General features: G+C 70.0%; 50 protein-coding genes and 1 pseudogene (2 of these 51 cut by a window edge). 15 read left to right on the top strand and 36 right to left on the bottom strand.

The window, feature by feature from the left end:
• The 3 genes from FRAQA3DRAFT_RS29240 to FRAQA3DRAFT_RS29230 all read left to right on the top strand — a co-directional run.
• Window positions 1–975: the 3' portion of a substrate-binding domain-containing protein gene (locus FRAQA3DRAFT_RS29240; protein WP_051054503.1), read on the top strand. The gene continues 129 nt to the left of window position 1, outside the view; only the last 975 of its 1,104 coding nucleotides appear in the window; its start codon lies beyond the left edge, outside the window; its stop codon occupies window positions 973–975.
• 138 nt (window positions 976–1,113) lie between these two features.
• On the top strand, window positions 1,114–2,310 hold the full coding sequence (locus FRAQA3DRAFT_RS29235; RefSeq protein WP_009742669.1) for an acyl-CoA dehydrogenase family protein: 1,197 nt from the start codon (window positions 1,114–1,116) through the stop codon (window positions 2,308–2,310).
• Between the two features lie 54 nt (window positions 2,311–2,364).
• Window positions 2,365–3,522 (top strand): LLM class flavin-dependent oxidoreductase, encoded by a 1,158-nt coding sequence (locus FRAQA3DRAFT_RS29230; protein WP_009742668.1) that lies wholly within the window; start codon window positions 2,365–2,367, stop codon window positions 3,520–3,522.
• A 204-nt stretch (window positions 3,523–3,726) separates the two neighbouring features.
• On the opposite strand, the gene FRAQA3DRAFT_RS29225 is transcribed toward FRAQA3DRAFT_RS29230, so the two are convergent.
• Window positions 3,727–5,250, bottom strand: coding sequence for a serine/threonine-protein kinase (locus FRAQA3DRAFT_RS29225; protein ID WP_009742667.1), 1,524 nt, complete (start codon window positions 5,248–5,250; stop codon window positions 3,727–3,729).
• Window positions 5,251–5,520: 270 nt separating this feature from the next.
• Between FRAQA3DRAFT_RS29225 and FRAQA3DRAFT_RS29220 the strand changes: the two genes are divergently transcribed.
• Both FRAQA3DRAFT_RS29220 and FRAQA3DRAFT_RS29215 read left to right on the top strand, forming a co-directional pair.
• Window positions 5,521–6,315 carry a fibronectin type III domain-containing protein gene (locus tag FRAQA3DRAFT_RS29220; RefSeq protein WP_051054502.1) on the top strand — a complete coding sequence of 265 codons (795 nt, stop codon included), beginning with the start codon at window positions 5,521–5,523 and terminating at the stop codon, window positions 6,313–6,315.
• Between the two features lie 659 nt (window positions 6,316–6,974).
• On the top strand, window positions 6,975–7,889 hold the full coding sequence (locus FRAQA3DRAFT_RS29215; protein WP_009742666.1) for an LLM class flavin-dependent oxidoreductase: 915 nt from the start codon (window positions 6,975–6,977) through the stop codon (window positions 7,887–7,889).
• A gap of 95 nt (window positions 7,890–7,984) precedes the next feature.
• On the opposite strand, the gene FRAQA3DRAFT_RS29210 is transcribed toward FRAQA3DRAFT_RS29215, so the two are convergent.
• Window positions 7,985–8,953, bottom strand: a complete 969-nt coding sequence (locus tag FRAQA3DRAFT_RS29210; protein WP_009742665.1) for an aldo/keto reductase — start codon at window positions 8,951–8,953, stop codon at window positions 7,985–7,987.
• Window positions 8,954–9,548: 595 nt separating this feature from the next.
• Window positions 9,549–9,944, bottom strand: coding sequence for a hypothetical protein (locus tag FRAQA3DRAFT_RS29205; protein WP_157467749.1), 396 nt, complete (start codon window positions 9,942–9,944; stop codon window positions 9,549–9,551).
• A 436-nt stretch (window positions 9,945–10,380) separates the two neighbouring features.
• Here FRAQA3DRAFT_RS29205 and FRAQA3DRAFT_RS29200 point away from each other — a divergent pair, with 436 nt between their 5' ends.
• The 3 genes from FRAQA3DRAFT_RS29200 to FRAQA3DRAFT_RS35540 all read left to right on the top strand — a co-directional run bounded on the left by FRAQA3DRAFT_RS29200 (window position 10,381) and on the right by FRAQA3DRAFT_RS35540 (window position 12,457).
• Window positions 10,381–10,863 carry a MarR family winged helix-turn-helix transcriptional regulator gene (locus FRAQA3DRAFT_RS29200; RefSeq protein ID WP_009742663.1) on the top strand — a complete coding sequence of 161 codons (483 nt, stop codon included), beginning with the start codon at window positions 10,381–10,383 and terminating at the stop codon, window positions 10,861–10,863.
• Between the two features lie 273 nt (window positions 10,864–11,136).
• A complete protein-coding gene (locus FRAQA3DRAFT_RS29195; protein ID WP_009738931.1) occupies window positions 11,137–12,228 on the top strand; it encodes an NAD(P)/FAD-dependent oxidoreductase in 1,092 nt (363 codons plus the stop codon).
• Window positions 12,229–12,295: 67 nt separating this feature from the next.
• Window positions 12,296–12,457, top strand: a complete 162-nt coding sequence (locus tag FRAQA3DRAFT_RS35540) for a hypothetical protein (protein WP_157467747.1) — start codon at window positions 12,296–12,298, stop codon at window positions 12,455–12,457.
• 74 nt (window positions 12,458–12,531) lie between these two features.
• Here the strand turns inward: FRAQA3DRAFT_RS35540 and FRAQA3DRAFT_RS29190 are convergent, their stop codons facing one another.
• From FRAQA3DRAFT_RS29190 to FRAQA3DRAFT_RS29095, 20 genes are all read right to left on the bottom strand, one after another.
• Window positions 12,532–13,650 (bottom strand): acyl-CoA dehydrogenase family protein, encoded by a 1,119-nt coding sequence (locus tag FRAQA3DRAFT_RS29190; RefSeq protein ID WP_009742662.1) that lies wholly within the window; start codon window positions 13,648–13,650, stop codon window positions 12,532–12,534.
• Window positions 13,647–14,273: an antibiotic biosynthesis monooxygenase gene (locus FRAQA3DRAFT_RS29185; RefSeq protein ID WP_157467745.1), complete on the bottom strand. Its 627-nt coding sequence runs from the start codon at window positions 14,271–14,273 to the stop codon at window positions 13,647–13,649. Before FRAQA3DRAFT_RS29185 ends, FRAQA3DRAFT_RS29190 begins: the two co-directional genes overlap by 4 nt.
• Window positions 14,274–14,429: 156 nt before the next feature.
• Window positions 14,430–15,215 (bottom strand): SDR family oxidoreductase, encoded by a 786-nt coding sequence (locus FRAQA3DRAFT_RS29180; protein ID WP_009742660.1) that lies wholly within the window; start codon window positions 15,213–15,215, stop codon window positions 14,430–14,432.
• Window position 15,216: 1 nt separating this feature from the next.
• Window positions 15,217–15,912, bottom strand: coding sequence for an antibiotic biosynthesis monooxygenase (locus FRAQA3DRAFT_RS29175; RefSeq protein WP_009742659.1), 696 nt, complete (start codon window positions 15,910–15,912; stop codon window positions 15,217–15,219).
• 10 nt (window positions 15,913–15,922) lie between these two features.
• Window positions 15,923–16,690, bottom strand: coding sequence for an SDR family oxidoreductase (locus tag FRAQA3DRAFT_RS29170; protein WP_009742658.1), 768 nt, complete (start codon window positions 16,688–16,690; stop codon window positions 15,923–15,925).
• Window positions 16,691–16,823: 133 nt separating this feature from the next.
• Window positions 16,824–17,855: a methyltransferase gene (locus FRAQA3DRAFT_RS29165; protein WP_009742657.1), complete on the bottom strand. Its 1,032-nt coding sequence runs from the start codon at window positions 17,853–17,855 to the stop codon at window positions 16,824–16,826.
• Between the two features lie 93 nt (window positions 17,856–17,948).
• Window positions 17,949–18,713 (bottom strand): SDR family oxidoreductase, encoded by a 765-nt coding sequence (locus tag FRAQA3DRAFT_RS29160; RefSeq protein ID WP_009742656.1) that lies wholly within the window; start codon window positions 18,711–18,713, stop codon window positions 17,949–17,951.
• A 583-nt stretch (window positions 18,714–19,296) separates the two neighbouring features.
• Complete coding sequence (locus FRAQA3DRAFT_RS29155) at window positions 19,297–20,670, bottom strand: MFS transporter (protein WP_009742654.1); 1,374 nt, start codon at window positions 20,668–20,670, stop codon at window positions 19,297–19,299.
• Window positions 20,667–21,713: an LLM class flavin-dependent oxidoreductase gene (locus tag FRAQA3DRAFT_RS29150; protein WP_009742653.1), complete on the bottom strand. Its 1,047-nt coding sequence runs from the start codon at window positions 21,711–21,713 to the stop codon at window positions 20,667–20,669. Before FRAQA3DRAFT_RS29150 ends, FRAQA3DRAFT_RS29155 begins: the two co-directional genes overlap by 4 nt.
• Before the next feature lie 107 nt (window positions 21,714–21,820).
• Window positions 21,821–22,036, bottom strand: a complete 216-nt coding sequence (locus FRAQA3DRAFT_RS29145; protein WP_009742652.1) for an acyl-CoA carboxylase subunit epsilon — start codon at window positions 22,034–22,036, stop codon at window positions 21,821–21,823.
• Window positions 22,033–23,577: an acyl-CoA carboxylase subunit beta gene (locus tag FRAQA3DRAFT_RS29140; RefSeq protein ID WP_035923749.1), complete on the bottom strand. Its 1,545-nt coding sequence runs from the start codon at window positions 23,575–23,577 to the stop codon at window positions 22,033–22,035. Before FRAQA3DRAFT_RS29140 ends, FRAQA3DRAFT_RS29145 begins: the two co-directional genes overlap by 4 nt.
• Window positions 23,578–23,971: 394 nt before the next feature.
• On the bottom strand, window positions 23,972–26,008 hold the full coding sequence (locus FRAQA3DRAFT_RS29135) for an SDR family oxidoreductase (protein WP_009742649.1): 2,037 nt from the start codon (window positions 26,006–26,008) through the stop codon (window positions 23,972–23,974).
• Between the two features lie 4 nt (window positions 26,009–26,012).
• The gene (locus FRAQA3DRAFT_RS29130; RefSeq protein WP_009742648.1) at window positions 26,013–26,978 is read right to left on the bottom strand and encodes an aromatase/cyclase; all 966 of its coding nucleotides are present in this window, start codon (window positions 26,976–26,978) and stop codon (window positions 26,013–26,015) included.
• Between the two features lie 76 nt (window positions 26,979–27,054).
• Window positions 27,055–27,840 carry a 3-oxoacyl-ACP reductase FabG gene (gene fabG / locus FRAQA3DRAFT_RS29125; protein WP_009742647.1) on the bottom strand — a complete coding sequence of 262 codons (786 nt, stop codon included), beginning with the start codon at window positions 27,838–27,840 and terminating at the stop codon, window positions 27,055–27,057.
• A gap of 120 nt (window positions 27,841–27,960) precedes the next feature.
• Complete coding sequence (locus FRAQA3DRAFT_RS29120) at window positions 27,961–28,245, bottom strand: acyl carrier protein (RefSeq protein WP_009742646.1); 285 nt, start codon at window positions 28,243–28,245, stop codon at window positions 27,961–27,963.
• Between the two features lie 30 nt (window positions 28,246–28,275).
• A complete protein-coding gene (locus tag FRAQA3DRAFT_RS29115) occupies window positions 28,276–29,544 on the bottom strand; it encodes a ketosynthase chain-length factor (RefSeq protein WP_009742645.1) in 1,269 nt (422 codons plus the stop codon).
• On the bottom strand, window positions 29,541–30,818 hold the full coding sequence (locus FRAQA3DRAFT_RS29110) for a beta-ketoacyl synthase (RefSeq protein ID WP_009742644.1): 1,278 nt from the start codon (window positions 30,816–30,818) through the stop codon (window positions 29,541–29,543). The genes FRAQA3DRAFT_RS29115 and FRAQA3DRAFT_RS29110 overlap by 4 nt, the downstream gene beginning before the upstream one ends.
• Window positions 30,815–31,141: a TcmI family type II polyketide cyclase gene (locus FRAQA3DRAFT_RS29105; protein WP_009742643.1), complete on the bottom strand. Its 327-nt coding sequence runs from the start codon at window positions 31,139–31,141 to the stop codon at window positions 30,815–30,817. Before FRAQA3DRAFT_RS29105 ends, FRAQA3DRAFT_RS29110 begins: the two co-directional genes overlap by 4 nt.
• A 36-nt stretch (window positions 31,142–31,177) precedes the next feature.
• Window positions 31,178–32,734: an FAD-dependent monooxygenase gene (locus FRAQA3DRAFT_RS29100; RefSeq protein ID WP_009742642.1), complete on the bottom strand. Its 1,557-nt coding sequence runs from the start codon at window positions 32,732–32,734 to the stop codon at window positions 31,178–31,180.
• Window positions 32,735–32,839: 105 nt separating this feature from the next.
• The gene (locus tag FRAQA3DRAFT_RS29095) at window positions 32,840–33,625 is read right to left on the bottom strand and encodes a hypothetical protein (RefSeq protein ID WP_009742641.1); all 786 of its coding nucleotides are present in this window, start codon (window positions 33,623–33,625) and stop codon (window positions 32,840–32,842) included.
• A 977-nt stretch (window positions 33,626–34,602) separates the two neighbouring features.
• Between FRAQA3DRAFT_RS29095 and FRAQA3DRAFT_RS29090 the strand changes: the two genes are divergently transcribed.
• Window positions 34,603–35,553 (top strand): amidohydrolase family protein, encoded by a 951-nt coding sequence (locus tag FRAQA3DRAFT_RS29090; protein WP_035923738.1) that lies wholly within the window; start codon window positions 34,603–34,605, stop codon window positions 35,551–35,553.
• Between the two features lie 161 nt (window positions 35,554–35,714).
• Here FRAQA3DRAFT_RS29090 and FRAQA3DRAFT_RS29085 read toward each other — a convergent pair whose 3' ends face one another.
• The 10 genes from FRAQA3DRAFT_RS29085 to FRAQA3DRAFT_RS29040 form a co-directional block, all read right to left on the bottom strand.
• Window positions 35,715–36,437: a response regulator transcription factor gene (locus FRAQA3DRAFT_RS29085; protein ID WP_009742638.1), complete on the bottom strand. Its 723-nt coding sequence runs from the start codon at window positions 36,435–36,437 to the stop codon at window positions 35,715–35,717.
• Between the two features lie 1,839 nt (window positions 36,438–38,276).
• Window positions 38,277–38,966 carry a class II aldolase/adducin family protein gene (locus FRAQA3DRAFT_RS29075; protein ID WP_009742637.1) on the bottom strand — a complete coding sequence of 230 codons (690 nt, stop codon included), beginning with the start codon at window positions 38,964–38,966 and terminating at the stop codon, window positions 38,277–38,279.
• A 205-nt stretch (window positions 38,967–39,171) separates the two neighbouring features.
• Entirely contained in the window at window positions 39,172–40,218 is a 1,047-nt protein-coding gene (locus tag FRAQA3DRAFT_RS29070) for an ABC transporter permease (protein WP_009742636.1), read from the bottom strand.
• Complete coding sequence (locus FRAQA3DRAFT_RS29065; protein WP_009742635.1) at window positions 40,215–41,747, bottom strand: sugar ABC transporter ATP-binding protein; 1,533 nt, start codon at window positions 41,745–41,747, stop codon at window positions 40,215–40,217. The genes FRAQA3DRAFT_RS29070 and FRAQA3DRAFT_RS29065 overlap by 4 nt, the downstream gene beginning before the upstream one ends.
• Before the next feature lies 1 nt (window position 41,748).
• Window positions 41,749–42,936: a sugar ABC transporter substrate-binding protein gene (locus tag FRAQA3DRAFT_RS29060; RefSeq protein WP_009742634.1), complete on the bottom strand. Its 1,188-nt coding sequence runs from the start codon at window positions 42,934–42,936 to the stop codon at window positions 41,749–41,751.
• Window positions 42,937–43,293: 357 nt separating this feature from the next.
• Window positions 43,294–43,485: a hypothetical protein gene (locus FRAQA3DRAFT_RS29055; protein WP_009742633.1), complete on the bottom strand. Its 192-nt coding sequence runs from the start codon at window positions 43,483–43,485 to the stop codon at window positions 43,294–43,296.
• A 340-nt stretch (window positions 43,486–43,825) separates the two neighbouring features.
• Window positions 43,826–43,900 carry a putative leader peptide gene (locus FRAQA3DRAFT_RS39020; protein WP_369809484.1) on the bottom strand — a complete coding sequence of 25 codons (75 nt, stop codon included), beginning with the start codon at window positions 43,898–43,900 and terminating at the stop codon, window positions 43,826–43,828.
• Window positions 43,901–44,918: 1,018 nt separating this feature from the next.
• Window positions 44,919–46,310: a hypothetical protein gene (locus FRAQA3DRAFT_RS29050; RefSeq protein WP_009742631.1), complete on the bottom strand. Its 1,392-nt coding sequence runs from the start codon at window positions 46,308–46,310 to the stop codon at window positions 44,919–44,921.
• Window positions 46,311–46,750: 440 nt separating this feature from the next.
• Window positions 46,751–47,437: a TetR/AcrR family transcriptional regulator gene (locus FRAQA3DRAFT_RS29045; RefSeq protein WP_009742630.1), complete on the bottom strand. Its 687-nt coding sequence runs from the start codon at window positions 47,435–47,437 to the stop codon at window positions 46,751–46,753.
• Window positions 47,438–47,629: 192 nt separating this feature from the next.
• Complete coding sequence (locus FRAQA3DRAFT_RS29040) at window positions 47,630–48,445, bottom strand: SAM-dependent methyltransferase (protein WP_009742629.1); 816 nt, start codon at window positions 48,443–48,445, stop codon at window positions 47,630–47,632.
• A 555-nt stretch (window positions 48,446–49,000) separates the two neighbouring features.
• On the opposite strand from FRAQA3DRAFT_RS29040, the gene FRAQA3DRAFT_RS29035 reads away from it, so the two are divergent.
• A complete protein-coding gene (locus FRAQA3DRAFT_RS29035; protein ID WP_198286990.1) occupies window positions 49,001–49,507 on the top strand; it encodes a TetR/AcrR family transcriptional regulator in 507 nt (168 codons plus the stop codon).
• Window positions 49,508–49,527: 20 nt separating this feature from the next.
• On the opposite strand, the gene FRAQA3DRAFT_RS29030 is transcribed toward FRAQA3DRAFT_RS29035, so the two are convergent.
• The 3 genes from FRAQA3DRAFT_RS29030 to FRAQA3DRAFT_RS29020 are packed head-to-tail and all read right to left on the bottom strand — an operon-like array spanning window position 49,528 to window position 52,771.
• Window positions 49,528–50,466, bottom strand: a complete 939-nt coding sequence (locus FRAQA3DRAFT_RS29030; protein ID WP_009742627.1) for a pantoate--beta-alanine ligase — start codon at window positions 50,464–50,466, stop codon at window positions 49,528–49,530.
• On the bottom strand, window positions 50,463–51,518 hold the full coding sequence (locus FRAQA3DRAFT_RS29025; protein WP_009742626.1) for a hypothetical protein: 1,056 nt from the start codon (window positions 51,516–51,518) through the stop codon (window positions 50,463–50,465). The genes FRAQA3DRAFT_RS29030 and FRAQA3DRAFT_RS29025 overlap by 4 nt, the downstream gene beginning before the upstream one ends.
• Window positions 51,515–52,771 (bottom strand): ABC transporter substrate-binding protein, encoded by a 1,257-nt coding sequence (locus FRAQA3DRAFT_RS29020; RefSeq protein WP_009742625.1) that lies wholly within the window; start codon window positions 52,769–52,771, stop codon window positions 51,515–51,517. The genes FRAQA3DRAFT_RS29025 and FRAQA3DRAFT_RS29020 overlap by 4 nt, the downstream gene beginning before the upstream one ends.
• A gap of 307 nt (window positions 52,772–53,078) precedes the next feature.
• On the opposite strand from FRAQA3DRAFT_RS29020, the pseudogene FRAQA3DRAFT_RS39015 reads away from it, so the two are divergent.
• From FRAQA3DRAFT_RS39015 to FRAQA3DRAFT_RS29000, 5 genes and pseudogenes are all read left to right on the top strand, one after another.
• A pseudogene (locus FRAQA3DRAFT_RS39015) lies at window positions 53,079–53,306 on the top strand (alcohol dehydrogenase catalytic domain-containing protein); the annotation flags it as partial.
• Window positions 53,307–53,370: 64 nt separating this feature from the next.
• The gene (locus FRAQA3DRAFT_RS33820) at window positions 53,371–53,784 is read left to right on the top strand and encodes a zinc-binding dehydrogenase (RefSeq protein ID WP_035921680.1); all 414 of its coding nucleotides are present in this window, start codon (window positions 53,371–53,373) and stop codon (window positions 53,782–53,784) included.
• Window positions 53,785–53,887: 103 nt separating this feature from the next.
• Complete coding sequence (locus tag FRAQA3DRAFT_RS29010; RefSeq protein ID WP_009742624.1) at window positions 53,888–54,628, top strand: glucose 1-dehydrogenase; 741 nt, start codon at window positions 53,888–53,890, stop codon at window positions 54,626–54,628.
• A 76-nt stretch (window positions 54,629–54,704) separates the two neighbouring features.
• Window positions 54,705–55,628: an LLM class F420-dependent oxidoreductase gene (locus FRAQA3DRAFT_RS29005; RefSeq protein WP_009742623.1), complete on the top strand. Its 924-nt coding sequence runs from the start codon at window positions 54,705–54,707 to the stop codon at window positions 55,626–55,628.
• Window positions 55,629–56,194: 566 nt separating this feature from the next.
• On the top strand, window positions 56,195–56,817 hold the start of the coding sequence (locus tag FRAQA3DRAFT_RS29000; RefSeq protein ID WP_009742622.1) for an ABC transporter substrate-binding protein. Its footprint extends 1,045 nt past the window's final position; 623 of the gene's 1,668 nt are visible here — the first part of the coding sequence; its start codon is at window positions 56,195–56,197; its stop codon lies off the right edge, out of view.

Here is a 56,817-nt window from a genome sequence, read left to right as displayed (position 1 = left end):
GTCAGGGCGCCCGTGTGGCGTGGTCCAGCCACTTCGCCGCCGGTCGCGCAGGCCAAGCACATCGTCTACGTCAACCAGTTGCCCACCCAGCCGCTGTTCAGAGCCATCGGAACGGCGGCGAAGGAAGCCGGGCGGGCGCTCGGCTGGAACGTCACCGAGCTCGATGCCGCGACTCTGAACGACCTCCCCGAGGTGTTCAACCGAGCGATCGCGCAGAAGCCGGACGGCATCGTCTTCTCCAACCTCAGCGCCAACGAGTACCCGACGATCACCGCTGCCCTCGCCAAGTCGAAGATCCCGACCGTCGTCATCGGCGTGCTCCCCAACCAGGTCAACAGCAGTTACACCCACGTCGTCGACCTGCACTACTCGCTGCAGGGTCAGCTGATCGGCGCGGCCGCCGTGCTGGACCGCAAGGCTGACGCGAAGCTCGGGGTGCTGGGCTTTGCCCCCGGCTTCGACCCGTCGGGAGAGGCGCTTATCGCGGGCATCAAGAGCTTCCTGGCCAGCAGCGGCGGAGGGTCGGTCGTCGCGACCAAGACCATCGACGTCGCCACCGTCACCGATCCCTCGGCGGTGGGGCAGTCGTCGGTCGCGTTCGTGCAGGCCAACCCGGAGCTCAACGCGTTCTACGTCGGTTACGACGGCACGTCCAGCACGGTCGTGCCGGCGCTGCGACAGGCGGGGCTGCTCAACCGGGTGGACGTGCTGGCCTACCAGGGCGATGCCCAGCAGCTTGGCTGGGTCCGCGACGGCGGCGGTCAGGTCGCCGACGTCGCGTGGTCGCAGGCCTGGGCGACGTGGGCGGCTTTTGACGATTTCAACAGGATCTTCAACAATGTGACCCCCCCAGCGGACGACGGCGTTCCGGTGCGCCTGTTCACGAAGAATTATCCGCCCCCCGCCGGAAGCACGACCTGGTCGGGAGACTTCGCCTTCAGGGCCAAGTACAAGGCGTTGTGGAAGATGAGCTGAGATGGTGAGCGAACACGCCCTGTCGATCGGTGCCGTCGCCATGAGCTTCGGCCCGACCCGGAGCTCTTGGCGATGTCGCGCTCGCGTTCCCGAAGGGGACCGTGACATGACCAGCTCAACTGACGGATGGGAAAACCGATGAGCAAGACCACGATCGCCGGCCTGGACCGCGCCGAGATCGACCGTGTCATCGCATCGCTGCGCGCCAGCGCGGTGGAGCGTGAGCAGGGACGCATCCTGCCCGCCGACGAGGTCCGCGCCCTGGTCGCGGCCGGGATCGGCGCGATCCGGGTGCCCGAGGAATTCGGTGGTGCGGGGGCGTCCATCCGGGAGCTCGCCGCAGTGCTCATCGAGCTTGCCGCCGCCGATTCGAACCTCACCATGATTCTGCGTGGTCATCTCGGCTTTATCGAAGATCTCCGCCTTCGGCCCCGCAGTGCGGCGGTTGAGGAGCTGCTCACCGCGGCCGGTCGGGGGGAATTCTTCGGCCCGGCGGGGTCGGAACTCGGCGGGGCGAGCCTGTTCACGCTGAGCACCCGGCTACAGGAGGAAGACGGGCGGTTCTTCCTCGAGGGTGAGAAGTACTACACGACGGGCAGCCTGTTTGCCGACTGGGTGTGGGTGCTGGTGCCGTATGACGGCGGGTTCGCGGGCGTCTACGTGACCCGCGACGCCCCGGGAATCAAAATCATCGATGACTGGGCCGGCTTCGGCCAGCGCCTCACCGCCAGTGGGACGGCGACGTTCGAGCACGTCGAAGTCCGGCCCGAGCTCATCTTTCCGTTCTCCGACCGCGCGTTGGCGGAGTACATTCCGGCGTTCACGCAGTTCGTGCACTCGTCGACCCAGGCCGGCATCGCACAACGCCTGGCCGAGGACGTCGCCGACGTTGTCGGTGCGCGGTCGCGGACCTATCCGCTCGCCCCGAATGACGCCCGACCGCAGGACGACCCACAAGTGCTGCAGGTGGTCGGCGAGATCGCGAGCGGCGCGTACAGCGCCAAGGCGAACGTGCTCGCCAACGCGGACGCCCTGGACAACTTCGCCGACCCCGTGCGACGGGCACGGACACCCGACGCGCTCGAGGCGGCGATCGTCGCCTCGTCGGCGACCCAGGTCGTCAACACCCGACTGCTCGGCGACCTCAGCTGGCATTTCTTCGACGCGGCGAGCGCCAGCACGACGCAGAGCGCGCTGGCCTTGGACCGCCACTGGCGCAACGCCCGCACCGTCTCCTCGCACAATCCCGCCATCTACAAGGCGCGAACGGTCGGGCACTACCTGGTGCACGGCTCGTTCCCGGGAAAGGTGGCGTTCGGCAGCGAGGAGGGGTAACGCCCGGCACCCATAACAAGGCCGCTCACCCGCACACCAGGAGCACGCCCCACCATGACCGCAACCGCTGTCAGCGCGCCTACTCCGACCGCGCAACACCCCTTCAAGCTCGGCTTCCTGACTCACGTCAACGGACCCGGCAAGGACGCCCGGACCGTCTATCGTGAGCTGCTCGACCTCTTCCAGGCGGCCGACGAGCTGGGCTACGACGGGGGCTGGGTGGCGCAGCACCACCTGCGCCGCGACTACGGCCGGCTGCCGTCACCGTGGGTCTTCCTGGCCGCCGCCGCGCAGCGCGCACCGCACCTCCATCTGGGCACCGCGGTCACGACCCTGACGCTCGAAGACCCGCTGCGACTGGCCGAGGATGTGTCGGTCCTGGATGCGATCTCCGATGGCCGGGCCGAGCTCGGGGTCGGCAGCGCCGGGGGCAGCTACGACTCGTTCCGCGCTTTCGGGCGCGTGGTCAGTGACCGCCGCGAAGTCTACGACGATCATCTGGCCAAACTGCGTGCGGCACTCACCGGCCAGCCGCTGACCGACGCGCCGGGCGCACCCACGCTGCAGCCGCATTCGCCCGGGCTGGCCGGCCGGTTGTGGCAGGCCGTCGGCAACGGCGAGCGGGCCGCCGATGCCGGTCGGCTCGGCGACGGGCTGCTGATCGGCACGCACCTCCTCGACCCGGAGACGGCACAGAAACCGATCATCGAGGCGTATCTGGCTGGCTGGCGGCAGACCCACGACCCTGACGGGCCTGAGCACCCGCGGGCCGGCATCGTGCGCTGGGTCTTTCCTGCCGATGACCGAGCGGCGGCGCGCGACGACCTGGGGCCGGCGCTCGTGGTCCAGCGCGAGATGCACCGCGAGACCTATACCGAGCTCGGGGCCACCGAGCTGCTGGAGCTGACCGCCGAGCAGTTGCTCGATCACCTCCACGTCCACTGCGGCACGGTCGACGAGGTCATCGCCTCGCTGCGGGCCGACCCGGCGCTGTTCGGCTACGCCGACTGGTTCGTGCCCATCGTCAGTCACGAACTGTCCGACGTCGACGCCGACATCCGCCGGCTCGAAGTGGTCGCGACCGAGATCGCGCCGGCATTCGGCTGGAGCCCGGCGCGCGAGACCAGCCGCGTGACGGAGTCTCCCGTCGTCAGCGTCGGGGCCGTCGGCGACGGCGACGTCACGCGCTTCCCCATCGGCGTACACCGGTGAGTGCAGGGATCGTCGACCCGCATCCTCCTCGGCGATCCCTGCTGTCTTCCGACGCCGGTCTAGTTCCCGGCGAGCTCTCTTCCGGTCGGCCGCGTCCGTCAACAGCCTCGAGCGCCTCCGGCGGTTCACGCACGCCGACGACCCAGACAACCGTTTCGCCTTCGAGCCCGACATCCCCCCGGATTCCGGCATCCCGCCTGCCATCTAGGTCGGTCCGGCCGGTGGATGACGTGGCCGAGGCACCTCGGTGAACGCGGCGCCGCCGAATCTCCGCAACGCGGCGACGACCTTGTCATCGGATGCGCCGGACAGATCCTCAAGGACGCAGAAGACCAGAACGCCCGCGTCGTCGAGATGCGGAGGCTCGGAGCGGCCCTGATAGGGACCTGCGCCGGTCGGATCCGACAGGTCGATCTCGATGCGGCCGGCGCGGACGCGGACGCCGCTGACCTGCTCGCGGGGTAGGACGTGGTCCTCGGCCCCACGGCGGTACCGCAGCGACGTCTCGTCGAGCACGAGCACGTCGGGTCGACCGAGCAGATAGACGAAGACGCCGGCCCAACATCCGAAGAAACCGGACCAGAGGACAGCCAGCGCATAGGTCCAGGCTGGAAGATCGATAACCGGTTCGAGGATCCAGGGGACGGCGGCAGCCGCCAGCGCACAGACCGAGAGCACGCCGCCGACGGCCCGGCGCAGCGCAGCCTCGCGGTACCGGATCGGCCCCGTCATCTCGACCGGGTCCGCCTCCGCCGCCAGTTCCGGCGCGGGCTGACCATGCACCACGATGCGGGTCGCGTCGGCCTCCACCCGTCCGACGTGCGCACGGACGCCGTCGCCCAAGGTCATGAACGCGTCGGAGGCCGACGCGGCGTCGGACTCCTGCGGCAGCTCCCGAAGCTCGGTTGCCGCGACCCGGAGGGCTGCCAGCCCCGCATCGCCGGTCAGACGGCGCTCCGGATCCTTGACCAGAAACCCCAGGATCGCGCCGGCCAGGGGCTCGGGAGCCCGGACGAGGCGGGGGTGTTCGGTGAGAACAGCCTGGATCGTCGCGGCTTCGGTCGGGCGGGAGAACGCCGAAACCCCTTCGACCGTGCAGTACAGCGTCGCCCCGAGCGAGAAGAGGTCGCTCGCCGACAGCATGCGGGTGCCCCCGAACTGCTCCGGCGCCATGTAGGCCAGCGTCCCGATCGGACCTTCCGTGATGGTCGGTTCGGATGCATGGACCGCCACCCCGAAATCGACGAGTACCACGCGACCGTCCTCGCCGATCAGAATGTTCGCGGGTTTGACGTCCCGATGGGTGATCCCGGCCTGATGGGCGGCGGTGAGCGCGTCCAGCACCGCGACCCCGATCCGGGCGACCTCGCCGGGTGGAAATGCGCCGCGTACGTGGATCGCCTCGGCCAGCGAGACCGACGGTATGAACTCCATGATGATCCAGGGCAGGCCGCCCTCCCGAACCACATCGAGCACGGTGACGACGTGCGGGTGGTCGCGAAGTTTCGCAACCATCCTCGCCTCCCGCTCGACCCGGGCCAACATACGCGCCGTATCGTCGAGGGAAGCCGCCGGAGACAGGCGTACTTCCTTGGCCGCCACCGTGACATCGAGGGTCTCGTCGAACGCACGCCAGACCGTTCCGTAGGCACCGGCGCCGAGTTGCTCGACGAGCCGGTACCGCCCAGCGACCCTGCGGCCGACAGCATCGCCGGTACCTGCGGTCACGCGCTTTCCCCTCGCCCTGATGTTCGATAGCCCCACTAGAGCGTTCCATTATAGGCAAGCAGGGGCGGGGAGCACCGATTGACCTGCGGACGATGCAGGCAAAAGAGCCACGATGTTAAGGTCCTGCGAAGTGCGCGTTCCCGGTTCTACCGGCTCGAGGAAAGGGACCCTATGGGAACCGGCACATCGCCGGTCACGCCGAACCTCCTTGGCCGGACGTCGCGCCAGTTCAGATCTCGGATACGAAGCGGCGCACGGATCCTGGCGGGTGTGCTCGGCACCGGCATTCGGCCGTGGCTGACCGGCCTGATGTTGATGGTCGTCGCCGTCGTGGCGGGGCTGTGGGCGGCTGGTGGCGGCACGGCCGGGTCCGACCGGGCGGGCGGAACTCCCAACGCCCTGGCCGGGGCACGGACGGACGCTACGCAACAACTCGCACTGTCCACCACACCATCGTCGTCCCACTCGGCCGTGCCCTCCCCATCCCAGGTTCCGCCCACCGCCTCGGTGCCCGGGGCGCCGTCCGGCCTCACCGCCGCAGGCGGAGACGGCACCGCACTGCTGTGCTGGACCGCGTCGCCAGGCGCCGACGCATACACCCTCTATTACCGCGATACAACGGCCGGCCAGGGCTGGAACCGGATGCCCTACCCGATCAACAGCACCTGCTACACCGCCGAGCAACTGACCAACGGGCACGCCTACGAATTCCGCATCACCGGAAGCAACAGCACCGGCGAGTCCGCGCCGTCCCCGGTCGCCGGGGCCACCCCGGTGGGGCCATCCCCACGGCCTTCCCAACCAACCGGTCTGACGGCGACACCGGGGAACGGCACCGCACGGCTGTGCTGGACCGCGTCGCCAGGCGCCGACGCATACACCCTCTATTACCGCGATACAACGGCCAGCCAGGGCTGGAACCGGATGCCCTACCCGATCAACAGCACCTGCTACACCGCCGAGCAACTGACCAACGGGCACGCCTACGAATTCCGCATCACCGGAAGCAACAGCACCGGCGAGTCGGACTCCTCGAACACGGCCACTGCCACACCGCACGGCTGAGAGCTGACGTGCCGCCTGACGCAGAGGCGGTGACCCGCTCGCGGCCTGTCCTCCACGACGGTAGGTGGCAGCCGGCGCGGCGGCCAAGCCGGCGGACGACGGCGGACGAGCGTGGACGGTCAGGACCGGCGACGTAGCGTAGCGGCCCGAGGGCCGTGCCGGCGGCTGCCGCCAGGGCTTCCGATGATGATCCGGGCAGAGACATGCCGCCGCGTTCCGCGGGACCGGACTTGCAGTTCGCAGGACGCACAGTTATAGTTCGTGGTACGAACTTAAAGCTTCGTTGCGGGAGCGTGAGATCTTGGGTCATACGGTCACGGTCATCGGCGGTGGTTATGGGGGTGCGGCGGTCGCCTCGGTGCTGGAGGTCGAGGCCGACGGCGTCCTCGTCGGCCCCCGGACGCGTTCGTCACCAGCAACCACCGTGCCGACGACCGGCTTCCGACCCGCACACCGCAGGGACAGGCCCCCGCCACAACGTTCTCCTAATACGAGGGCGCCGGCCTGTTCACCGGCCGTCTTACCGATCAGTTCGGTTCCACCGCCACCGGCACCATCCCGTAACCGGCAGACCAGGTGAACTCGCCGAGCCTCGGCACCATCTTTCCACCCTCCACTCGGCACGCCCACCGGCGGGCCCCCGAAGGAAAGACAGGGCATTGTCTGTACAACAGGTCGTCTTCGGTTTCGGTGCGCACACCGGCATCGACGACGGGCCGGAGCTGCTGCGCACAGTCCAGCAGGCCGACCGTGACGGGCTTGACATCTTCTCGCTGTCGGACCACCCCTACATCGGCGGGCGCCTGGACGCCTACGCCGCCATCGGCTTCATTCTCGGTGGCACGCGGCAGATCGCCGGCTTCGCCAACGTCAGCAACCTGCCGAGCCGGCCCGCTCCCCTCCTGGCCCGGGCGGTGACGTCACTGTCGGCGCTTTCCGGCGGCCGCGTCGTGCTCGGCCTGGGAGCGGGCGGGCTGTGGGATCGGATCTCCGACCTGGGAGTGCCGCGGCTGTCCGCCGGCGACGCCGTGGACGCCTTCGAAGAAGCGATCGTCCTGGTCAAGAAGCTGTCCGGCGGCGGTCCGCCGGTCACCTACCGGGGCCGCTTCTACCAGGTGAACCAGATCGAGCCGGCACCGGTGGCCGCGCCGCCCGTGTGGACCGGATCGGTCGGGCCGAAGTCGCTGGCCGCCACCGGCCGGGTGGCCGACGGCTGGATCCCCGGCCACGCCGCGGACTGGCGCAGCGAAAGATACCGGCAGTCGCGGCCGGTCATCGACGAGGCAGCGGCGGCCGTGGGCCGCGATCCGCGCGAGATCCGCACGGTCTACAACCTTCCCGGACGCATCACCGACCGGTCGCTAGCCGCCACGCGTGATAACACCGGCCGCTGGATCGGCGGTTCCGTCGGCCAGTGGGTCGAGGAACTGACCGGGGCCGTGCTGGAGCACCGCGCGTCCGGCTTCATCCTCTTCTCGCCCAGCGGCGGCACGCCGGACATCGTCAGCGTCGGCCGCTGGGCCAACGAGATCGTCCCGGCCGTACGCGAAGCGATCGCGAAGGACAACGACTAAAAGCCGGACCGGCGAGCGGACGCACTGGGCCGACGCCGGCCGCTGCTGGCCGGCGTCGTGCCGTACACCGTTTCCTCGGCACTTTCCTCCGGGGGTCAGAATCCGGTCGGCTGGCGCAGCGTGTAGGGCTCGGTGAGCATGCGGATCTCGTCGCCGGTGAGGCGTACGTCCAACGCCGCGGCGGTGTCGGCGAGGTGGCGGGAGTTGGTGACGCCCACTATCGGGGCGGCGACCACCGGGTTTGCCAGCACCCACGCAAGCGCGACCTGCGCCATGGGGATGGCACGGCCCTCGGCGACTTTCTGCACGGCCTCGATGATCGGCTGATCGCCCTTACCGAAGGCCCGACGGCCGATGGGGTCGGTGTCGAAGCGCTTGGTCTGTTCTCCGAAGGGCCGCGCGAGCCGTCCCTTGGCGAGTGGGCACCACGGGATGCTGGCCACGCCCTGGTCGGCGAGAAGGCCGAACATCTCGCGCTCCTCCTCGCGTTGCATGAGGCTGTACTGGTTCTGCATCGAGATGAAGGGGGTCCATCCGTGCAACTCCGCGATGTACTGCATCTTGGAGAACTGCCAAGCCCACATCGACGAGGCACCGAGGTAGCGGGCCTTGCCAGCCTTGACCACGTCGTGCAACGCCTCCATGGTCTCCTCGACCGGCGTGTCGGGGTCGAAGCGGTGGATCTGGTAAAGATCGATGTAGTCGGTACCCAGGCGGGTGAGTGACGCGTCGACCTGCTCCAGGATCGCCCTACGCGACAGCCCCGACCCGCCGGGGCCGTCGTGCATCGGGAAGTACACCTTCGTTGCCAGGACGACGTCTTCCCGCCGCGTGTACTTCTTGATCGCTCGTCCGACGATCTCCTCGGACGTGCCGTAGCCGTAGGCGTTGGCGGTGTCCCAGAAGGTGATGCCGAGCTCGATCGCCCGCCGGAAGATCGGCTCCGCGCCGGCGTCGTCGAGGGTCCAACCGGTGAACCCCCGCGAGCTGTCCCCGAAGCTCATGCAGCCGAGCGCGATGCGGCTGACCTTCAACTCCGAGGGGCCAAGACGCACGTACTCCATGATCAATTCATTCCTTTGTTCGTGCGTGTGTTCATGGGTGGACGCGGTCGTCTGCAGCCACCACATGCTGGGGAGACATGTTCGCGCGAGCTCGGTACTCGACAGCCAGGCCAGGCCAGGACGCGGCGGTACGCCCGACGTGTGGCCCGTGGGATCCAGCATCAGCAATGGACTGAACGGCACGTTTGGCCCTGTGTACGCGGTCCGCCGGTGAGCTTGCCGGGTGCATCGCGTACCCGGCTATCGTGGCCTGGGTGACATCGGTGATGTCTCCGACCGCGTGGGCATGGTCGTACCCGTGGACGTTGCGGGTCTCGGTGAGGGGGGCCCGGCCCTGCGGTGTGCGGGTCGGAAGCCGGTCGTCGGCACGGTGGTCGCTGGTGACGAACGCGTCCGGGGACCGACGAGGACGCCGTCGGCCTCGACCTCCAGCACCGAGGCGACCGCCGCACCCCCATAACCACCGCCGGTGACCGCGACCGTACGACCCAAGATCTCACGCTCCCGCAACGAAGCTTTAAGTTCGTACCACGAACTATAACTGCGCGCCCTACGAACCGCAAGCCCGGTCCGACCGGAACGCGGCAGCACAGTCTCAGTGCCTGCGGGCGACAGGGGTTCCGTCGTCCGGTTCCGAACGCGTCACGCTGGGCCCGTCGGCGTCGGCGGCCGCCGAGACGAGATCACCAGGCTGACCGCGCCGGGTTGGCCCCACCACCCCGCGCCGGGTTGGCCCCACCACCCCGCGCCGGGTTGGCCCCACCACCCCGCGCCGGGTTGGCCCCACCACCCCGCGCCGGGTTGGCCCCACCACCCCGCGCCGGGTTGGCCCCACCACCGTCCGCGCGAACGAGAGGACGAGTTCGCCGGCGAGCGGACAGGCGACGAGGGCGATCTTCGCCGGCGGCGCGGAAAGACGGTCGGGCACCACCTCGAAGGTCGTTCGGATCGTGCCGTAGCGGAACTCGACGGTGGCCGCCACGCCGGTCATCACCATGATCACCGACAGTGGAAGGAGGACGCCGACCGGGTGCCTCCAGACGTTCGGCGGACCGCCGGAGTCGATGTTGATGACGAGGTGCGGCCGGGTGACTGGTTTCCGAATCGGCCGGCGAAAAACCCGGGTTATTTCCCGCGGAAGTCCATGGTGGCCGCAGCGGTGCGCCACCCGGGTGATGGAGGCGCGATACCGCCACCAGCGGTAGCTACGACCGCACCCACACCCTCTCGCCCTCTCACCTACGGCGGTCGTGACCATGCGCTATGCAACCTTGAACGAGGCCCCGCGCTCCCGACGACCGTGGCCGCCGCACTCTGCCGGTGTCACCCCTACTCGAGCGACGATCGGGATCTCCAGGCGACATTCCAAGCACAAGCGCAGACATTTCCGCCGACGAACTGTATTGCTCGAGTGTTATTATCGGAGGGTGGACGAACGGAGCGACGGCCAGATCGGCGTGGTGGCCGCCCTGGTGCGGTCCTCGTTCCTGGTGAACGCCGTGTATGCCGAGGCTGGCCGCGAGCACGGGCTCACCCCCCAGCAGGGGCAACTGCTTTGCGTACTGATGGCGCAACCGTACGGCATGGGTGAACTGAGCACGATGCTCGGACTGGCCAAATCGAGCCTCACCGGCCTGGTGGACCGCACCGAGCGCAACGGCCTGGTCCGGCGCGTGCCGGATCGATCGGACTCGCGGGCGGTCCAGGTCGCGCTCACCCCGCGGGGCAGCCGGGTCGCGGAGGCTTTCTACACCGAGACCTGCCGGCGGCTCGAGAAGCTGCCGGCGGGGCTGAGCGCGGCCGACCGCGACACGCTTGCCGCCCTGCTCGGCCGCGTCGTGCTGGACAACAAGGTCCCCGTGGTCTTCATGGAGCCGGACCAGAGCGTCCCCACCGCCCGCAGGCGGTAGGGGCCACCGCGGGCCGCGCACCGGCTGCCGGCCCGACTTCCCGCCGTACCGCGGGTACCGGTTCGGCCGGTCCGGCCAACGATCGGACGGCCCCGCGATCCGAGTGGAAATTATCGGGCCACGACACGATGCCAAGCTCGGCCGCGCCCCGGCATAGCAGTTCGTGACACGAACTGCTATCGTTCAGGCCACGAGCATCTGCAGGCACGCATTGCAGGTGTCGATCAAGTTCGTAGCACGAACTCAGCTTTTCGTCTATGGGAGTGTGAGACCATGAGTCGTACGGTCGCGGTCATCGGTGGAGGATACGGGGGTGCGGCGACTGCGAAGGCGCTGGACGCCGAAGCCGACGTCGTCCTCATCGATCCTCGTGACGCGTTCGTCAACTCGGCGGCGTCGCTGCGGGGCCTGGTGAAGCCCGACTGGGCACCCAACATCTTCTTCCCGTTCGCGACGTGGCTCACCCGGGGCACCGCGATCCGCGACCGCGCGGTCTCGGTCGACCCCGGCGGTGTCACCCTCGCCTCAGGCCAGCGCGTCGAGGCGGACTACCTGGTGCTGGCCACCGGCTCCGACTACCCGTACCCGTCGAAGCCCGACGCCCACGCCACCAACGAAGCCCTGGACGACCTCCGCCGGACACACAAGGAGGTAGCCGACTCCACCCGGGTCCTGATCCTCGGCGCCGGCCCGGTCGGCCTGGAACTGGCCGGCGAAATCAAGGACGTCTGGCCCGAGAAGCAGGTCACCATCATCGACCCGATCACCGAGCTTCTGACCGGCTTTCAGCCCGAAGTCCGCGAGGACCTCTACCGGCAGCTCAACGAGCTCGGCATCACGCTGCGCCTCGACACAAGCCTGACCGCACCCCCTTCGACCGAACCCGGCACGGCGAAGCCCTTCACCGTCACCACCACCACCGGCGACGAGATCACCGCCGACATCTGGTTCCAGGCCTACGGAGTCAAGATCGCCAACGACTATCTCACCGACGGCCGGCTCACACCCCTCACCCCACGCGGACAGGTCCCCGTCACCGAGACCCTCAACGTCCGCGGACACCAGAACGTCTACGCGGTCGGCGACATCACGGACATCGCCGAAGCCAAGATGGCCGGCTACGCCCTGCAGCACGCCGAGATCGTGGCCCAGAACATCCTCGCCCAACTGCGTGGCGAGCAGCCCACCGCCACCTACCAGCCGCTGCCGTTCCCGATGATCCTGCTCCCCCTCGGCCCCCGCGGCGGCGTCGGCCAGCTACCCTCACCCGACGGCCCGGTCCTCGCCCCAGCGGCAACAGTCGCCGAATACAAGGGCGCCGACATCTTCACCGGCCGCTTCGCCGCCCAGTTCAGCCCCTCCTGACCAACCCACCCGGCCCGGCCCAGCCGGGCCGGGCCGGGGTCAGGTCGCTGATCAGCGCGGCCACCAGATGACGGCGCTGATCCGGCGGAAGGCCACGCCGCGCGGTGGGATCAAGGACGCGGCGCCCGAAGTCGACCCGCACGGCTGGGTTGATCCACCAGCAGTCCAGGTGGGGGACGCGAAGGCCGGCTTTACCACTGCTCAGGATCTCGCCGACGACGCTACGTGACTACGAGATCGTCGACAGATCCCCGGGCCGGCACCATCCGCGGACGCGCCCGGCCCGGGTCCCACTCCGGAGGATCAGGCGGACAGCAGCCGCCGGGTGTAGCCGAGGGCCGCCGGCTCGAACTGCAGCGCGGCATGCGAGGCGGCCGCGTGGACGTCGCGCCAGATCCGCTGCATCCGGTGGGAGCTGGCCTGGCCCCGGGTCCCGGTCACGCGAAACAACCGGTCCACCGCCCCGACGAGGATCTCCACCGCGACGGTGGCGTCGCGGTGGCTACGTTCGGCCAGGCCGTTGTCGCGCCGGCCCTGATCGGCGGTGTCGGCGACCCGCGACAGCAGCAGCTCCGCCGCGTCGATCTCGGCCGCCGCCCGGGCGAAGGAGAACAGGTTCGACTCCCTGGCCGCGGCGCGGGGGCCGCCGGCCGGGACGGCGAGATGCTGCCCGGCCAGTTCCAGGGCGCCGCGGGCCGCGCCCAGGATCGGCGCCGCGAAGGTCAGGCCGTTCACCGAGAACAACGGCGCGGCCTGCGATCTGGTCGCGGGACCGGCCAGGATGCCCTGTCTCATGTCGTCCCAGACGAACGACCGGTATTCCGGCACGAACGCCTCGTTCGCGGTGAGAGTGTGGCTGCCGGTGGCGTGCATGCCGACCGTGGCCCAGGTGCTCTTGTAGCTGAACACCTCACGCGGGAGGGCGAACACCCGCACCGCCCGATCACCCTCCCGGGGCAGGGCCGAGCTGATGAGCGCCCAGTCGGCGAACTCGACGCCGCTGACGTAAAGCCAGGAACCGGACACAGCCCACCCGCCGGGGACCGGCCTCGCCTCGACCCCGGACGCCACCATCGAACTCACCAGCCGCGTGTGCGGGCCCTTGGCCCACACCTCCTCCTGCCCGTCGCCCGGCAGGTAGGCCCCGAACCGCCCGTTGTAGGCCAGTAGCGAGGCGATCCAGGCGGCGGACGCGCACCCGGTGCCGACCTCCGCCACCGCCCTCAACACCGTCTCGCAGGTGGCGCCGGCACCGCCCCAACGCTCCGGCACGAAGCAGCCGGGAAACCCCGCCGCCGCCAACGCCTCGACGGTCTCGACACTGACCCGCCCCGAAGCGTCCGCTTCAGCGGCGGTCCGGCCGGCCACCTCGGCCGCGGCCCGGATCGCCGCGGAGTCCGGCCAGCTCCCGCCGCTGCTCACGACCGGCCCCGGATGTACTCGAGCCGGCTGAGATAGATCTCGAAAGTGACCAGGTCGTCCAGCGGCGACGGCTGCGACTGCTTGCTCAGGAAGGCGCGGAAGTTCGCCTCGTCCGTCCACTGACCGTACTCGATCACGTGCTCACCGGACAGTCCCCGGTGCACGGCGTGGGAGACGTGCCCGGGCGTGTCACCCAAACGCGAGTCGTTGTCCGTCAAATTCTTGAGCACCTCGGCCTGGTTCTCGGGGGCCACCTTGATGACCAGCACCACCGTGAACCAGGGCTGCGCAAGCGACAGCTGGGGAGCCGGATCCCAGGTGTGGACCACCTCGGACGCGATGCTGTCCAGCCGGGAGAAGGTGAGGGCCTCATTCAGCCGGCCCTGGGTCCCCCTCTCAACGATGAAGGCGTCGTAGGCCTCCTGGCTCTCCCACTGGGCGTAGTTGACCACGGACCGGCCGTCGACGCCGCGGTGGAAGTTGCCCGCGACGAGGCCCGGCTGGGTGTGCGCCGGCGGCAGGCTTCGCCACGTGTCGATCAACCGATCCTGCCCCTGCGCCCCATCGGTGTGGAAGATGTTGAACAGCGCGAGGTAGCCGTCCTCCACCCTGATCGAACTCATGCGGTCTCCGTAAGTTGTCGGGAAGAACGTCGGCTCGGCCGCCGTGGGGGCCGGGGTCGCGCGCGTCAGGGGGAGTACGGAGAACGCCGCGCGCGGGCGTCCTTGAGGGCGGTGACCCACCAGGTGAGCTCCTCAAGCAACTGGCTGGCCGGGCTGTCAGCCGCGGCCGGCCAGCATCGCGCGCATCTCGGCCGCCCATGCGTCGGCGTCGGAGGCCCGCAGGCGGAACGAGTCCGCCGAGCCGGCGTGGGTGAAGATGTGGAGCTGGTTCGCCTCGACACCCGCCAGCGCCGCCGCCGCGACCTCCTCCGGTTCCAGGACCTGCGAGTTGGCCTTCAGGACGGCGAGCGCCTGGTGGTCACTGACGCCGGCGGCCAGCATCGGCGTGTTGACCGCCTGCGGGAGCAGGCAGGAGACGCCGATGCCCCGGCCGCCGTACTCGATCGCCAGGTACTCGGCGAACGCGACGGCGCCCTGCTTGGCGACGGTGTAGGGCGCCGCGCCGAACGCGGTGAGCACACCGCAGGCCGCGATCGTCTGCAGCAGGTGCCCGCGGCCCGCTTCGAGCATCGCCGGGAGAACGGCACGCGCGGCGTACACGTGCGCCATCAGGTTGACGTCGATCGCGCGCCGCCAGTCCGCGTCCGAGACTTCGAATCCGCCGGCCATGGTGAGGCCCGCGTTGGAGGCGAACAGATCGATCGCGCCGAACCGGTCCCGGGTACGAGCGACCAGTTCCTGGATGGAAGCCTCATCCGCCACGTCGGTGCGCACCGCTATGGCGCCGTCGCCGAGCGAGGCCGCGACCTCCTCCGCCCCGTCTCCGTCCAGGTCCGAGACCACGACCCCACGGGCTCCCGCCTCGCGAAGCCGCTCGGCCAGCGCCCTGCCGATACCGCTGGCCGCCCCGGTGACGACCGCGACACTGCCTTCGATCTTCATGTCACAGACTCCCGAACGGGTTGCTGATGATGTAGCGCCACTGCCCCTCGGCGTTCTTCTTCAGGACGTCCAGTCCTCGCCCGGTGCCGGTCATCTCCGGGGCATCGGGCACCTCGAGGCTCCAGTCGACGATGAGCGCGGCCGTGTCGCCCACGACGTAGCTCTCGCGCACTTCTGCAGAAAGCTTCGGTTGCCTCTTGAGGAACTCGACGACCGTGTCCCGGTGCTCGGTCGCGCTGACCGCCTGACCGGGTTGCCAGACGGCGAGGGCGCCCGGCGCGTAGACCGCCATGAGCGCGTCGATGTCGCGGGCGTTGTAGGCGTCGAGGTACCTCTGGTTCATCTCCGCCGGGTCGGCCGCGGGCTCGGGCACCGGGCTCGGCACCGGACCGGGCGGCGGGCCGGCCAGGCTCAGCTGGTGTACCTGGAGGTCTTCCCGCAGGTAGTCCATCCGGCTGGCGAGAAACTCCTTCATGTACGGCAGGGCCAGGTGCCGGGCCAGGTCTTCCTCCGACGCCCACGTCTCGTAGAAAACGAAGAGGTTCTCCTCGGCCAGGTCGCGGTGGATCAAGCTGAGCACGCAGCCCGCCTCGCCGCGCGACCACTCGGCGAAGCTGACGAGCAGGGCGCCGAGTTCGTCGGCCTTCTCCGGCTTGGCGCGGGCGAAGCCCACCGCCGACACTGTCGTGTTGCCCATGTCTGTCTCCTCAGCCGAGTAGGGTGCCGCCGGTCGCGTCGACGAACGCGCCGGTCATCCAGCGCGCGTCACCGGACGCGACGAAGGCGACGATGTCGGCCACCTCGGAGACGTCGCCGACCCGGTTGAACGCGGACTGCGCGGCCATCTGCTTGACCGCCTCGGGGTCGGCGAACACCGGGTCGCCGTTGTCCGTGACACCCGGAGCGACGGTGTTGATGGTGATCTGCCGGGGCGCCAGCACCGGGGCCAGGTGCAGCGTGATCTGCTCCAACGCACCCTTGCCCATCGCGTAGGCGATCTGTGGCGGGAAGGCGGCATGCGTGACGCCCGACGAGATGTTGATGACCCGTCCGCCGTCCGGGATCAGCCGCAGAGCCTTCTGGATGAGAAGGAACGGGACCTTGGCGTTGAGGGTGTAGCAGTAGTCGAGGATCTCCTCAGTCACCGCGTCCGGCTCCACGCCGGAGAAGCCCGTGGCGGCCGCGTTGTTCACCAGAATGTCCAGGACAGCGGAGCCCGTGTGCTCGACCAGGGCTGCCTCGACCTCGGCCAGCAGCTGCTCCACCGTGCCCGGCGTTCCCAACTGCGCCCGCACCGCGAAGGCGCGGCCACCGGCCTCCTCGATCAGCGCCACCGTCTCCTTGGCCGCGCCCTCGTTGGTGGAGTAGTTGACGGCGACCACGGCGCCGTCGTTGGCCAGGCGCAGCGCGATACCACGCCCGATACCCCGGCTGGCCCCGGTGACCAGCGCCGTCTTGTCCTGCAGCCTGCCCATGGATGCCTCTCAGAAATGTGGGATGCGGAAAGAAACCGACGTCGGCCACGGCCGATCGGAGTCCGGCCCGCCCGAGTGCGGTCTGATGCCCTTGGTCCGAGAGCCTCGGCTCCTCGGGGGTCCTGCGCGGTCTTCAGCGATCCTTGTAGCCGATGACCAGGACGTCGTCCTGGAGGTCGGCGACCTCGGCGGTCTCCGGCCGGAAACCGGCCTCCTTCAGCCACCCGTGCAGTTCGGTGACGGAGTACTCGTGACCGCCCCGGGACCAGACGAGCATGGCCAGGCCGGCCAGCACCGCGTTCAGCGGCGGCTTGTCGCTGCCGGCCATCGGGTCGTAGACGAACACCGCGCCGCCCGGCCGGACCGCGTCGTAGACCTTCTTCAGCAGGCGCAGGCGGTCCTCGACCCCCCAGTTGTGCAGGACGTGCCCGAGCACAAGGACGTCGGCCTCGGGCAGTTCGTCGGTGAAGAAGTCGCCACCGTGAAAGTCGATCGACGATGCCGGGCCACCGAGCGTGTCCACGTACCGGCGGAAGGTCGGCTCCAGCGGCGGCAGGTCGAAGACCGCGCCACGCAGATGCGGGTTCTGGGAGACCACCTGGTAGGCGAAATGGCCGCGCGCGCCGCCGACGTCGACGAACGACGAGTAGCGGCTCCAGTCGATCCGGCTGAGCGCCAGCCCGACCGGCGTGGCGAGCAGGTCCATGCTGTCGAGGAAGCCGTCGGTCGCGACGCTGTCCTGGTAGAGGGTGTCGTATGGATTACCGCCCACGGCGGCCGGGTTCTGCGGCTTCCCGGTGCGCAGCGCGGTCGCCAGCCCGTCCCAGGCGGGGTTCAGCTCCAGCTGGCAGAAGCGCAGGTAGCCGCCGAGGTATTCGGGCCGCCCCTGGACCAGGAAGCGCTCCGCGACCGCGGAGTTCCGGAAACCGCCGTCGGCCGTGTCCAGGAAACCGAGGTGGCTGAGCCCGACGAGCAGATCACGGGTGCCGACCGGAACCAGACCGAGGTCGTCGGCGAGTTCGGCCGACGTCGCCGTCCGGCCGGACAGGCGGGTGAAGACGTCGTGCTCCACTGCGGCCAGCAGAATCCTGGTCTGCCAGTATCCGGCCATGACCCCCATGATGGAGCCGGGGTGCACGGCCGACTCGGGTGCCTGAACTGACATGTCGAAATGCCTCCTTGTCGTGACGAACAACAGGGATCAGTCGCGGGCGCCCCGGCGCATGGACAGCGGCTCGGTGGCCGGCCGGAGCGCCGTTCACCACGCCAGCAGCTGCCCTGCGGGCGTGCCGTCCTCGCCTAGAAAAATTCCGGTCGGCCCGTCGTCGTCGAGAGTGGCCAGCAGCACCGGGATGTGCGCGCCCTGCTCGGTGGTGAGCAGACCGTGGTGCCCGTTGATGTCGGTGGCCACGAAGCCCGGCGAGGCCGCATTGACCAGGATGCCGGTACCACGAAGATCGTTGGCGTAGGTCAGGGTGACCGCGTTGAGCGCGGCCTTGGACGTGCTGTACGAGAGCATGACCGGGAACTCGCCGGGCGGGTGGACCCCGGTCGGGTCGACGTTCGCCGCCGCCGCCGACAGCGAGCCGACCGCGCTGCTGATGTTCACGATCCGGGCCGACCCGGCCCGGCGCAGCAGCGGCAGCAGCGCGTTCGTCACCGTGATGACCCCGAACACATTGGTCTCGTAGACCCGCCGCACGTGTTCGGCCGAGGTCTGGCTGGGAGGCAGCATCGGTCCGCCGATGCCGGCGTTGTTGACGAGCACGTGCAGCCGGCCCACGTCGTCGGCCAACCGCTTGGCCGCGAGCGTCACCGACGTCTCGTCGGTGACGTCCAGGTGCAGGAAACGCACGTCGAGGCCGTCGGCCCGCAACGCGTTCTCGGCGGCTCGGCCTCGCTCCTCGTTGCGGGCTCCGAGGTAGACCAGCAGGCCCCGCCGGCCGAGTTGGCGGGCGATTTCGAAACCTATCCCCTTGTTGGCTCCGGTGACGACGGCGACGCGCGTGGCGGCGGAGGACATTGGTTCCCTCTCACGCTGGACTGGACGGATCGGGTGGACTGGACGGATCGGGTGGGCCGGCCGGGCAGAGTGCCGCCGGTGGCCTCGATGAAGGCGCCGGTGATCAACCGGGCCTCGTCGGTGGACAGGAAGGTGACGACGCCGGCCCGGTTGAAGGGCGATGTCCGCCACCTGGCCTTCCTGACCAGAGAAGAAGCGGCTGCGGGGCCGAGGAGATGCGGTGACAAAGTACCGGAACCTGAAATCCATTTTCTTCGGTGGGCGTCCCGGTATCAAGGGGACGAAGTCCTAGAACCAGATCCAGATCGGCAGACCTCTCACGGATATCTTAAGGTCCTTACAAGCGAGTGTCAGGCCAAGCTGAAACCGGGAGGCCGCAGCGGGCCTCGTGGTCGACGCGGAGCTGCTTCCCGCCCTCCGGGTTGTGTCGACATTCCCGCGTGCTTGTTCCCCGGGGTCCGCGCGACCGCGTCGAGGATGGAGTCGACGATTATCGCCTGGTGCTCCGGGCCGTCGACGTCGAACATGGCGATGACGACGGCCCCGGGACGACGGCCCCGGGACGACGGCCCCGGGCGGAACGTCATCGACGGGGTGATGTCGGGTGCGTCGAGGAGGTGGTCCGGCTCGGCGTGTCGACGGCGCCCTCGACGTCCCCCGGGTCCCCCGGGTCCCCCGGGTCCCCCGGGTCCCCGGCGGGCCGCCGGGCCCCGGGCTCGCGCAGGCCGGTCAGGGCGGCCAACAGACCGAGGCCCCCGATCGTGCAGATCAGCGCCAGTGCCGGCCGCTGGCCGTGGCCCAGGCCGAGCAGCAGCGCCACCAGCGGGAGCATCGTGGCCGCGCCGAGTTGCACGCCGGTCTGGTACAGCGGTACGGCGCGCCCGCGGTCGGGGACCGGGATTGCCGCCGTGGCCTGCGCGTTCAAGGCCGTGAACGACAGGACGAAGCCAATCTCGACCAGCACCAGCGTCGGCAGTATCGCGGTGAGGTACGCGGAGTGGTCCGGACGGGAGAGATACAGCAGGTAGCCGAGCAGTGACGTCAGCGCGCCCGCCGCAATCAGCCGCGTCGTCGGGAACCGGGCGATCATCCGTCCGGCGAAGGGAGCGGTGACGGCCAGCGGCAGGCAGGCCGGCAGCAGGGCGAGCGCCGTCCGCCACGGCGACCACCGGTCGAGCTGAAAGACGATCAGCAGCAGCAGGCTGATGTACGTCCCGTTCAGGCTCGCGGCGCCGAGCGTGGCCCGTCGCAACGACCCGTCGCGGAGCAACGACAGGGCGCGGCGTGACCCGGCCGCGCCGCTCGGCCGGGCCTGGCCGGCCGAAGCGATCGGGCCGCCGGAGCCGGGCGAGTCGGCCGGGAGCACCGCCAGGCCGAACACCAGCAGGGCCACGCTCAGCGGGGCTGGGAAGAGGAACGTCCAGTGCCAGTCCGCCGTCAGCAGCGCTCCGGACAGCAGCAGGCCGGCGGTGAACCCGGCCGCTCCGCACAGGGAATAGACTGAGATCGCCCGGCGCTGCTGGCCCGGGTCGGTGAAGGTGGTCGTGATGATGGCCAGGCCGGCGGGTGCCGTGACCGCCGCGCAGGCGCCCTTGACCACCCGGCTGGCGATCAGGAGCGCCACGCTGTCGGTGAGCCCGCCGACGACGGACGCCGCGGCGAAGACCGCCATCGCGACGAGATAGATACGGCGCCGTCCCCAGCGGGCGGCGATCATCGGCCCCACCGGCAGGAGGGCCGCGAACCCGAGCGCGAACCCGGCCATGAGCCACTGCACACCCATCAGCGACAGTCCGAGGCCGTGGCCGATCGTCGGCAGCGCGATCAGGACGACCGAGACCTCGATCGCGTCGAGGATCATGTTTCCGGACAGGGTGAGCAGGAGCGCCCACCCCGGCCGGTCCTGGCGCCGCGCCGGGGACAGGACCGGCCCCGAGGTCGCGGCCAGCGCCGTCATCCCCGGCCACCGCCCTCGGCCGCCAGCGGCGGGCCGGCCTCCCGCTCCCGGCCGTGGGCGGGGTGGGCGGGGTGGGCGGCCTGCAGCAGCGGCGGCAGGGCCTCGCTGACGAGCTCGATGTTCCGCACGACGAGGTCGTCGGGCATACCGGCCACGCTCGCCCAGAAGATGAGCTGGGTGACCGGCAGCCCCTGGGTTATCTCGATGATGCGTTTGGCCGCGTCCTCGGGCGTCAGGATGTCGAGCATTCCCCAGGGCCCGTCCGGATCCCGGTTGCGCAGTTCGTCGGACCGGATGAGCGGCGGAGGCGGGACGTCGGTGCCTTCCACCGCCGCCTGCCGGTAGCTGTTCATCTGATGGGCGAGATAGGGCGCCACCCGCGGCCAGGCTGCCTCCGGGTCGTCGGCGAGAATGATGGGCAACAGGTCGCCGACCCGGGCGGTCTGCGGTGCGTGTCCCCCCTCGGCCAGCCCCTGGCGGTAATGCTCGAACATGGGCCGGGAGATGTGCAGGAGCCCGATGCCAAGCTGGCCGGCCAGACGCGCCCCGCGCGGCCCGTAGAAGCCACCCCAGAGCGGCACCGGGTCCTGGATCGGCCCCGGCGTGATGCCGCCGTCCGACCAGAGCCGGCGGACCTCCCGAATGTTTGCCTCGGTCTGTCGAAACCGGCGGTTGAGGTCCGCGCCGAACAGGGCATACTCCGGTAGCCGGTAGCCGGCGCCCAGGCCGAGCTCGAGCCGGCCACCGCTGATCAGATCGACCAGCGCCGCCTCCTCGGCCAACTGGGCCGGCAGGCGGAGGGCGGGCTGCAGGATGGCGGTGCCGACCCGGACCCGACGGGTCCGGGCCGCCGCGGCCGCCGCGAGTGTCAGGGGCTGCGGAAGATAGCCGTCGGCGAACAGGTGATGTTCGGTGAACCACACCCCGTCGGCGCCGCGCAGGTCGGACTCCTCGCACAGCTCCAGGATCCGCGCGTAGTGCCGCGCCCACGGGCGGCGCCACCCGTCGGGGTTGCGCGCGTCGAACAACAGTCCAACCTTCATCTTCTACCCCAATTCTCATTCCTGTCGCGGTGACGCGTCGCGGCCGCGCGATCGGCGGAACAACCGGAGATCCGGAAACCGGAACCGGAAACCGGGGACCGGGCCGGTCAGTCGGTGGGGTTCCGCCAGGTCCGCGGGCCGTGGAAACCCGGTGACCGCTCAGGCCTGTGCCATCCGGTCGTTGCGGGGGCCAGGCCGGGCGGCCGACGACGCTGCGCCACGGCGGCGAGCACCGTGACCAGCGCCGCCACCTCCAGCGCGTCGGGACGGCCACGCACCACCTGGATGACCGGCGGCCCGCCGTCCGCGCGGCCCGCCGTCATTGCGGCGGGTTGCCGTGCTTGCGGCGCGGAAGATCCGCGTCCTTGCGATGCAGCATCGCGAACGAGCGGATCAGCACCGACCGCGTCTGAGCCGGGTCGATGACGTCGTCGATCAGCCCACGTTCGGCCGCGTAGTAGGGATGGACCAGCTCGCGGCGGTATTCCGCGATTTTCTCCTCGCGCATCTGCGCCGGCACCGCCGCCGCGGCGATCTCGCGCCGGAACACCACGTTGGCCGCCGCCTCGGCGCCCATCACCGCGATCTCGTTGGACGGCCAGGCCAGCGCGATGTCGGCACCGATCGAGCGGGAGTCCATGACGATGTAGGCGCCGCCGTAGGCCTTGCGCAGCACCAGCGAGACCCGGGGGACGGTGGCGTTGCAGTAGGCGTAGAGCAGCTTGGCGCCGTGCCGGATGATGCCGTCGTGCTCCTGGCGGACCCCGGGCAGGAACCCGGGCACGTCGACCAGGCTCAGCAACGGGATGCTGAAGGCGTCGCAGAACTGGACGAAGCGCGCCCCCTTCTCGCTGGCCCGGATGTCGAGCACCCCGGCCAGGGCGGCCGGCTGGTTGGCGACGATGCCCACGACGTGGCCGTCGAGCCGGGCCAGGGCGCAGACGATGTTGGGGGCCCAGTCCGCGTGCACCTCCAGGTAGTCGCCGTCATCGACGATCTCCTCGATGACGTCGCGGACGTCGTAGGACCGCTGCGGGTCGAGCGGGACCAGCTCCAGCAGGCGCTCGCTCGACCGGTCGGGCGGGTCGGCGCCGCGCTCGCGCGGCGGTATCTCGCGGTTGTTCGACGGCAGCATCGACAGCAGCAGTCGGACCTCGGCCAGGCAGCCGGCCTCGTCGTCGTGGACGAAATGGGCCACGCCGGAGGTCCCGCCGTGGACGTCCGCGCCACCGAGCCCGTCCAGCGTGACCTGCTCGCCGGTCACCGACCGGATCACGTCCGGCCCCGTGATGAACATCTGGGAGACGCCCCGCACGGCGAACACGAAGTCCGTGATCGCCGGGGAGTAGGCCGCGCCCCCGGCACACGGTCCGAGCATGACGCTGATCTGCGGTATCACCCCGGACGCCCGGGTGTTGCGGCGGAAGATCCCGCCGTAGCCGGCCAGCGCGGACACACCCTCCTGGATGCGCGCGCCCGCGCCGTCGTTGAGTGAGACCAGCGGGGCCCCGGCTCCGAGCGCGAGGTCCATCACTTTGTGGATCTTCTGCGCATGCGCCTCGCCGAGCGCGCCACCGAAGATGCGGAAGTCGTGCGCGTAGACGAAGACGGGGCGGCCCTCGACCGTCCCCCAGCCGGCGATCACGCCGTCGGTGTGGGGACGGCTCGTCTCCAGGCCGAACCCGGTCGCGCGATGGCGCCGCAGCGCCTCGATCTCGGTGAAGCTCCCTTCGTCGACCAGGAGCGCGATCCGTTCGCGGGCGGTCAGCTTGCCCTTGGCGTGCTGACGTTCGGTGGCCTGTGCGCTCGGCCCCTGGTGGATTCGTTCGTGCAGCTCCCGCAGGTCGGCCGCCCGGTCGGCCAGGGTGGCCGCCCGCTCCCGCGCCGGCTCCGTCGGGTGGGCCCGGGCCGGCCGCCTGGACGGCTGGGCCGGCAGGCTCGGCACGTCCCGGTCGGGGCCGAGAGCGTCACCGACCGGGACGTCCACGACCGGCAGGCCGCGGCGGGCCGCCTCGGCACTGCCGTTGGCCGGCGCGCTCACCACGCCAGCTCCCGGACGTCGGTCCCGCTCGCGGCCACGGACGCTTCGGTCGGGCCGTCGGTCAGGGTCGCCAGCCGTCCGACCCGCCGGGCGACGGCGTGTCCGATATCTGTGTCGACATCCGCAACGAGTGCCGTGGAAGACATAAAATGTATACCTTTCCGCCTTTGTTTCCCACCGTGCCGGCCGTCCCAGCCGGCCGCGTCCAGCCGCCGGCCTAGCCCAGCAGCGTTCCGCCGGTGGCGTCGATGAACGCCCCGGTGATCCAGCGCGCCTCGTCGGTCGCGAGGAAGGTGACCACGTCGGCGACGTCCTCGGCCTTGCCGACTCGTTTGAACGCGGAGAGCTGGGCCATCTGCTCCACCGCCTCCGGGATGTCGAACACCGGTCCCCCGTTGTCGGTGATTCCGGGGGCGACGCTGTTCACGGTGATCCCACGGGGTGCCAGGTGCCGGGCAAGATGCAGGGAGAGCTGTTCGATGGCCCCCTTCGTCATGGCGTAGGGGGCTTGCTCCGGGTTCGCGAGCCGGGTCAGGCCGGAGGAGATGTTGATGATCCGACCGCCGGTCGGGATGATGCCCAGCGCACGCTGGGTGATGAAGAACGGCGCCCGGGCGTTGATGGCGAACAGCCGCTCGAACTCCTCCAGCGTCACGTCCTCGGGAACGAGGCCGGCGGGGGTGGTCGCGCCCGCGTTGTTCACGAGAATGTCGAGGCTGGCCTCGCCGGTCCGCTCCTTCAGGCCCTGCTCCAGACCGTGGAAAAGCTGGTGCACGTCCCCGGGGACGCCGAGTTCGGCCCGCACCGGGAAAGCCCGGCCGCCGTCCTTCTCGATAAGGGCGACGGTTTCCTCCGCGGCCTCGGTGTTGGTCGCGTAGTGGACCGCGACCAGGGCTCCCTCGGCGGCGAGACCGACGGCGATGGCGCGCCCGATGCCCCGGCTGGAACCGGTCACCAACGCAGTCTTGTTGTCCAGTCTGCCCACGATGTTCCTTTCGGGTGTCAGGTGTGGCTGGTCCGGCGCCGGCGCGGCGGCCGGGCCGGCCGTGGCGGTCGCGACGGTCGGCGCGGGAACGTCGAGTCCGCTGATCATGCGGGCCAGGTGGCGGCGGACGGACCCGTTGCCGATCAGCCCGCCGAACGTCGATCGCAGCGGTTCCACCTCGGGACCGCCGAGCAGCAGGAACGACTGGGCGCGGATGTTGGTCAGCGTGCGCGCGCCTACCGGATGGCGGCTGTCGTGGTAGCTGTCGAGGACGTCCTCGCCGGCCCGCCCCAGCACGCGCCCGGCCAGCTTGACTCCCAGGTCGGCCGCATCCTGGAGACCGAGGTTCAGCGCCTGGCCGCCGACCGGCATCTGCAGGTGCGCGGCGTCCCCGGCGAGGAGCACCCGGCCCCGCCGGTACCGGGTGACCTGCCGGCTGGTGTCGTCGAAGGCGTTGAGCCACACCGGGGTGCCGTGGCTGATGTCCTCACCGGTCACCGTGGCCCAGGCGGCGACGACCTCGTCGAAACCGGGAGGCCGCGAGCGCGGGTCTGGCCGCTGGCCGTGGAGATGGACCATGACCCGCGTCGTCCCGTCCGGCCACCGGGCGGCCGTGGCCATTCCCCCTGGGTGGCGCTCGAAGCGGCGGTTGGGGATGTCGATGCCGGCGACGTCGGCCCGCAGCATCTCCCGCCCGGCGTCCTGACCGGCCAGGGCGAAGCCGGCGAGCCCGCGAACCGCGCTCCGCTCGCCGTCGCATCCGACCAGGTAGGCCGCCCGTCCCCGCACCCGGGTGCCGTCGGACCGGACCACCTCTACCTCGACGTGACCGGCCCTCTGGGCCAGCCCGACGACCCGGTGTCCGCGCAGCAGCCGCGCCCCCAGCTCGCGCGACCACTCCCCGAGCACCCGCTCGAGCGTGGACTGCGGGCACTTCCACTGCCCGGCGTAAGGGTGGTCGGGATCGGCGGCGGTCAGGTCGAGCGGAATGCCACCGAAGTGGCCCGGGCCGCCGGGTGGCGGGGGCCCCAGCCGCTCCAGCAGGCCCCGCGCGGCCAGGAGCTCCATCGTCCGGGCGTGCAGGGTCGACGCGCGGGACTCGGTGGTCGGCTCGGTCAGCCGTTCCAGCACGGTCACCCGTGCGCCGGCCGCGCGGAGCTCGCCGGCCAGCAGCAGCCCGACCGGCCCGGCTCCGACGACGAACACGTCCGTCGCCAGTGGGCCGGCCGTGTCCTCCTCGAACGGGTCCGCGTTCGCCGGGCCGGTCATCGCGTCAGCGCCGCGCTTCCGCGTAGGCCTTGGCGTGGCCGAGCGTGGCCCGGCTGTTGCCGCTCAGCGCCGTGCGGATGAACGAGCGAGCGTCCTCCACGCCCGCCTCGGGCCCGAGGACGGTCGGGATGGCGTCGGTGTTGATGACGACCGTGTGCTGGGAGGTCGCGGTGGTCACGCCGTCGGCGTTCTCGTCGAACTCCCAGTAGCCGGTGTGCAGCGTCATCAGCGCCGGCAGCGTGGTCTGCTTGTAGGCGATCTTGTGGTGCGGCTGGCAGACCCGGACCGACTCGGTCGTGTGGACGGAGCCGTCGGCCGTGCGGGTGTCCATCCGCAGCACCTGCAGGCCCGGGGTGTCCTCGGTGAGCTGGACGGTCGCGACGTGGGGCAGCCGTTCGACCCACAGGTGGGCGTCGTTGACGAAGTCGTACGCGTCCTTGCCCGACCCGTTGATGGTGACCGCGTCCTGGAAGGAGAGCGTGAGCGGCCCGGCCTGGGTGGTCAGCTCGACGTTGGCCTTCAGCGACGGCAGCTCGGCCCGGCTGTTCTCGTCGACGGCGCGCTCGATCCAGGCCAGCCCCTCCGGGTCGTCGTCGATGGCGCGGTAGGTGTGCAGCAGCCGCAGCCGCGTCTCCCGCTCGCCGCGCGGCTCGATGATCCAGGTGCCGCTCATCTCCGCGACCGGCGGGCTGGAGACCTCCTGCCAGAAGCGGATCTGCAGCCCGTCAGGGTCGAGCTCCCGGCGTGAGGTCCAGGTCTTGGGCTCGCCGGCCGCCGTCGCCCAGATCTGGATCCGCTCCTCGGCACCGTTGTGCTCGACGCGTTCGACGTAGACCGACGGCGGGAATATCCGGGGCCAGTTCTCCACGTCGGCCAGCAGGCGGTAGACGTCGGACGCCCCGGCCAGCACCGTTATCTCGTGCTCGACCTCTGGACGGATATTAACCTCGGAGCGGGTATTCCCAGTCACGCTCAGCTCTCCTTGTCGGATTCGGACGGTTCGTGCGGGGCCCGTCGGGTTCGCCTGGGCCGTTCTCCCCGCGCGGTCAGAAGTTGCCGAGACCGCCGCAGACGTTCAGCGCCTGAGCGGTGATGGAGGCCGCCGTGTCGGAGACCAGGTAACCGACCAGCCCGGCGACCTCCTCGGGAGTCGAGTAACGACCGAGCGGTATCTTGGTCGTGAAACGTTGCAGAATCTCGTCCTCGGTGACGCTGTAAGCGTTCGCGTATCCCTCCCGGACCCGCTGCGCCATCGGCGTCTCGACGTAGCCCGGGCAGACGGCGTTCACGGTGATGCCGGCCGGGGCCAGTTCGTTTCCGAGCGCCTTGGTGAAGCCCACGACGCCGTGTTTCGAGGCCGAGTACGGGGCGCCGAGCACGACTCCCTGCTTGCCGGCGGTGGAGGCGATGTTGATGATGCGGCCGCGATCGGAGCCGCTCATGCCGCCGGTGGTCAGGACCTCACGGGTCACGCGGAACACGCTGGTCAGGTTCGTGTTGAGGACGTCCAGCCACAGCTCGTCCGAAATCTGGGCGGTGACCCCGCCGCCGCTGCGGCCCGCGTTGTTGACGAGGACGCCGATGGGCCCGTATCGGGCGACGGCCGCCCGCACGACGGCCTGGACGTCGGCGGCGACCGTCACGTCCGCGGCGATGCCGTCGACATCCAGCCCCTCGTTGCGCAGCTCCTTCACCACCCGAGCGACGCTGTCCTCGGTGCGGGCGCAGATGAAGACCTGATGCCCGTTCCCGGCCAGCAGCCGGGTCGTCGCGAGCCCTATCCCGCTGGTCGCGCCAGTGACGAGGGCTACCCTTGTCGTCTGTTCAGCCATGCTCCGCTTCGCTTTCGCTAGTGGATGGTCGGTTGTCAACGTTGATCACAGCCGGAAAATGCGTCCGGGTCCGCCGCGCCGAGGGAAAGCCGCCGAGGGAAAGCCCGGGAACCGAACGCGTCACGAGGCCCGGTCGACGCCGGCCCCGCCGACAGCGTGGAACTGCTCGTTGACCAGGCCGACGAGCGCGCGGGGCGTGTGAGCGTCGTTGAGCGCGTCGTCCTCGAGGACGATTCCGTAGTCCCGCGCGATGCGGCCGCTCGTCTCCAGGATCGCGAGCGAGTCGTAGCCGAGGTCGGCGAAGTCCAGGTCGAGGATGTCGCCGTCGAGGTCGACGTTCTCGTCCTCGCCGGCCACCTCCCGCATCAGCCGGGTGAGATCCGAAACCGTGAACGAGTCGCTCATGGGGCCCCTTTCTGTCGGTATCCGTCGGTGTCAAGAACGCGAACGGTCGGTCGGGACGGACCGGAGGACCATCGCCGAGTTGAAGCCGCCGTAGCCGCGGGCGATCACCAGCGCCACGTCGACCCGGGCCGGACGCGCCGTGGCGACGAGGTCGATGTCGTAGCCGTTCGCCGCCTGCGGGCCTACCGTCGGCGGGATGATGCCGTCCCGGATGCTCAGCAGGGCGGCAGCGAGATCAAGCGGAGCCCCGCCGGAATAGAGCCGCCCGGTCGCCGTCTTCGGGGCGGTCACCGCCACCCCCCGCGGCCCGAAGACCTGGGTGATCGCCTCGGCCTCCAGCCGGTCCAGCTCCGCCACGCCGGCCGCGTCCGCGAACACGACGTCGACCTCCTCGGCCCCCACCGCGGCGTCCTCGAGCGCCAGCTCGATCGCCTTGCGCAGACCGGGGGCCCGGTCGCTGCCGGGACGGGGGTCGAAGGTGGAGCCGTAGCCGGCGACCTCCCCGTAGACCCGGGTGGCGCCGCGGCGGGCGGCGTGCTCGGCGTCCTCCACGATCAGGATCGCCCCGCCCTCGCCGGGAACGTGGCCGTTGGCGTCGGGGTCGAACGGCAGGTAGGCCCGATCCGGATCGTCCCGGACGCTCAGGCGCTCGCTGGCCATCTGGGCGACCCAGCCCCACGGACAGATCGACGCGTCGACGGCGCCGGAGACGATCAGCGGGATGCCCTTGGCGATCTGGCGCCGGGCCGCGGCGACCGCCTCCAGCCCGCCGGCCTGGTCGCTGACCACCACCCCGCTGGGGCCGCGCATGCCGTGGCGGATGGAGATCTGGCCGCTGTTGACCGCGTAGAACCAGGCGAAGGACTGGTAGGCGCTGACGTAGCGGCCGCCCTTGCTCCACAGCGCTCGCAGTTCGTTCTGACCGAACTCGAACCCGCCGGAGGAACTGGCGGTGATCACCCCCATGTCGAACTCGGGGAGATCGCCCGGCTGCACGCCGGCGTCGGCCAGCGCCCAGTCGGCGCTCACCAGAGCGAGCTGGGTCATCCGGTCCGTCTGCGGCAGCAACCGGCTGGACAGGTGGTCCCCGGCGACGAAGTCGGTGATCTCACCGGCCAGCTGAGCCGGGTAGCCCGCCGGATCGAAGCGGGTGATCCGGCCGATCGCCCGGCGGCCCTCCAGGGTCGCCCGCCAGTACGCGGGATGACCGAGCCCGGTCGGAGCGGCCACCCCGAGACCGGTGATGACCGCGCGTGGCCCGGCCGACGCCGCCGGCCGGGCTGCCGTCACGCCGGTCACCGGTCGCTCCGGTCCGGGCGGGTCAGCACGGCGGCGCTCTGGAAGCCGCCGAACCCGCTGCCGACCGACAGCACCGTGTCCGTGCGCCAGTCACGGGCGGTCAACGGGACATAGTCGAGATCGCACTCGGGGTCCGGGGTGTGCAGGTTGGCCGTGGGCGGCACGACGTTGTGCGCGATGGCCAGGGCGGATGCGGCGATCTCGATCGCGCCGATCGCACCCAGGGAGTGCCCGATCATGGACTTGATGGAGCTGACCGGGACACGGTAGGCGTGCTCGCCGAGGCTGCGCTTGAACGCCGCCGTCTCGTGGCGGTCGTTCTGCTTCGTGCCCGAGCCGTGTGCGTTGATGTAGTCGACATCGGTCCCGTTGAGCCGGGCTGCCGTCAGGGCCACCTGGATCGCCTCGGCCATCTCCCGGCCGTCGGGGCGCAGCCCGGTCATGTGGAAGGCGTTGGAACGGGTGGCGTAGCCCGCGACCTCGGCGTACAGCTTCGCGCCCCGCCGGCGGGCCGCCTCGTACTCCTCCAGGACGAACACGGCCGCCCCCTCGCCGAGGACGAAACCGTTGCGCGTGGCGTCGAACGGGCGCGAGGCTCGTTCGGCGTCGTCGTTGCGGGGCGTCGTCGCCTTGATCGCGTCGAAGCAGGCCACCGTGATCGGCGAGATGGGGGCGTCGGTGGCACCGGCGATCATCACGTCGGCCCGGCCCTCCCGGATCACCTCGGTCGCGTAGCCGACGGCGTCCAGGCCGGACGTGCACCCGGTCGACACGACCGTGGTCGGCCCCTCGGCGCCCACCACCCAGGCGACCTCGGCCGCGAACGAGCTGGGGACGAGATAGTCGTAGAGGTGCGCGACCGCGTAGGTGTGATCGACCAGCTCGAGCCGGCCGCTGTCGCTGACGATGCGGTACTCCTGGTCGAGGCTCATGGTCGCGCCGACGGCGCTGCCGATCGTCACCCCGGTCCGGTAAGGGTCGCGGGTGCCGAACTCCAGGCCGCTGTCGGCGACCGCCTCGCGTGCGGTGACGACCGCGAACTGGGCCGCCCGGTCCATCCGGCGGATCTCCTGGGGGCTCAGTCCGTGCGCCTCGGCATCGAAGGCCACCTCGGCCGCGACCTGCGAGCGAAACGGTGACGGGTCGAAGAAGGAGATGCGGCGGGTCGATGTGCGGCCGTCGGTCAGCAGCGTCCAGAAGTTCTTGGCCCCCACCCCGCCGGGCGCCGTCACCCCTATGCCGGTGATGACGACGCGGCGCTCGTCGGCGCTCACCGCGCGCTCCAGTGGTAGAAGCGGGTGGCCATCGCGTCGGCCGGCGAGCGCCAGGTCGTCGGGTCGTAGGCCTCGATGAACGGCTTCAGGTCATCGCTGATCTTGATGAAGCGAGGATCCTCCCGGCTCTGGCCGATTCGCTCATGGCCGTCGCCGGCGTCGAAGTCCTGCAGGTGGAAGTACAGGCCCTGATAGGAGAAGAGCTCGCGGCGCCGCGTGCCCATCAGGTCCGGCATCTCCGTCTCGTCGAACGCCTGGAAGATCCGACCGACGTCGGCTGCGGCGCCAGGATCCATCCGGGCGACGATCAAGGTGCTGTACATCGGTCCTAGTCCCTCTCTTTTCGGTGTCACCGTGTGTCACCGCGCGGGCCCGAACCAGCGGTCCAGGCTGGTGGGCAGATCGTGGTGACTGCCGGGCGCGAGCCAGGCGATGTGTCCGTCCGGCCGGATCAGCGCCGCCGCCGTGCCGGCCAGTGGCCCGGCCGGCACGGCGCCGGGACCGCCGGGCGGCGTCCCCAGCGGCCGCGCCGTGACGACGTCGACCCGGTCGATCCAGCCGACCGCGCGGCCGCGTAGTACCGCGTTGTCCTCGAGGTCGAGCAGCACGCCCCGGCCGGTGCGCAGCAGCTCGGTGACGGTGGTCGGGCGATCGTGGCGACGGGCTCCGGCCAGCTCCAGGTGCGGCACCCGGGTGCCCAGCAGCGGGTGGCCCGAACCGACGTCGTAGCGGATGTCCAGGCCGTTGACCCTGGCGGCAAGCTCGCGGCTGACGTCGGCCTTGGCGATCAGCTCGGCCAGCACGTCGCGTACGGGCGCCACGTCGGCCCCGCCGAGGATGAGCAGGCTCTGGGCCCTGGTGTTGGCCAGCATCCGGCGGCCGACCTCGTGCCGCTCGGTGTGGTAGGTGTCGAGCAGCTCCTCGCGGGCGGTGCCGCGCAGGACGGCGGCGAGCTTCCAGCCGAGGTTCACCGCGTCCTGGATGCCGGTGTTCATGCCCTGGCCGCCAGCCGGCAGATGGATGTGGGCGGAGTCCCCGGCCAGCAGCACGCGGCCCCGGCGGTACTCGCTGGCCTGGCGGGTGGCGTCGGTGAACGCGCTGACCCACACCGGCTCGGCGGTGGAGACGTCCGTGCCGGTCAGCCGCTTCCAGGCGTCGGCGATCTCGTCGAACGACGGAGGACCGCTGCGCCGCCCGGGCGGGGTGTCCCGTTCGCCGACGATGATCCGGTAGACGCCGTCACCCAGCGGCGCGACCATGACCATCCCGCCGGCCAGCACCTCGCCGGTCATCCTCGGCTTGAGCTCCACCCCGCGCAGGTCGGCCAGCAACAGCTCGGTGGTCGCGTCGGTGCCGGGGAAGTCGAACCCGCCCTGGGCGCGGACCGTGCTCCGGCCGCCGTCGCAGCCGACCAGGTAGCGGGCCCGCAGCACCCGCTCGGCCCGGCCGGAATCGCCGCCCGGGCGCACCCGGGCCTCGACGACGTCGCCGTGGTCGGTCAGCGACAGCAGCTCCTGGCCGCGCCGGATGTCCGCACCCAGCTCCCGGGCCCAGCGTTCGAGCACCGCCTCGGTGACCGACTGCGGCACGGTCTTGGCCGCGCCGTGCGCGCTCTCCAGCACCCCCAGATCGAGGGGTATGCCGCCGAAATGGCCCTGGGTACTGGTCGTGATCTGGCCGAACCGTGGCAACAGGCCGCGCTGGTCGAAAACCTCCATCGTGCGGATATTGAGACCGATGCCACGCGACTCGCCGCTGGGGCGGGCCAGGCGTTCCAGGACGATGACGTCCGTGCCGGCCAGGCGCAGCTCGCCGGCGAGGGTGAGACCGGTCGGACCCGCGCCCACGATGATGACCTGGGCGTCAAGGGCCTGAGCGTCGGCGGTGGGTTGGCTGTTCTGATGATGAGTATCCATGACCGCTGGGTGGACTCCTTGGACGCGGGCACGCGAAATCGCGGCGCTGCCTGGTGAGGCGAAGCGGACCTTCCCACTCTTCCCGTCTGGCGCGGGCCGTTCCGTTCAGCGGCCGGACTGACCTGGGCCGGTGAGCGTGGCGTAGTGCCGGTAGAGCGCTCCGGCGTCGCCGCCGAAACGTTCCAGAATGGGTTCCCACACCGCCGCGATATGCGCCGACGCCGCCTCGTCGGACAACCATTCCGAGAGGACGAGCACGCGGGTGCCGTCGATACTGACGTGAAAGTTGGCAGCTATGGCGCCCGGGTAGGCGCGTTCGTCGCCCTCGGATTCCTCCTCGGCCGACAGCAGTCCGTCGACCCACCGCGTCGCCGTCTCGTGGTCGGGCATGGTGAAGAACGCGACGGGAAAGCTCTCCGGCAGCGGGTCCTCGTCCGTGACCGCGCTGCCCCGGACGGTTCGGTAGATGCGGAACGGCGTGGGCCCGGTGATCTCGACCCCGCTGGCCTCGACCCCGCTGGCCTCGACCCCGGAGGCGTCGACCCCGGAGGCGTCGCCGTCGACGCGACCGGGCAGGGCCCGCGAAACGCTCGCCCGGGAGACGCCGGCCCAGGAAACGCCGGCCCAGGAAACGCCGGCGGCGTCCCGGAGCGACTCCACCAGCGCATTCTCGGCCGCCCACTGCGCGTACGTCAGCACGGAAGTTCCGTCGCCGCTGACGAAACAGCTCAGCGAGAGCAACTCCCGCGGCCAATCGCTGGTGTTCCAGCGCGCGACAACGGTCTCGGCGACATTCTCCGCGTTCTGGTTCGGCAGCGAGGCGGTGGTGACCACGACCGCGTCAACGTCGAGGCGACCGAAGGTTGGTCGGGCGTCAGATACTACGGGCATCGTCTCTCACTCCTGGTGTCGTCGGTGCCCCGGCCTACCACCTAATCTTCAACGGAATGTACCCCCCGGCCAATAGCAGCCGTTTAATAGGTCCGCAAAGAAATGACAGGTCTTCGTGGCTTCTCCACGGTCGTGTCCACGCACTGTCAGGGCATCTACAAAAGAGCTGGTGACGGTGCTGGCGGTCGGGGGCCGACCGGCCGGTCGCGGGACGGGCGGGCCGTCACGGCTGGCTCATGGGAGTCGAAGCGCGACTGTCCGTCGTCCGCCTCGCGAGCGTGGTCAGACATTACCGATAATCCGGACGCACTCGACGCGGGCCCCCGTCGGGTGGGACGGGTCCGGTTCTGAGTCCGGGTCCGAGTCCGGGTCCGAGTCCGGGTCCGAGTCCGGTTCTGAGTCCGAGTCCGGTTCTGAGTCCGAGTCCGGTTCTGCGTCCGAGTCCGGTTCTGAGTCCGAGTCCGGTTCTGCGTCCGAGTCCGGTTCTGCGTCCGAGTCCGAGTCCGGGTCGTGCGGACGAGCTCGCCGGCCGCCGCCCGCCGTCACGCCCACCGACGGCCTCACGCCCACCGACGGCCTCACGCCCGCCGACGGCGCCGGCGCCGACACCTGGCGCGTCGCTGTACGACTTCCCAGCAAGCACCGGGGCCATTTACCCGTCGAGGCCGCCGCCCGAGGTCGGACGCAGGTCCGATCCGACGGCCTACCAGCAACCGACCAGGTACTTCGTGATCCGAAGTGATGTGGATGATCACTCTATTCAGTAATTTGCTACGCAGTCGTTTCAGCCGTACTCGATTAACGCAGATTGCTTGACATCGGCCGATCGATCCAGTGAGAATTCACCCGAGCCAGTGAAGGAGGAACCCGTTGACCACCGCCCTCGTAGCCGCGGAGCACGTCGTCATCATTGTCGAGAAGTTGTGGAAGAAACCGTGCTTCGCGGGCTCCGGCCGCGCCGCGTCGGGCGCGCCGCAATGACGTCCCTGGACGAGGCCAAGGTCCTCGATATCCACACGCACTGGCAACCGGTCGGCTGGCAGGGCGGGGCCAGCGCGAGCGCGTTGGGTCTCGGCGAGCCCGACCCCCGCGAGGATCTCGCCGGCCTCGCGGCCGAGAGCAGGGGCGCCGGCGTCGACCTGCGCGCGCTCAGCGCGCCAGTGGAGTCGCTGTTCGGTCCCAGCGGGAACATCGAGTCGGCGCGCGTGAACGCGGTGAACGAGGACCTCGCCGAGCAGCTCAGGTCGCACGATCGGTTCCTCGGGCTCGCCACCGTCGACGCCTACGCCGGCGAGGACGGGGCCGAACAGGCACGGTACGCGCTCGAGGAGCTGGGCCTGCACGGCCTGGTGCTGGACTCCTCCCGCCACGCGAAGTTCCTCGGCTCGCCCGAGGCGTTCCCGACCCTGGAGCTGGCCGCGCGGCTCGGCGTGCCGGTGTTCGTGCACCCCGTGCAGCCCCCGCAGGCCGAGGTGCTGTTGGAGGTCGCGGGGCGCCCCGGCAGCTCGGCCGGACGCGGTCTGCAGAACGCGGTGGCCTTCCTCTCGGCGCTGCACGCGGATCTGCCCACCCGGCTACCGAACCTGCATCTGGTCTTCACCGCGCTCGGGCACGGCGCGTTGCTGTACGCCGTCGACGAACTCGCCGAGCATCGCAGCCGGCTCGGCGACGGCAGCGCCGGGGCGAACATCTACTTCGACACGATGCGGTTCAGCGCCCCGCTGCTGCGCTACTTCGGTGAGGTCATCGGCGCCGAGCGGATCATCATCGGAAGCGACTGGCCGATCCACCGCGACGCGGCGCAGCCGCACATCGACGACACGCTGGCCGCGGCCGGGTTCGACGCACCGGCACGGGAGCTGATCCGGATCGGCAACGTCCGGCGGTTGTTCCAGCTCCGTGACGCCCCGCTCGGCGTGAGCCCATAGTCCACGGATCGCGGTCGAACGCCCGTCGGGCGGGCGGCGCACGGCCGGTCCCTCGCGCGGGATCCCGTCGTCGCACCCGTGTCCCGCCGACGATCAGACGATCTCCGCGGGGTCGGCTGCCCTCGTGCCGCCCCCGCGGATGAGGAGTTCGGCACCGGCCCTCACGCTTCCCCGAGTCGGAATCCGACACCGCGCACCGTGATGATCCATTCGGTGCTGCCGAGCTTGTTGCGCAGGCTGCTGACGTGGGTGTCCAGGGTTCGCCGGGACCAGGTGTCCCCCCACACCTGTACCATGATCTGCTTGCGCATGATCACACTCCCCGCCTGCGAGGCGAGCAGATGCAGCAGCTGGAACTCTTTACGGGTCAGCTCGACAGTGCGGCCGCCCACCGTGACCTGCCTCGATGCCGCATCGATCCGGAGCACGCCGTGGACGATGGCGCCGGCGGCCATCGGCTGTGGGCGCGTCCGCCGCATGACGGCTTCCATCCGAGCCATGAGCTCACGAAAACCGTACGGCTTGACGAGGTAGTCGTCCACGCCGGCCTGCAGGGCCAGCACGGTATCCAGCTCACTGCCCCGTCCGGTGACGGCGATCATCGGCGTGTCGTCGGCGACCCGGATGCTCCGGCAGACCTCCAGCCCGTCCAGATCCGGCAGATCGAGGTCGATCAGGACCAGGTCGGCGTCGTCATAGGCCTGCAGGGCCTCGCCCCCGCTGCCGACCTTGATGACCTTGTGCCCATGCCGTTCCAGGCCGCGCGCCAATTGCTCGGCGTCATCAGCATGGTTCTCCACCACCAGCACACGCCAGCCACTGGGCTTCACCGGGATGCTACGCAGACCCGCCGTGCGCGGCCGCATCTCAGACAAATCCGTCATTGTGAGAGATCCTTTGGAGTAGAGAGTTCGACCTGATCGCCCGGGCCAACAGGCCGGGAGAAGACGGCGCCGACCGAAAGCTCACCCCTGCCTACCCGCAAGTCCGCACCGTCCGCCTGCCGTCCGCACGGAGAGGCATTGGACGAGATCGGTGCCGGGTTGGGTGACATACGGCCGGCGCTCTGCCAGGCGCCTGGCCAGGCAAGAGTTCCCTAATCGATATCTGCTTCGCGCTGTCAGTATCGGTTTGTACTGGGCAGCTGCCGGCCGAACCTGGAGTCGCTCACCACAGGTCGGTCGAACCGTGGACCGTCACTGTTCGTGGCCGGCATCGTCGGGCAGAGACAACTTCCGGACCGGAACCGGCGCGGCCATGCCAGTTTCGTCGAGGATCTGCTGATATCCGCGCAGCGATCAACCGCCGATAGACACATGGTTCGCAACCTGAACCGTGCTTTGCGGAATCCGTTCAATAAGGATAAAAGCATTACCACAGGCCACTGGATAGACCCATTCCGCACCTGTGAGACAGATCACTCTATCGAAGGGACCCGCGCAACGCCCGGGCCCCGACGAAGTGGCTCCCAATTATGATAGATCTTCGCGCTCGAGCGCGACAGCGCTCTCATCCGATGACTCTTCGTGACGGTTGGTTGCAGCGTAGGGACCGTCGCTTAGTGCATGGTCACAACCGCCGTAGGTGAGAGCGTGTGGGTGTGGTCGCAACTACCTCTGGTAGAGGTATCGCGTCTCCATCCGGGTGGCACACTCCCGCGACCGTCATGGACTTCCGCGGAAAATGGCCCGATTCTTCGCAGCCGATTCGGAAACCAGCCACCAGGCCGTACCCTCACGTTTCCCCGCGGGTACCCGCCGGCGCCAACGAGATCAACCAGGTCGCCGTGCTGCTGGCGAACGCCCGCCCGATCCCGGCCAGACCGTTGTCACGCTCGACGCCGCGTACACCCGGGAGACCACCGCGCGATACCTGCACGGCCAGTGAGGAATAGATTACGTCGATGACCACCGAAGGAAACAAGCTGACGCCTTTCCGACAGTTCCTCGACTGCTGCCTCCAACTTCTGTAGAGGCCATCGCACGAGGAGACGGACCGGTCACACAAACGGGTGACCGCGGACGCCAGGGACATAACTACCCAGGTGCGACATAATTCGAGAATCAAGAAAGACCGTTGGGATCATGATCTTTAACAATGTCCTGGGACATTGCCCCCGTCAGGGGCTACGGTCGCATTTTCCCGGCGCCAGAAATCGTACCCCGGCCGCGGTGATCCGGCCGGCCGCATGGTCTCGCGGGCGCGCGTACGGATCGCGGTGGGCCAGCAGCAGCCGGTCTCCGGCCCGCATCGGCGGGTGGAACGTGATCGTGTGGCTGAGCACCCCGGTCGAGACCGTCAGGTGCCTTTGTTCCTGCCCGACTCCCGCGTGGGGGCGCAGCGCCGTGGCGATGAGGAGACCGCCCGTCGCGAACGCCAGCAGGCCCGGCCGACGCCCGGGTCGTCGGGCGCGCCGGGCCAGCGCGTCCAGACGTCGAGCTCGGCCGGGCCGGCGGCGTCAGGATCGTTGATGTCCACCCCGCAGTCGATCTCGACCTGCCAGGTGCCGGTGTTGGCCGAGCCGGCCGGTGGGAGGCCGCCCTACCGTCACAGGCGGCCACGTGGTGGAGGCGACCGCGCCGACCGGCGGGACGGCGCCGATCAGCCCGAGCTCCAGCGCCGGGCCTGGCCCGTCGGCGACGATCCGTGGCGGCTGCGAGCGCGCCGCGAGAAGCTCGGCGGAGCGCTCCGGCAGCCAGCACGCCTGGAGATCGACGATCCCTTCACTCAGCGCCATATGAGATCGGGAACGGCCTCGAGCCGCCGAGGGCGGCCGCGCCGATGATGATGGTGGCGGCCTCCTCGACGGTGATCAGGAACTCGGCGGTCGTGACCGGACGCGAGCCCCACACCAGCAGGCCGTGATTGGCGAGCAGGATCGCCTTCGTGTCCGGGTGCTCGGCGAGCCTCGCGGCGACCTCGTCGGAGACTTTGCTGCCCTTGGTGCGGTCTCCATACTTGGTGACCGGAATGTCCCCGCGCTGGCCCAGGAAGACCAGCGGCTCGTAGTGCAGCGGCAGCGGCTTGCCCGCCACCGCGAAGCTCGTGGCCGCCGGCGAATGCGTGTGCAGAACCGTGTCGACCTCGGGACGGGCGCGGTAGACCTCGAGGTGGAACGCCAAGGCATGGACCACATCCGGGCCGAGGGCGCCACGTACGAGCCGCCCCTCGAAATCGACGACTCCGAAGTCGTCGACGCCGATGTCGGCCTTGAGCCCATAGGACGAAACCAGGATACCGTCCCCGCTGGGAAGCCGGACGCTGCCGTTCGAATTCACGCTGAAGGGCAGCACCTGCGCGCGGTGCAGCTTCTGCACGGCCACGATGAGCTCGGCTCGGATCGCTTCGTCGGCCTCGGCGAGGTCGAGCTGCTTGGACGCCTCGCTGGGCTTGGTCTCTGTGCTGGTCGCCATCGGTGACCTTTCGTCTGGTTGGTCTTCTTAGGAAATCCGCACGGTGTGGTCGGCGAACCACACGCCCGCGTTGCGCAGTGCGCCGCGGAACACGGTACCCGGCGCTACTCCTCGTCCTTCTTCTCGGGGAATACGGCGTTCGGCAGCATGCCGTGCACCAGGTACTGCCCAACCGCCCGTGCATTGTAGATGGATGTCTTTTCGGCTACCTGAGGTTTCCGAGGCTGGCGGGGGCGCCGCCGCTACCCGCGCGCGAGATGAGCAGCGCCGCGAGCAGCGCGCAGCCGTTGAACACGTTCGGCACCCAGGCCGGCGCGCCCACCATCGTCAGTCCCGTGAGGCCGACGCGGAGCATCACGACGGCCAGCAGGGTCCCCCACACGTTCAGATGGCCGCGTCGCGAGACGAGAGCGCCAAGGAATACGGCCGCGACTCCGTTGAGCAGGAAGTCCGTGCCGATCGACGGGTTGGCCGACTGGAGCTCGGCAGTCTGGACCACGCCGGCCAGCGCGGCCAGGGTCGCCCCGAGGACCAGGGAGATCGTGATGTACCGCGAGGTGCGCACGCCGATCAACGCCGCCGCCTCGCGTCCCGAGCCGGTGGCGCGCAGGCGCCGGCCGAACGGTGTTCGCGAGATGAGGTAGCCGAGCAGGAGCGCCAGGACGAGCGTGTAGACGACCACGAGCGGGACGTCGAGGACCCGTTTGCTCACCAGGTGGTTGAAGCTCGTCGGTATCCCTTCGTAGAGCGTCTTGCCGTCGCCGATGAGGTACGCCAGGCCCCCGAGGGCGGTGATCATCCCAAGCGTGGTGATGAATGAGTTGAGGCGGGCCGCCACGATCAGGACGGCGTTGACCAGACCGATTGCGGCGCCGACGGCGAGCGCTGCGGCGACGGCGGCGACCGTGGGCCAGCCGTGGCCGAACGCCCACGCCGTGAACATGGCGGCGACGCCCATCACGGCTCCCACGGAGATGTCGATCTCGCCCGCCGTGAACGACACGGTCATGGCAAGCCCGACGATCGCCGAGACCGACGACGCGTACAGGATCGCGCTGAAGTTGTCCCAGGTCGCGAACTGCGCCGGCTTGAGTAGCGAGAAGACGAGCACGAAGGAGAGCAGCAGGACCAACGGCGACAGCCGGGTGAGCAGGCCGAACGCGCTCGCGGCGAACGGCACCGCCAGCGTGCGCCCCTCTCGGCGTGACACGTGCACCGTGCTCGCCGCGTCGACTTCGACCACGTCGCTCATGCCGAGTAGCCCTCGACGCCGGCGGTCGCGTGCGCCAGCCGGCTGGGCGTCAGCTCCCCGGGCCCGAACACGCGCCGTGTTCGGCCACGGTCGAGGATCAGGGCGCGATCGGCGAGATCGAGCAGTTCGTCGCCGTCCGACGTGCCGAGCACGATCGCCATCCCGTCCGCCTTCAGACGACGGATGATGCCCGCCACCTCCCTGCGCGCGCCGACGTCGACGCCCTGGGTGGGCTCGTCGAGGACCAGGACGCGCGGCCGCAGCCGCACCGCCCGCGCGATCGCCACCTTCTGCTGGTTGCCTCCGCTGAGGAGGCGCACGGGAAACTCCAGGGCGCGCGGACGGATGTCGAACTGCTCGATGAGCGTCCGCGCCTCGGCACGCTCGCGCGCGCGGTCGATCATCGACCAGCGCGTGAGCGAGCGCAGATCGCCGAGCGTCAGGTTCTCCCGCACCGTCAGGTCGAGCAGGACGCCGTCGCGACGGCGGTTCTGCGGCACGGTCACGATGCCGTCGGCGACGGCGGCGTGCGGCGCCACGTACGACCGCGGGCGACCGCCGACCTTGAGCGTCCCGCGCCGCGGCCGCTGGGCGCCGCCCAGTATCCGGGTCAGCTCGCTGCGCCCCGAGCCCACGAGCCCGCCGATGCCCAACACCTCGCCGGGGCGAATCTCGACGTCGACCCCCGCCAGGCGCCGCCCGTAGAGCCCGCGCCCGACGACGATGGGCTCGTTCGACTCGCCTACGGCCTTCGGTGTGCTCTCGTGCTCGGCCAGGTCCTTGCCGATCATCATCTCGACCAGATCGCCGACGCCGAGGCCGGCGACGGGCCGTTCCCTGACGAGGCGCCCGTCGCGCAGGACGGCGACGCGGTCGGCGATCTGCAGGACCTCCTCGAGACGGTGGGAGACGAGGATCACGGCCGCCCCCGCGTCGCGGGCGCGCCGGACGGCGCCGAAGACGCGGTCGACCTCGTCACCGGGCAGCGCGGCGGTCGGCTCGTCCAGCACGAGGACGCGCGAGGCGTCATCGTTCTCGTCTTCGAAGGCTCGCGCGATCGCGACCATGGTCTGGTCCGAAAGCGACAGGTCGGAGACGTAGTCGTCCGGGGACGCGTGGACCTCGAAGCGCTCCAGCAGGAGCGCTGCCCGGCGGCGCTCCCGACCTGGGCGCAATGGCGTGAGCGCCCTCGACAGGTACCCGGAGTACAGGCCGATGTTGTCCGCGACGGTCGCCTCGCCCATCAGCCCGAGGTCCTGGTGCAGGAAGCGCAGGCCGAGAGCGTGGGCCCGAGCGGGTGAGAGGGGCAGCGCCACCTCCGTCTGCCGGACCCGCAACGCGGCCCGGCCAGGATCGGGCGCGTGCACGCCGGCGAGAATCTTGATGAGCGTCGACTTGCCCGACCCGTTCTCCCCCAGAAGCGCCGTCACGGAGCTCCTGGGGAACGTGAGTGAGACGTCGTCGAGCGCCCGGGTCGCGCCGAAGCTCTTGGAGACCTCGCTGATCGACAGCATGCTCTCGGCCGTCATGTCAGCGGACCTTCCACAGCGACTTGTACCTGGCGCGGAAGTCGAGGTCCCCGGACCACTGGTTGTTCCCGTCCTTCGGGTGGTCTTTCGTGAACAGGCGCAGCGGGATGCCATCGTCCTTGCTCGGCGGTACGCGGTTGAAGATCCGGTTGAAGTCGTCGAACGCCGCCCACGTCGCCCACGCCTGCGCCCAGACGACGTCGGCCACCTGACCGCCGCCTTCGCGGACCCAGGTGAGGTTCTGGGGATCGCCGTCGTGCGCGAGCACGTGCACCTTGTCGATCAGCCCCGCCTGTCGCAGTGCCGGGACAACCGAGCTGGCGGTGCCGTCGTAGCCGACGTAGAACGTATTGAGCGCCGGGGTGGCCTGCGCGAACGCGACCGCCGCCTGCCCAACCGCCGAGGGATCGGTGAGCGTGTTGATGTCGATGGGCTTGGTCCCGACGATCGAGCCTCCCCCGTTGCTGTCCAGGAAGCTCTTGACACCTGCGATGAACGTGTCCCCCGACAGGTTGGCGCCCGGCGCGACGGCCAGCACTCCGAGCTTCGCATCGGCCTTGCGGTCCAGCACCGCGGCCGCCGCGGTCAGCTGCCCCTGCAGCGAGTGGTCGATGTCGACGATGTGCGTCCACGCGCTGGCGTTGGCCTTGTTCGGGACCACGCCGACCACGACGGTCGGGATCTTCGACTTCACCAGGGCGGCGGCGATCGACGGGTACACCGTCGTGTCGAGGAAGCCGAAGAGGATGCCGTCCGGCTTCTGCGCGATCGCACGGTCGAACACATCGGGGGCGTCGGTGACCTTCGAGGCGGCGATCTCGGTCACGTGCCATCCGAGCGCACGCCCGGCCTCCTGCGCCGCCGCTCCGACGGCCCGCAGCGTCGGCTGGCCGGGCACCGTGTTGACGAACACGATGTGCTTGTCCCCTGCGACCGGCGGCGAGGTCTGCGGGCCACGCCACACGGGCGCCTTGGTGTACGGCGCGACGAATCGCTGCGCTGCTGCCAGCGCCTGCTGGGAGGCGCTGCTCTCGGTCTGCTCTCGCGTCGTCTGAGCGGCGCCGCTCCTCGAGCCGCCGCCGCTCGAGGAGCCGTCGCTGCCGCATCCCGTGGCGACGACCGTCGCCGCCACGGCGATGAGCGCGGCGAGTCCCTTCGTGGCGGCCCGTGCCCGGAGCGTGTGCATCATCCTGAGATCACCTTTCGGTGGTCGTGGAGTCCTTCGTGGGGTCGACGGAGTGGTTGCCGAGCCCCCGCTGGGCTGGGCGAGCGGTGTGCGCCGCGCCGACGTCCGGGCGTCGCGCCAGTGGCGGTCGAACCCGAGCTGATCGGCGCGCGCAGCGGTCTTGGAGCTGTCGTAGCCGAGCCGCATGGCGTGCAGCGCGGAGGTGCTGGTTGTGCGCGCACGGCCAGGGCCCGCTGGACCAGCTCGGCGACGGCCCCGTCCTCGGCGGCATCGGGCTGCGTGGTCCGGTCGTCGAGCTCGCGTGCGACCGCGCGCAGTAGCGCCCTGCCTGCGTCCGTCCTCCGCGTACAGCCGGGTCTTTCAGCGGATGAGGCTCGCCCCGCCGGGCTCCGTTCCGGCCGGGCCGAAGAACTCCCCGCGGCCGGCCGCGGTGAGCAGCTCCTCTACCCCCACGTTGGCGTACGGCGATGAGACGATGCGGTTGATCTCGGCGTTGTCCACGCCGGCGATCGTGGTTTCGTAGTGCCTGGTGTCGTGTGGTTCCGTGCTCATCGCGTAGTGTGGTTCCTTTCCGCATGCGGGCATGCGAAAGTTTTTTTCGTTACTTGAGGCTCTCGAGGCTGGCGGGGACGTTGACGGCTGTCGGCTGACCGGAAAAAATGCGGATCATGGCGCGGGTCTTGCGCCGGAGGATGGTTATGCCGCCCTCGGGGCATTGGCCGAGGGACCGTTGTCGGCGTTAAGGTGTGCTGCCCGCAGGGCGGCAGACGGACCTCGCCTCATGCCTTAGAAGCGAACTTCGGACAGTTCGCGAACCCGGCTCGTGCAGGCGCTTGGAGGCGGGATGAACTCCTCGCCGACGCCTACCGACGCCTCTGCCCTGTAGGAATGTCTATCGACACAGCGCACTGGCGGACCGACGCAGGTCGACATGACGGCGCGCGACGAGAACTTTGTGTCCAGACACAATATGCAAGTGTAGGGTCGTATCGCTGGTCCGGCAAGCATCTCCGCGCACAGCACGGACTAGGTCGGGGCCGACCTCACTCCGGCCGATCAGGAGAAGTGGGTCGGCGGCGGGTCCCACGCGACCGGCCGAACACGCGTTTTAGGCTGCCCGCGACGGTGCCGCCTGCGGGCCCACTCGGCGTCGTCCCTGGTCAAGCGCCCTGTGGCGACCGGGCGGATGATGATTCATGACTTTGGAGCAAGATCGAAATATTCTTGCCAGGGCGACCGGATTAACTACTTAACGTCACGAACCATCCGACCTGCATATTCGGTTCTTCCCTACGGGTCGGGGATGTTTGTGGCTTGGGAAGGAGCAGGTCGGGGGCAGTCGGGCAACGGTCCGAGCCTTACTTGTCCTGGAGCAGTCGACTACGACAGGTGATGGTGCGTCGCGGTCGAGGCCGCGGCCCGTAGGCAGGAGGCATGCCGAGGCGTCGGCTGTCCTCGTCCCCGGCGCCGGCAGGTGCTCATCACGGATCGGTCCGGGACGAACGGCGACTGCGGACGTGCGACTGTGGCCGGCCGCTGGAGGTGCGTGCCGGACCCAGTCGCGTGGTCACGTGGTCACGTCCAGCGGCATGGTGCAAGGAATGCGACTCCCGCGGACGGCGTCGACCAGGAGGAACTCGTAGTACTGGTATTCGCTCATTGCCCATCCCGCCGATCGGCACGGGCAAAGGGCTCCGCTCGGAAACCCGAACCGTCTCCCATGTGGATGAACAGGTGCCCCTTGAGGGCGCGCCCCACCTCAGGCCGGTGGAGGTCGCCAATGTGCTGCGGCGCGCTGCCCTGGCCGGCGAGATTTCAGCGGACACCGCAGCCCGGCCTACGCGGACCTGCTGAGCCTGAGGGTCGAGTTGTCCGCCTACGAGCCGTTCGCCACCAGGGTGTGGGCGCTGCGGGAGAATGTCACCGCCCACGACGGTTGGTACGTGGCACTCGCCGAGACGCGCCCCGAGGGGCCTGTCTGACCGCTATTCGGGGCCGGCGTACGACCACCAGGTGGTCAGGCCGGCAAGGTCCATCTGCTTGGAGAGGCCGAAGGAGAGAATGTTGAGGTCCGTGTTGGTCCAGATAATGATGTTCTGTAGGTTCGTGCCGGTGTAGCAGGCACGCCGGCCGCTTTTGTACGTGTCGACGCCCTCGCGGGGGCAGCTTCCGGCGGTCAGATCCGACGTGTAGGTGTCGAAGACATGGTTCATCGACGTGAGGCTGTCGTACTGGTAGTAATTGGCGCTGTCCGGGGTGCCTGTTCCGCCCGGGGAACAGCTTTGCGACTCGAGTAGTCCGGACGTGAAGGTCGTCTCCGTCTCGGTGTACTTCTGACACGTTGGCCGGATATCGCTCGGTATATGGCCGAGAAGGTCGTCCGTGGTCGCGCTCGTGGTCGAACCGCTGGCCGTGTCCGTCGCGTTCGCGCTCCCCTCGGGTTGCGGCGTCGCGCCGGAACCGCTACCGAACAGCAGGAGCCCAGCCAGCACCAGGATGGCGCCGGCGGCGGCGGACGCGATGAGAGGGGCGCGAAGCCGGGGCCCGGCGCCACGGCGGCCGGGCGCCGCCTGCAGGGCTGCGTCCAGCCGTTCGGTCGTGTCCTGGTCCAGCGATTCCCGGTACCCCGCCAGGGCGGCGGGGTCTGCGGCGGACGCGTAACGGAGAAGGTTGAGGTAACGGTTCGTCAGGTGGGGTTCCACGGCACCCAGCTGCGCCAGTCGGGGCAGGATTTTACGGCGAACCGTGACGGCCTGCTCGAACACACCCCGAACAGCGAGGCTCGGGGTGAGGTCCCTGCCGACGAGAAGCCTGTTCGTCGCGGCGAGAGAGGACGGGAGGTCGGAGCATGCCTGCCCGATCTGGTCACCGGAGTAGGCCGTCGCGCGCATATAGGGGAGCAGGAATAAACCGAGTGGCGTGAGATACCGGAAGAATCCGAGGACAAGCAGGACAGGCGTCAGCTGCTGGTGCCGTGCCTTGAGCGCGCCAATATAGCGGGCGATGAGAAAAGTCAGCTGGCCGCGATTCTCATCGGTCTGGAGATCGGCGACGATGTCACCCTCCAGGATGATGATCCTGGTGCCCAGGTAGCTGGTCAGGCTCGTCGACCGCAAAGCTTTGTCGACCACGTACACATCCACCGGCTTGCGGTAGTCCAGCCGCGCACAGACGTCTGCGAGCACTCGCTGAAGCGCCGGCAATGTCTGTTCCGTGACCCGGACGCCACGGCCGAGCAAACGCGCCCGATTGATTTGCAGGGCGAACCAGACCAGCGCGAGGAAGAACAGAACGGTAAGCACGAGCACGAGTGGAACGACCCAGCTGACACGCAGACCGATCCGAACGAGAACCATGATCCCGACGCCGAGGCCCACACCCGACAATCCCATCGCTAGAGCGAGCCGCGACGGTTCAAAGGGATGGCGAAGCGTCCGTATCGGCAAAGGTGGTATCGACATATGCGGAACCCCCCGGGACCCCAACACTGCGACCGGACCGCTGAAGTCACCGGTCGGAACCGACAGTTCCCGTTACGAACCCGAGACCAGTTCGGCGGGTAGGTTCCGTTCGGTAGCCGCACGGCGGATTATCACCATGTAACCTACTACGCACCCATCGTCTCGTGGGCGGGAAATCGCCGGCGCCGACGTCGCCCGGTTCGTGCTCGATCAGTGCCCCGACACGAGCCTGCTTCGCGAAGCTGTGGCGACCACCACCCAGGACGGCTGAGGCATTCGGAGCCGTCCCGCCCCCGGCCCGAGGCGCACTCGCCCGGACGGTCGGGTTCACGAGCGGGGACGCCCAGGCTCCCGCTCTACGGCTCGAGCGCGCGCATCGCCGCGGCCAGGATCTCCGCCCGGGTCCGCCGGTCCAGTGAGCCTTTGCCCTGGCCCATGATCGCCAGCGTCGTCTCCTTCGCGACGGCGAACGCGGCGGTGGCGCGGATCAGCGCCGTGGTGCCGGCCGCCCCTCCGGCCAGCACTCCGATGATCGTGTTCATGCCCTCCTTCGGACAGGGACACTGCGGCCGTTGCTGCAGCACCGAGAGCACCGAAGGGTCGTTACCGATCACGCCGGACAGGACACGCGAGTCGGCCATCATGTCGATCAGCGTGGCCAGCAGTTCCGGCGCGGCCATGCGCTCGGTCGCCGCCCGCTCGGCGAGCTGGGCGTAGGCGGACAGCGGCTCGACGACCAGGGCGTCGAGGATCTCCACCTTTGAGTCGAAGTGGTAGTAAAGGGCCGCCTTGCTGGTGCCCAGCCGGGCCGCGATGTCCGCGATCGACGTGCCGGCGTAACCCTGTTGGGTGAACAGGTCGAGCGCGACGGCGAGGATGCGCTCCCGGGTACGGGGCCCGTCGCCGAGCCCTCGCGCCCCGGACGTGGCCGGCACCGTCACCGACGACGGGAGCGGGACGTCCGCGCCTTCGCCGTCGGTCCGTCGCGCAGCAATCGCCTTCTCGTCGGTCTCGACACGGGAGGTCGTCTCACCTCGCCCCATGAGTCCTCCCAGCCAAGGTTCCCGCCACTTCGCCGCTCTCCCGCTCGACGGACTCGACGTCCAGGTGGTCGGCGCCCGGTACCGATCCCCTGGTACCAATTCCCCTGGCACCGATCCCCGGGATTCGCGACGGTGACGGCGCTCCGGCGTGGAGCTACTACTACACGCCGGAGTACGACGGATAATACGATTCTATGGTTTGCGGGCCACGGCGCCGTAGCCATCCACCGCCGCAGCGCCCTCGGTGTCGTCCGGTCGCCACTGCGAGATCGACACCACCCCCGGCTCCAGAAGTTCCAGGCCTTCGAAGAAACGAGCGACCTGATCCGGGCTACGCAGGATGTAGGGGACCGCGCCCGTGTCGTCATAGCCCTGCTGGGCCTCGTCGAACCCCTCGCTGGTGTTGGTGCTGTCCCACAGCAGTAGATAGCTGCCGGAGGGGACCGCGGCCACCACCCGCGCCACGACCGCACGTGCCTCGTCAAAGTCGGCGATGTGCCCCAGGATCCCCATGAACATGACGACGATCGGCTGGGAGAAGTTCAGGACGTTCCTGGCGTCAGCGATGATCTGGTCCGGCTCGTGGAGATCACCGTCGACGTAGGTCGTCACGCCCTCCGGCGTGGTGTTGACCAGCAGGGCGCGGGCGTGCGCCAGCACGAGCGGGTCATTGTCGACATACACGATGCGGGACTCTGGTACGAGGCGCTGGGCGACCTCGTGGGTGTTCTGCATGGTCGGCAGGCCGGTGCCGATGTCGAGGAACTGGTGGATGCCCACCTCGCCGGCGAGGTGGGCGACAGCCCGGATGAGGAACCGCCGGGATTCCTTGGCCAGGGTGACGATCCCCGGGAACGCCTTGATGTAGGCGTCGCCGGCCTCACGGTCCACCGGGTAGTTGTCCTTGCCGCCCATCCAGTAGTTCCAGATCCGAGCCGAATGCGGCGTCGTCACGTCGATCTTCGGATGGTCCGCCGGGTTCCCGGTGCCATGGTGCTGCTCAGCCACGTTTCTCCTCACGCTAGCTCGGCCGGGCGAACCCGACGAAGCCGGAAGATTAAGCCGGAAGATTCAGCCGGAACGCGGACTGCGGACCAGATCGGCACGCACGGCGGCCTCGGCTACCGATTCAAGGCTAAATCATCGCGAACAGCAGCGGATCAACTACAGGGACATGAACTCCCAACGGTCGACTCTCGCTGCGCCGGATGCGCCGGCTTCCCACCAGGCCGACGAGCCCCTGGTACCGCCCGGTGTGTCGGCAGGAGACGGTGGCCGTCACCGGGCCAGCAGCGGCTACTTCCATCAGGTTCCCGGACTGGTCCGGGACGCGTTCGTCGCCGCCTACACCGGCACCGACGCGTTGCGCCTGGTACCGATCCCCTGGTACCGATCCCCGGTCCGACAGCTCCTTCCGGTTAGGGGACGTTAGCCTGACACGAGGCTGCGTCGTCAGGTGTTGCACCAGGCATGGAACACGGGAGGATCCACGTGGGTAGAGGCGGCGCGGTGCGACCGAGCGCCCAGCGGACGCGCGAGAGGTTGCTGCTCGAGGCCGCCCGCATGTTTGCCACCCGTGGATTCCACGGGACGTCCATCGACGACCTGGGCGCCGCTTCCGGCATCAGCGGGCCGTCCGTGTACAAGCACTTCGGCAGCAAGGACGAGGTGCTCGCCGAGCTGTTGATCGACATCGGCCAGCGGATGCTCGACAGCGGGCGGGCCGTCGTCGCGGCCACGAGCGACGACGCGGACGCGCTGCGACAGCTCATCGCATGTCATGCCGGCTTCGCGACCAGCGAGCCCGACCTGATCAGGGTGCACGACCGGGACATGGCGAACCTGTCGGCCGAGGCGGCCCACCAGGTCAGGTCCCGCCAGCTCGCGTACACCAGGCTGTGGGTGACGCCCCTGCGCGCCCTGCGGCCCGGTCTCACCGAACGTCAGGCCCAGATCGAGGTGCATGCGATCTTCGGACTGCTGAACTCGACGAAGTACAGCGACATCGGCACCGCGGCGCGCACCAGGCTGATCGGGATGGCCGAACGCGCACTCTCGCTGTCTGCATGATGGTTTCCGGTTGACCGCGCCTAGCCCGGGGTTCGACGACGGGTGGCCGGGCCGGGGATGGTGACCCCGACGTTGTCGAACAGGTGCGTGCCGGTGAAGTCGGCGGACACCAGTAGCCGGAGCTCGCCGGCCAGCGGGTCGACCCGGACGAGCGTGCCGGCGTCGACCACTTCGGCGTAGTCGACCGGCGCCACCGCCGCTATCCGCCGCCGGAGCAGGGATCGGATCGCCTCCGCATCCCGTTCGCCCGCCTCGATGGCGGCGACGGCCGCCGTCAGCGCCGCGTAGAGCGTGGGCGCGGCGGCTCGGTCCGCTGCGGACAGCTTCCTGTTACGGCTCGAGGCGCACAGACCGTCGGCGAGCCGGACGATGGGGCACGCGACGATCTCGGCCCGGATCGACAGGTCCACGACCATCCGGCGCAGCACCGTCAGCGGCACCCAGTCCTTCTCCCCCGTGTACGCCCGGCACGGGCCGACGATGTTGTAGTACTTCGCCAACGCCGTGGCCGCCATCCGCATGAACGACGGGTCCTCGGCGTTCTCCCACGGCGCGGCCAGCTCGTCGGCCGGCACGACGGCCGTGCGCACCGGGAGATCGGGGTACATCTCCGCCACGGCCGGGCGGAACACCAGGTTCACCCCGGCGCCGAACGCCAACGCCGCGTCCGCGTCGAAGTCCCGGTCGTAGACGGGGACCGCGTCGGAGGTGACCCCGGGGACCGGGGCCAGGAACAGCGGCATGATCGACAGGTCGCACTCGGCCACCATCCGGCGGATCACCGTCAGGTGGCCCTCGTGCAGGGCACCGCTCGTCCCGAAGAAACCCACCCGTCCCCCGGCCGCACGCACCGCGTCCGCCGCCGCCCGCAGCTGGGCGATCGTCGTGACCGTGCGGGCGGAACCTGCGATGCTCCCGTTCCTCTTCCCGCCGCCGTTCCCGCTCACGTTCCCGCTCACGGCGTGGCCTCGGTTAGCACGGTGTCACTGGAGGTGATCATGGGCAGGTCCAGCACGGAGACGCAGCCGGGCGGCGCGGTGACCAGGGCGGCGAGCACGTTGATCGCCCGGGCCGAGTTGAGCTGGGCGTTGGCCGCCGCCGCCGCGGTCCCCTCCGGCCAGGTCAGGGTGGCGAGTAGTGGCGGGGACGCGTCGAGCTCCACGGTCCACGCCGGCTCCCGCTCCGTCTCGCGCCAGCCCGCGCCGAGCCCGAGCACGGCGGTCTGCTCGTTGGTGATCGTCAGGTAGGCGGTCCGGCCGCTGTAGGCGGTCCAGGTCCAGCGGACCCCGCCGACGGTGCCGGCCTCGACGGTCAGGCCGCTGCCGGGGAGCGTCACGGTCTCGGCGGCCAGCGCGGTCCGCTTGTCCGTCTGCTCGATGCGGGTGAAGGGGATGCGCAGCGCGGCGGCCACCATCCTGGCCGAGGAGGTCATCAGCCACAGCCAGCCGGCGTCCAGCGCCGCGGCGCTGTCGGTCTCGCCGGGCGGCAGCCCGAGGCCCAGGCCGTCACGCAGTTGCGCGGCGGACGGGTAGTGCGCCACGTGGTTGCGCTGGACGGCGTCGATGTGCCGGACGGAGCCGGTGTAGCCGGTCAGGAAGATCGGCAGGACGTCGCTGATCAGACCGGGGATGTTGCCGCCGGCGGCGAACGTGGAACCGCCCGTGCGGCAGGCCTCGGCCAGCAGGGCCTGTTCCGGCTCGCCGTCGAGGAAGTAACCGCCGAGGCCGGTGTAGACGTTGATGCCGGCGGCGAGCAGCCGGGCGATCGACTCCGGGTCGTAGCCCTGCGCGCTCCAGATCGCCGCGTCGGGGGCCAGCGCGATCACGTCGTCGAGGCTGCGGGTGGTGGTGATGCCGAGCGGGGGGAGGCCCACCACGTCACCCGCGTCGCGACCGGCCTTCCGCGCGCTGTGGACCAGGACTCCGACGAGCTCCATCCGGGGGTGGTGGGCGAGGCGGCGGACGTTCTCCGCGCCGACCCCGCCGGTGAAGCACTGCACGACCCGGATCATCGGAGCCTCACCACCTGGGCGTCGGTGGCCTTGCCGGCGTCGAACCTCTCGAAGATGTTGCTGCTCGAGCACACCGAGATCAGCGGGGGGAGCGCCGTGCCGTCGCAGGTGAAGGTGATCCCGTGCCCGATCGGCAGCGGCACGTTCTTCGCGCTCTTCAGCGCCGCGGTGATGGTGGCGGGGCTGATCTCGCCCTGGACGCCCTGGGCCGCCCGGATGAACGACATCATCCCCTGGTACCCGATGCCGGCGTAGCCGCCCGTCGGGGTGTCCGGTGCGTACCGATCCATGATCGCGTCGTAGCGCCGGACCTCGGGATCATCCTTGCTGATCACGTCGTACGGGGTGGCGACCTGGGTGCCGTCGATGGCGGACCCGACGGCGTCCAGGACGCTGCGCTCCACGCAGGGCTGAGTGATCAGCGTGTCGGCGGTGTTGCCGGCGGTCTCCAGGGCCTTGATGACGCTGATGCACACCGTCGACTCGCCGATGACGGCGACCGCGTCGGGCTTGCGCCGCAGCGCCGAGCTGACGATGGGGGTGGCGTCCGGGGTGCCGGCCGGGACCGTGGCGATCGTGAAGTTCACCCCGGCGGCCTTGAACGCCGGTGCCCCCAGCTGCTGGGCGGCGCCGATGGCGGACGGGGAGTCGATGACGAACGCGGTGAACGACCGGTAGCCCTTGTCCTTGGCGTACTTCGCCCACGCCTGCAGGATCGAGGGGAAGCCGCCCGTCCAGACGAACGAGGCGGGGGAGGTCAGCTCGGGGGTCGTCGCGCCGTTGGCGGTGATGTACGGGATGCCGGCCCCGGTCACGATCGGCGCGATCGTCGCGCCCAGGCCCGTCGAGGTCACGACCAGCGCGTCCGCCTTCGCCTCGACCACCTTGTTGGCGCAGGTCCGGGCGGTCGCGACGTCCTCCCTCGTCGGGCAGGTCAGCGCGATCTCGATCCGGTGCCCCCCGATGCCGCCGAGGTTGTCGTTCGCGTAGCTGACCGCAGCCTTGGCCGCCGCGGTCGTCTCGGGCTGGCTGATCGCCGCCCCGCCCTCGTTCGTGATGATCGCGACGCGCACCGGCGCCGACGCCGACGGCTTCGTGCCGGGGAACAGGGACGGATCCGCGGACGCGGCCGCCCCGCCGGGGGCGGAACCGTCCGATCCACAGGCGGCCGTCGTCAGAACGAGTGCGCAGAGCACCGTGCCGGCCAGCACACGCGGGGCGATGCCCGCGCGCCGTAACGGGATGATCGACATCGTCGGTCCTTTGCCTCGGAGTCGGGTTCCTCCGCCGGGCACCCGGCCTGTGCCGGACGTCACAGCAGTGATCCAGGAAGGTAGAGCTCCTGCCCCGGTCAAGTCAACGTTCGTTAGCCAGTACTCCTGATATTCATCGCTCTGACAGCGATTTTTCAGGCTTATGGCTCGCCAGTTGACCTCATCGGCGAACGAACGTTAGCCTCCAGGCGAGGCGAGGTCGTATGACCTACCGCACCTCCCGAGTGCGGCTCCCCTCGCCGCACCACCCGCACCAGTCCCGCCTCGCCTGGGAGGAGGCCATCCGATGAGCGTCGGCATCGCCAGTGCCGTGGACACCTTCGCGACAGCGGAGTTGGGGACCATTCCCCCTGGGCCGCACGACGTCGTCGTCGCGGTCGGCGCGAGCGGGATCTGCGCCAGCGACCACAGCGTGCTCGCCGGCCGGCTGCCCTTCGGGCTGCCGTTGGCGCTCGGGCACGAGTTGGCCGGACGGGTGGTCGAGGTCGGAGCGGACGTCAGCCGCGTCCGTGTCGGCGACCGCGTCGTCGGGGCGTCGATTCCCGCCTGCGGGCGGTGCTGGTGGTGTCGGCCTCGCCGTGATCCAGGCCGCCGCCGTCGCCGGGGCGAGCCGCATCGTCGCGATCGAACCCGTCCCCGCCAAGCGTCGGCTGGCGGCGGAACTCGGCGCGACGGACGTGCTCGACCCGACGGTCACCGACGACCTCGTCCGGACGGTCAAAGACCTCACCGCCGGTCGCGGAGTCGACGCGGCGTTCGAGGCGGCGGGGCGCGTCGACACGACGCTGGCCGTCAGCAGCGGCCGGAACTTCACCAGCGCGGTGTACGGCTCAGCCGACGTCGACGTCGATTTCCCACTGCTGGTGCGCCTGGCCGAGGCCGGTCGCCTCAACCTCGAACGGCTCGTCTCCAGGCGCATCGGCCTGTCGGCCGCCGACATCACCGCCGCCTTCGCCGACACCGAGGCCGTCCGCACCGTGATCATCCCCTGACCGTCCGGCGAGAACGGCACCGCCGACCGCCGGCCGCCGGCCGAACGCACCGGACTCGGACGTGCCGGTCGGGCGTGACCCCGCGAGCACCCGAAAGGCTGACATGACCCTCTCCGGTAAGACCGCGCTCGTCACCGGCGCCGGCCGTGGCATCGGCCGCGCCATCGCCCGGCGGCTCGCCCGCGACGGCGCTGCCGTCATCGTGAACTACTCGGCCAGCGCCGAGCACGCCGCCAGCCTGGTCAAGGAGATCGAGGCGGACGGTGGCGACGCCTGGGCGGAGCAGGCCGACGTCGCCGACCTGACCCAGATCGACACCCTGTTCGAGCGGATCCGGGCCCGGACCGATCGGGTCGACGTGCTCGTCAACAACGCCGGCCGCGGAGCCGGCGGCCTGCCGACGCTGACCGCGACGACGCCGGTGATCTACGATTCCACGTTCGGCCTCAACGCCCGCGGCCTGTTCTTCGTCACGCAGCGGGCGGTCGAGCTCATGCCCGACGGCGGGCGCGTCATCAGCATCAGCAGCGGCAGCTCGTCGACCCGCCAGCCCGGACTGTCGGCGTATGCGGGCAGCAAGGCGGCGGTCGAGGCCTTCACCCGCGTCTGGGCCACCGAGCTGGCCCCCCGCAGGGTGACGGTGAACGCGGTGGTCCCCGGCATCGTGGACACCGACCTGATCCGCAACGGGATGACCCCGCAGCTCGCCGAGCACTACGGGAGCCTGGTGCCGCTCGGCCGACTCGGGCAGCCCGAGGACATCGCCGACGTGGTGGCCTTCCTCGCCGGCGACGACGCCCGCTGGATCACCGGCCAGTGCCTGACGGCCAGCGGCGGTGCCTGACCAGCCCTGAGCCAGCAGTCCGCCGTCCCGTCGCCGCGGCCGTCCGCCGCCCGGCATCGCAGTCAGGAGCGCCCTCATGCACGTCACCGTCGAATTCCCCGTGTCGGACCCGCGCTACAGCCCCGAGCTGTTGACCGCGGCGGGGGTCACCCGGGTGGTCCAGGCCGCCGAGCGACTGGGCTACGGGGCCGTCGCCTTCACCGAACACCCGGCGCCGTCGCTGAAGTGGCTCAGGTCGGGCGGCCACGAGGCGCTCGACGTCGTCCCGGCCCTCGCGTTCTGCGCCGCCGCCACGACGCGGCTTCGCCTCATGACGTACCTGCTGGTGTTGCCGTACCGCAATCCCCTGCTCACGGCCCGGGCGGCGGCGACGGTGGACATCCTGTCCGAGGGCAGGTTGACCGTCGTCGTCGGAACCGGCTATCTGCGCTCGGAGTTCCGGGCCCTGGGCGCGGACTTCGACGAGCGGAACCTGCTGTTCGACGAGGCGCTCGAGGTGCTGCAGGGCGTCTGGAGCCGATCCCCCTTCGACTACGAGGGCAGGCACTTCACCGCTTCCTCGATCGCCGCTCTGCCGATGCCCGTCACGCCGGGCGGCCCGCCGCTCTGGGTCGGCGGAAACAGCGCCGTGGCCCGGCGCCGGGCGGCCCGGGTGCAGGGCTGGAGTCCCCTGATGATCCCCGACTCGATCGCCGGCACGACGCGCACTCCCGCCATGACGACGTTCGCCCAGCTCAAGTCGGCGGTGGCGGAAATCAACGACCTTGCCGCGCGGGAGCGGGGACGAGACGTCACCGTCGACGTCCAGCTCCAGTCCCTGCAGAGCACGTGGCTCCAGGACCCGAACGGTTCCCCGGACGAACACCTGGACTTCCTGGGCCAGGCCAGGGACGCCGGCGCGACCTGGTTCGTCGTGCAGCCCCCCGGGCACAGCGTCACAGCGTGCATCGACGCTCTCGAGCGCTATGCCGACGTCGTCCACCTCACGAACGTGCCGTGACGTCCACCCCCACCCTGCCGAGGCGGACGAGGCCGGGCGCAACGCCATCGGCCAGGAGCGAAGCCGCATCATTGCGCTGTGACCACTGATCGGTTACGGTCGGCGGGTGGCGCTGAAGAGGGTATTTGTCGCCCGGAGGTATCTCGATCTCCGTCGCGTCGCAAGCTCTCTCTGTTGCCGCTGACCTTCGAGGAGTCGGCCGCGGGCTGTGCGCATCCCGCCGCGGACAGTATTGCTGACGCTCTCCGGCAGGGGCAGCACCCTCGCCTTCCGCTGATCAGCTAAGCGGGTCGTCGGGACGCGTCGCCGATGCCGCGGCCGACACGAGCCGGCCTCGCCTCACGGCGCCACGATCCGCCTCCGCGGCCCACCGCCTCGAAGTCCGCCTCCACCGCCCCGCGGCTGTGGTGCGGCGACCGGGCGGCACCCGGTTCGACCCGCCGCCGGAGCGGATCGGCCCAGGGCGGGATCGGCGGCGGTACGTCGCCGCCTACGTCGCCTGGTCCGCGACGGCGCACCGGCCCTCCTCGCCTCGTACCGATCATCCACCGCGCGAAGGAGCTTCCATGGCAGAATTCTCGACAAATCCGATAGACATATCGGTCAATCCCACCACTCGTGCTCCCACCACCGAGCACCCGGTGCGGGCCCTGCTGACCCGACGGGGCCTGTTCGCCGGGGCCGGCGCGGGCGGCCTCGCCGCGTTTCTCGCGGCCTGCGGCAGCTCGACGAGCGACGGTGACCCGGGCACGGCTGCCACCTCCGGCACGGGCGGGGGCAAGCGAGGCGGCGTCATCACCCTGGGTGCTCCGCCCCCGCCGACCGCGCTGGACCCGGTGACGATGTACGACGGCACCGCGATCGCATTGGTCCAGCTCGTCGCGGACTACCTGATCTGGCTCGACCCGGACTTCCGGCTTCAGCCCCGGCTGGCGACCGCGTGGGCGTCGTCCGACGGGGGGCGAACCTGGTCGTTCACCCTGCGCAAGGGGGTGGTCTTCTCCGATGGCACCCCGCTGGACGCGGCGACGGTGAAGGCCTCGTTCGACCGGTTGCTCGACCCGGCGAACAAGTCCTCGGCCCTGTCCGCCTTCGACACCGTCCTCAAGGCCGGCGGGGTCTCGGCGTCGGGCGCGAACACGGTGGTCTTCCGGCTCGAGCGGCCGTTCTCCGACTTCCCCTACCTCGT

It is taken from the genome of Frankia sp. QA3 (assembly GCF_000262465.1).
Taxonomy (GTDB): Bacteria; Actinomycetota; Actinomycetes; order Frankiales; family Frankiaceae; genus Frankia.
This window is presented reverse-complemented; position numbering and strand designations above follow the sequence as displayed.

Coding starts and splice junctions, on each gene's coding strand:
- FRAQA3DRAFT_RS29055 (WP_009742633.1), bottom strand. CDS start 43,485: ATGAGCACGGAACCACACGACACCAGGCACTACGAAACCACGATCGCC.
- FRAQA3DRAFT_RS29145 (WP_009742652.1), bottom strand. CDS start 22,036: ATGACGGCGGGCCGCGCGGACGGCGGGCCGCCGGTCATCCAGGTGGTG.
- FRAQA3DRAFT_RS29175 (WP_009742659.1), bottom strand. CDS start 15,912: ATGGGCAACACGACAGTGTCGGCGGTGGGCTTCGCCCGCGCCAAGCCG.
- FRAQA3DRAFT_RS29230 (WP_009742668.1), top strand. CDS start 2,365: ATGACCGCAACCGCTGTCAGCGCGCCTACTCCGACCGCGCAACACCCC.
- FRAQA3DRAFT_RS29020 (WP_009742625.1), bottom strand. CDS start 52,771: ATGTCGATCATCCCGTTACGGCGCGCGGGCATCGCCCCGCGTGTGCTG.
- FRAQA3DRAFT_RS29070 (WP_009742636.1), bottom strand. CDS start 40,218: ATGAGCGACGTGGTCGAAGTCGACGCGGCGAGCACGGTGCACGTGTCA.
- fabG (WP_009742647.1), bottom strand. CDS start 27,840: ATGGCTGAACAGACGACAAGGGTAGCCCTCGTCACTGGCGCGACCAGC.
- FRAQA3DRAFT_RS29160 (WP_009742656.1), bottom strand. CDS start 18,713: ATGTCCTCCGCCGCCACGCGCGTCGCCGTCGTCACCGGAGCCAACAAG.
- FRAQA3DRAFT_RS29060 (WP_009742634.1), bottom strand. CDS start 42,936: ATGATGCACACGCTCCGGGCACGGGCCGCCACGAAGGGACTCGCCGCG.
- FRAQA3DRAFT_RS29185 (WP_157467745.1), bottom strand. CDS start 14,273: ATGAGTTCGATCAGGGTGGAGGACGGCTACCTCGCGCTGTTCAACATC.
- FRAQA3DRAFT_RS29085 (WP_009742638.1), bottom strand. CDS start 36,437: ATGACGGATTTGTCTGAGATGCGGCCGCGCACGGCGGGTCTGCGTAGC.
- FRAQA3DRAFT_RS29165 (WP_009742657.1), bottom strand. CDS start 17,855: ATGTCAGTTCAGGCACCCGAGTCGGCCGTGCACCCCGGCTCCATCATG.
- FRAQA3DRAFT_RS29025 (WP_009742626.1), bottom strand. CDS start 51,518: ATGATCCGGGTCGTGCAGTGCTTCACCGGCGGGGTCGGCGCGGAGAAC.
- FRAQA3DRAFT_RS29090 (WP_035923738.1), top strand. CDS start 34,603: ATGACGTCCCTGGACGAGGCCAAGGTCCTCGATATCCACACGCACTGG.
- FRAQA3DRAFT_RS29180 (WP_009742660.1), bottom strand. CDS start 15,215: ATGAAGATCGAAGGCAGTGTCGCGGTCGTCACCGGGGCGGCCAGCGGT.
- FRAQA3DRAFT_RS29045 (WP_009742630.1), bottom strand. CDS start 47,437: ATGGGGCGAGGTGAGACGACCTCCCGTGTCGAGACCGACGAGAAGGCG.
- FRAQA3DRAFT_RS29010 (WP_009742624.1), top strand. CDS start 53,888: ATGACCCTCTCCGGTAAGACCGCGCTCGTCACCGGCGCCGGCCGTGGC.
- FRAQA3DRAFT_RS29005 (WP_009742623.1), top strand. CDS start 54,705: ATGCACGTCACCGTCGAATTCCCCGTGTCGGACCCGCGCTACAGCCCC.
- FRAQA3DRAFT_RS29150 (WP_009742653.1), bottom strand. CDS start 21,713: ATGAAGGTTGGACTGTTGTTCGACGCGCGCAACCCCGACGGGTGGCGC.
- FRAQA3DRAFT_RS29065 (WP_009742635.1), bottom strand. CDS start 41,747: ATGACGGCCGAGAGCATGCTGTCGATCAGCGAGGTCTCCAAGAGCTTC.
- FRAQA3DRAFT_RS29120 (WP_009742646.1), bottom strand. CDS start 28,245: ATGAGCGACTCGTTCACGGTTTCGGATCTCACCCGGCTGATGCGGGAG.
- FRAQA3DRAFT_RS29095 (WP_009742641.1), bottom strand. CDS start 33,625: ATGCCCGTAGTATCTGACGCCCGACCAACCTTCGGTCGCCTCGACGTT.
- FRAQA3DRAFT_RS29170 (WP_009742658.1), bottom strand. CDS start 16,690: ATGGGCAGGCTGCAGGACAAGACGGCGCTGGTCACCGGGGCCAGCCGG.
- FRAQA3DRAFT_RS29155 (WP_009742654.1), bottom strand. CDS start 20,670: ATGACGGCGCTGGCCGCGACCTCGGGGCCGGTCCTGTCCCCGGCGCGG.
- FRAQA3DRAFT_RS29195 (WP_009738931.1), top strand. CDS start 11,137: ATGAGTCGTACGGTCGCGGTCATCGGTGGAGGATACGGGGGTGCGGCG.
- FRAQA3DRAFT_RS29075 (WP_009742637.1), bottom strand. CDS start 38,966: ATGGCGACCAGCACAGAGACCAAGCCCAGCGAGGCGTCCAAGCAGCTC.
- FRAQA3DRAFT_RS29100 (WP_009742642.1), bottom strand. CDS start 32,734: ATGGATACTCATCATCAGAACAGCCAACCCACCGCCGACGCTCAGGCC.
- FRAQA3DRAFT_RS29035 (WP_198286990.1), top strand. CDS start 49,001: ATGTTTGCCACCCGTGGATTCCACGGGACGTCCATCGACGACCTGGGC.
- FRAQA3DRAFT_RS29210 (WP_009742665.1), bottom strand. CDS start 8,953: ATGGAGTACGTGCGTCTTGGCCCCTCGGAGTTGAAGGTCAGCCGCATC.
- FRAQA3DRAFT_RS35540 (WP_157467747.1), top strand. CDS start 12,296: ATGACGGCGCTGATCCGGCGGAAGGCCACGCCGCGCGGTGGGATCAAG.
- FRAQA3DRAFT_RS29205 (WP_157467749.1), bottom strand. CDS start 9,944: ATGACCGGCGTGGCGGCCACCGTCGAGTTCCGCTACGGCACGATCCGA.
- FRAQA3DRAFT_RS29135 (WP_009742649.1), bottom strand. CDS start 26,008: ATGACCGGCCCGGCGAACGCGGACCCGTTCGAGGAGGACACGGCCGGC.
- FRAQA3DRAFT_RS29235 (WP_009742669.1), top strand. CDS start 1,114: ATGAGCAAGACCACGATCGCCGGCCTGGACCGCGCCGAGATCGACCGT.
- FRAQA3DRAFT_RS29105 (WP_009742643.1), bottom strand. CDS start 31,141: ATGTACAGCACCTTGATCGTCGCCCGGATGGATCCTGGCGCCGCAGCC.